General features: G+C 65.9%; 57 protein-coding genes (2 of these 57 running past the window's edge). 27 read left to right on the forward strand and 30 right to left on the reverse strand.

Annotated features, from left to right (window positions below):
- Window positions 1-457 carry the start of a pyruvate dehydrogenase (acetyl-transferring) E1 component subunit alpha gene (gene pdhA, locus F3H57_RS01675; RefSeq protein ID WP_149754136.1) on the reverse strand. The gene continues 521 nt to the left of window position 1, outside the view, so the window shows 457 of its 978 coding nt (coding positions 1-457); it begins with the start codon at window positions 455-457; its stop codon lies beyond the left edge, outside the window.
- Between the two features lie 159 nt (window positions 458-616).
- Between pdhA and F3H57_RS01680 the strand changes: the two genes are divergently transcribed.
- Complete coding sequence (locus F3H57_RS01680) at window positions 617-1,570, forward strand: magnesium transporter CorA family protein (protein WP_149754137.1); 954 nt, start codon at window positions 617-619, stop codon at window positions 1,568-1,570.
- 132 nt (window positions 1,571-1,702) lie between these two features.
- Here the strand turns inward: F3H57_RS01680 and F3H57_RS01685 are convergent, their stop codons facing one another.
- Both F3H57_RS01685 and F3H57_RS01690 read right to left on the reverse strand, forming a co-directional pair.
- A complete protein-coding gene (locus F3H57_RS01685) occupies window positions 1,703-3,076 on the reverse strand; it encodes an L-serine ammonia-lyase (RefSeq protein WP_149754138.1) in 1,374 nt (457 codons plus the stop codon).
- Window positions 3,076-3,774 (reverse strand): glutathione S-transferase family protein, encoded by a 699-nt coding sequence (locus F3H57_RS01690; protein WP_149754139.1) that lies wholly within the window; start codon window positions 3,772-3,774, stop codon window positions 3,076-3,078. Before F3H57_RS01690 ends, F3H57_RS01685 begins: the two co-directional genes overlap by 1 nt.
- Window positions 3,775-3,937: 163 nt before the next feature.
- On the opposite strand from F3H57_RS01690, the gene rpiA reads away from it, so the two are divergent.
- From rpiA to F3H57_RS01715, 5 genes are all read left to right on the forward strand, one after another.
- Complete coding sequence (gene rpiA / locus F3H57_RS01695) at window positions 3,938-4,726, forward strand: ribose-5-phosphate isomerase RpiA (RefSeq protein ID WP_149754140.1); 789 nt, start codon at window positions 3,938-3,940, stop codon at window positions 4,724-4,726.
- Window positions 4,727-4,841: 115 nt separating this feature from the next.
- On the forward strand, window positions 4,842-6,287 hold the full coding sequence (locus tag F3H57_RS01700) for an FAD-dependent oxidoreductase (protein WP_149754141.1): 1,446 nt from the start codon (window positions 4,842-4,844) through the stop codon (window positions 6,285-6,287).
- A gap of 66 nt (window positions 6,288-6,353) precedes the next feature.
- Window positions 6,354-7,529 (forward strand): FtsH protease activity modulator HflK, encoded by a 1,176-nt coding sequence (gene hflK / locus F3H57_RS01705; RefSeq protein ID WP_149754142.1) that lies wholly within the window; start codon window positions 6,354-6,356, stop codon window positions 7,527-7,529.
- Complete coding sequence (locus tag F3H57_RS01710; protein ID WP_223162895.1) at window positions 7,529-8,725, forward strand: protease modulator HflC; 1,197 nt, start codon at window positions 7,529-7,531, stop codon at window positions 8,723-8,725. The genes hflK and F3H57_RS01710 overlap by 1 nt, the downstream gene beginning before the upstream one ends.
- Window positions 8,726-8,728: 3 nt before the next feature.
- On the forward strand, window positions 8,729-8,917 hold the full coding sequence (locus tag F3H57_RS01715) for a DUF2065 domain-containing protein (RefSeq protein ID WP_188129572.1): 189 nt from the start codon (window positions 8,729-8,731) through the stop codon (window positions 8,915-8,917).
- A 381-nt stretch (window positions 8,918-9,298) separates the two neighbouring features.
- On the opposite strand, the gene F3H57_RS22420 is transcribed toward F3H57_RS01715, so the two are convergent.
- The 3 genes from F3H57_RS22420 to bla form a co-directional block, all read right to left on the reverse strand.
- Complete coding sequence (locus F3H57_RS22420; RefSeq protein WP_223162896.1) at window positions 9,299-9,556, reverse strand: hypothetical protein; 258 nt, start codon at window positions 9,554-9,556, stop codon at window positions 9,299-9,301.
- Window positions 9,550-9,789, reverse strand: a complete 240-nt coding sequence (locus tag F3H57_RS22425) for a hypothetical protein (RefSeq protein ID WP_223162897.1) — start codon at window positions 9,787-9,789, stop codon at window positions 9,550-9,552. The genes F3H57_RS22420 and F3H57_RS22425 overlap by 7 nt, the downstream gene beginning before the upstream one ends.
- Before the next feature lie 102 nt (window positions 9,790-9,891).
- A complete protein-coding gene (gene bla / locus F3H57_RS01725) occupies window positions 9,892-10,719 on the reverse strand; it encodes a class A beta-lactamase (RefSeq protein WP_223162898.1) in 828 nt (275 codons plus the stop codon).
- Window positions 10,720-10,910: 191 nt separating this feature from the next.
- Between bla and F3H57_RS01730 the strand changes: the two genes are divergently transcribed.
- On the forward strand, window positions 10,911-11,828 hold the full coding sequence (locus F3H57_RS01730) for a LysR family transcriptional regulator (RefSeq protein WP_223162899.1): 918 nt from the start codon (window positions 10,911-10,913) through the stop codon (window positions 11,826-11,828).
- A gap of 434 nt (window positions 11,829-12,262) precedes the next feature.
- Here F3H57_RS01730 and F3H57_RS01735 read toward each other — a convergent pair whose 3' ends face one another.
- From F3H57_RS01735 to F3H57_RS22920, 5 genes are all read right to left on the reverse strand, one after another.
- Window positions 12,263-14,551, reverse strand: a complete 2,289-nt coding sequence (locus F3H57_RS01735; RefSeq protein WP_223162900.1) for a xanthine dehydrogenase family protein molybdopterin-binding subunit — start codon at window positions 14,549-14,551, stop codon at window positions 12,263-12,265.
- Complete coding sequence (locus F3H57_RS01740) at window positions 14,548-15,003, reverse strand: 2Fe-2S iron-sulfur cluster-binding protein (protein ID WP_316632455.1); 456 nt, start codon at window positions 15,001-15,003, stop codon at window positions 14,548-14,550. Before F3H57_RS01740 ends, F3H57_RS01735 begins: the two co-directional genes overlap by 4 nt.
- Window positions 15,003-15,626, reverse strand: a complete 624-nt coding sequence (locus tag F3H57_RS01745) for a GMC family oxidoreductase N-terminal domain-containing protein (RefSeq protein ID WP_223162901.1) — start codon at window positions 15,624-15,626, stop codon at window positions 15,003-15,005. The genes F3H57_RS01740 and F3H57_RS01745 overlap by 1 nt, the downstream gene beginning before the upstream one ends.
- Before the next feature lie 622 nt (window positions 15,627-16,248).
- The gene (locus F3H57_RS22915) at window positions 16,249-16,443 is read right to left on the reverse strand and encodes a hypothetical protein (protein WP_149754146.1); all 195 of its coding nucleotides are present in this window, start codon (window positions 16,441-16,443) and stop codon (window positions 16,249-16,251) included.
- Window positions 16,444-16,479: 36 nt separating this feature from the next.
- Complete coding sequence (locus F3H57_RS22920; protein ID WP_188129573.1) at window positions 16,480-16,632, reverse strand: hypothetical protein; 153 nt, start codon at window positions 16,630-16,632, stop codon at window positions 16,480-16,482.
- 242 nt (window positions 16,633-16,874) lie between these two features.
- On the opposite strand from F3H57_RS22920, the gene F3H57_RS01755 reads away from it, so the two are divergent.
- Entirely contained in the window at window positions 16,875-17,066 is a 192-nt protein-coding gene (locus tag F3H57_RS01755; RefSeq protein ID WP_149754147.1) for a hypothetical protein, read from the forward strand.
- A gap of 93 nt (window positions 17,067-17,159) precedes the next feature.
- Here the strand turns inward: F3H57_RS01755 and F3H57_RS01760 are convergent, their stop codons facing one another.
- Window positions 17,160-17,423 (reverse strand): hypothetical protein, encoded by a 264-nt coding sequence (locus F3H57_RS01760; protein ID WP_149754148.1) that lies wholly within the window; start codon window positions 17,421-17,423, stop codon window positions 17,160-17,162.
- A 308-nt stretch (window positions 17,424-17,731) separates the two neighbouring features.
- Here F3H57_RS01760 and F3H57_RS22925 point away from each other — a divergent pair, with 308 nt between their 5' ends.
- From F3H57_RS22925 to F3H57_RS01785, 5 genes are all read left to right on the forward strand, one after another.
- A complete protein-coding gene (locus F3H57_RS22925; RefSeq protein ID WP_394349811.1) occupies window positions 17,732-18,046 on the forward strand; it encodes a DUF4260 family protein in 315 nt (104 codons plus the stop codon).
- Window positions 18,047-18,290: 244 nt separating this feature from the next.
- A complete protein-coding gene (locus F3H57_RS01770) occupies window positions 18,291-19,754 on the forward strand; it encodes a catalase (RefSeq protein WP_149754150.1) in 1,464 nt (487 codons plus the stop codon).
- A 114-nt stretch (window positions 19,755-19,868) separates the two neighbouring features.
- The gene (locus tag F3H57_RS01775) at window positions 19,869-20,846 is read left to right on the forward strand and encodes a DUF5996 family protein (RefSeq protein ID WP_149754151.1); all 978 of its coding nucleotides are present in this window, start codon (window positions 19,869-19,871) and stop codon (window positions 20,844-20,846) included.
- Window positions 20,847-20,990: 144 nt separating this feature from the next.
- On the forward strand, window positions 20,991-21,119 hold the full coding sequence (locus F3H57_RS22440; protein ID WP_316632457.1) for a GNAT family N-acetyltransferase: 129 nt from the start codon (window positions 20,991-20,993) through the stop codon (window positions 21,117-21,119).
- A 201-nt stretch (window positions 21,120-21,320) separates the two neighbouring features.
- Complete coding sequence (locus F3H57_RS01785) at window positions 21,321-23,093, forward strand: monovalent cation:proton antiporter-2 (CPA2) family protein (RefSeq protein WP_149754152.1); 1,773 nt, start codon at window positions 21,321-21,323, stop codon at window positions 23,091-23,093.
- Between the two features lie 27 nt (window positions 23,094-23,120).
- On the opposite strand, the gene F3H57_RS01790 is transcribed toward F3H57_RS01785, so the two are convergent.
- Window positions 23,121-23,357, reverse strand: a complete 237-nt coding sequence (locus F3H57_RS01790) for a hypothetical protein (RefSeq protein ID WP_188129574.1) — start codon at window positions 23,355-23,357, stop codon at window positions 23,121-23,123.
- 552 nt (window positions 23,358-23,909) lie between these two features.
- Here F3H57_RS01790 and F3H57_RS01795 point away from each other — a divergent pair.
- From F3H57_RS01795 to F3H57_RS01830, 8 genes are all read left to right on the forward strand, one after another.
- Window positions 23,910-24,134: a hypothetical protein gene (locus tag F3H57_RS01795; RefSeq protein ID WP_149754153.1), complete on the forward strand. Its 225-nt coding sequence runs from the start codon at window positions 23,910-23,912 to the stop codon at window positions 24,132-24,134.
- Window positions 24,131-25,246: an NAD(P)-dependent alcohol dehydrogenase gene (locus F3H57_RS01800; protein ID WP_149754154.1), complete on the forward strand. Its 1,116-nt coding sequence runs from the start codon at window positions 24,131-24,133 to the stop codon at window positions 25,244-25,246. The genes F3H57_RS01795 and F3H57_RS01800 overlap by 4 nt, the downstream gene beginning before the upstream one ends.
- A 40-nt stretch (window positions 25,247-25,286) precedes the next feature.
- A complete protein-coding gene (locus tag F3H57_RS01805; RefSeq protein WP_149754155.1) occupies window positions 25,287-26,366 on the forward strand; it encodes an MBL fold metallo-hydrolase in 1,080 nt (359 codons plus the stop codon).
- 307 nt (window positions 26,367-26,673) lie between these two features.
- Complete coding sequence (locus F3H57_RS01810) at window positions 26,674-27,549, forward strand: pirin family protein (RefSeq protein ID WP_149754156.1); 876 nt, start codon at window positions 26,674-26,676, stop codon at window positions 27,547-27,549.
- Between the two features lie 261 nt (window positions 27,550-27,810).
- Window positions 27,811-28,113, forward strand: coding sequence for an ArsR/SmtB family transcription factor (locus F3H57_RS01815; RefSeq protein WP_149754157.1), 303 nt, complete (start codon window positions 27,811-27,813; stop codon window positions 28,111-28,113).
- Window positions 28,114-28,196: 83 nt separating this feature from the next.
- Window positions 28,197-29,165, forward strand: a complete 969-nt coding sequence (locus F3H57_RS01820; RefSeq protein ID WP_149754158.1) for a zinc-dependent alcohol dehydrogenase family protein — start codon at window positions 28,197-28,199, stop codon at window positions 29,163-29,165.
- A gap of 4 nt (window positions 29,166-29,169) precedes the next feature.
- Window positions 29,170-30,174 (forward strand): LLM class oxidoreductase, encoded by a 1,005-nt coding sequence (locus tag F3H57_RS01825; RefSeq protein ID WP_149754159.1) that lies wholly within the window; start codon window positions 29,170-29,172, stop codon window positions 30,172-30,174.
- Window positions 30,175-30,197: 23 nt separating this feature from the next.
- Window positions 30,198-30,515, forward strand: a complete 318-nt coding sequence (locus F3H57_RS01830) for an antibiotic biosynthesis monooxygenase family protein (protein ID WP_149754160.1) — start codon at window positions 30,198-30,200, stop codon at window positions 30,513-30,515.
- A 189-nt stretch (window positions 30,516-30,704) separates the two neighbouring features.
- On the opposite strand, the gene F3H57_RS01835 is transcribed toward F3H57_RS01830, so the two are convergent.
- The 6 genes from F3H57_RS01835 to F3H57_RS01860 all read right to left on the reverse strand — a co-directional run bounded on the left by F3H57_RS01835 (window position 30,705) and on the right by F3H57_RS01860 (window position 37,620).
- Window positions 30,705-32,090: an aldehyde dehydrogenase family protein gene (locus F3H57_RS01835; protein ID WP_149754161.1), complete on the reverse strand. Its 1,386-nt coding sequence runs from the start codon at window positions 32,088-32,090 to the stop codon at window positions 30,705-30,707.
- A gap of 21 nt (window positions 32,091-32,111) precedes the next feature.
- Window positions 32,112-33,767: an acetolactate synthase large subunit gene (locus F3H57_RS01840; RefSeq protein ID WP_149754162.1), complete on the reverse strand. Its 1,656-nt coding sequence runs from the start codon at window positions 33,765-33,767 to the stop codon at window positions 32,112-32,114.
- Between the two features lie 154 nt (window positions 33,768-33,921).
- Window positions 33,922-34,587: an alpha/beta hydrolase gene (locus F3H57_RS01845; protein ID WP_223162904.1), complete on the reverse strand. Its 666-nt coding sequence runs from the start codon at window positions 34,585-34,587 to the stop codon at window positions 33,922-33,924.
- Window positions 34,584-35,504: a ring-cleaving dioxygenase gene (locus F3H57_RS01850; RefSeq protein WP_149754164.1), complete on the reverse strand. Its 921-nt coding sequence runs from the start codon at window positions 35,502-35,504 to the stop codon at window positions 34,584-34,586. Before F3H57_RS01850 ends, F3H57_RS01845 begins: the two co-directional genes overlap by 4 nt.
- A 148-nt stretch (window positions 35,505-35,652) precedes the next feature.
- Window positions 35,653-37,017, reverse strand: coding sequence for an FAD-containing oxidoreductase (locus tag F3H57_RS01855; RefSeq protein WP_223162905.1), 1,365 nt, complete (start codon window positions 37,015-37,017; stop codon window positions 35,653-35,655).
- A 315-nt stretch (window positions 37,018-37,332) separates the two neighbouring features.
- Window positions 37,333-37,620: a hypothetical protein gene (locus F3H57_RS01860; protein WP_149754165.1), complete on the reverse strand. Its 288-nt coding sequence runs from the start codon at window positions 37,618-37,620 to the stop codon at window positions 37,333-37,335.
- 269 nt (window positions 37,621-37,889) lie between these two features.
- Here F3H57_RS01860 and F3H57_RS01865 point away from each other — a divergent pair, with 269 nt between their 5' ends.
- Window positions 37,890-39,182, forward strand: coding sequence for an ester cyclase (locus tag F3H57_RS01865; protein ID WP_149754166.1), 1,293 nt, complete (start codon window positions 37,890-37,892; stop codon window positions 39,180-39,182).
- 37 nt (window positions 39,183-39,219) lie between these two features.
- Here the strand turns inward: F3H57_RS01865 and F3H57_RS01870 are convergent, their stop codons facing one another.
- Window positions 39,220-40,299 carry a helix-turn-helix transcriptional regulator gene (locus tag F3H57_RS01870; protein ID WP_149754167.1) on the reverse strand — a complete coding sequence of 360 codons (1,080 nt, stop codon included), beginning with the start codon at window positions 40,297-40,299 and terminating at the stop codon, window positions 39,220-39,222.
- Window positions 40,300-40,665: 366 nt separating this feature from the next.
- On the opposite strand from F3H57_RS01870, the gene F3H57_RS01875 reads away from it, so the two are divergent.
- Complete coding sequence (locus F3H57_RS01875; protein ID WP_149754168.1) at window positions 40,666-42,210, forward strand: VOC family protein; 1,545 nt, start codon at window positions 40,666-40,668, stop codon at window positions 42,208-42,210.
- Window positions 42,211-42,237: 27 nt separating this feature from the next.
- Here F3H57_RS01875 and F3H57_RS01880 read toward each other — a convergent pair whose 3' ends face one another.
- The 9 genes from F3H57_RS01880 to F3H57_RS01920 all read right to left on the reverse strand — a co-directional run bounded on the left by F3H57_RS01880 (window position 42,238) and on the right by F3H57_RS01920 (window position 50,855).
- Window positions 42,238-43,200, reverse strand: a complete 963-nt coding sequence (locus tag F3H57_RS01880; protein WP_149754169.1) for a pirin family protein — start codon at window positions 43,198-43,200, stop codon at window positions 42,238-42,240.
- 10 nt (window positions 43,201-43,210) lie between these two features.
- Window positions 43,211-44,824 carry an MFS transporter gene (locus F3H57_RS01885; protein ID WP_149754170.1) on the reverse strand — a complete coding sequence of 538 codons (1,614 nt, stop codon included), beginning with the start codon at window positions 44,822-44,824 and terminating at the stop codon, window positions 43,211-43,213.
- Entirely contained in the window at window positions 44,808-45,107 is a 300-nt protein-coding gene (locus tag F3H57_RS01890; protein WP_149754171.1) for a GNAT family N-acetyltransferase, read from the reverse strand. The genes F3H57_RS01885 and F3H57_RS01890 overlap by 17 nt, the downstream gene beginning before the upstream one ends.
- 10 nt (window positions 45,108-45,117) lie before the next feature.
- Complete coding sequence (locus F3H57_RS01895) at window positions 45,118-46,977, reverse strand: amidohydrolase (RefSeq protein WP_149754172.1); 1,860 nt, start codon at window positions 46,975-46,977, stop codon at window positions 45,118-45,120.
- Window positions 46,978-47,201: 224 nt separating this feature from the next.
- Window positions 47,202-47,909 (reverse strand): hydrolase, encoded by a 708-nt coding sequence (locus F3H57_RS01900; protein ID WP_149754173.1) that lies wholly within the window; start codon window positions 47,907-47,909, stop codon window positions 47,202-47,204.
- A gap of 83 nt (window positions 47,910-47,992) precedes the next feature.
- The gene (locus tag F3H57_RS01905) at window positions 47,993-48,991 is read right to left on the reverse strand and encodes an alpha/beta fold hydrolase (protein WP_149754174.1); all 999 of its coding nucleotides are present in this window, start codon (window positions 48,989-48,991) and stop codon (window positions 47,993-47,995) included.
- Between the two features lie 220 nt (window positions 48,992-49,211).
- Window positions 49,212-49,496 (reverse strand): helix-turn-helix domain-containing protein, encoded by a 285-nt coding sequence (locus F3H57_RS22445; protein ID WP_223162906.1) that lies wholly within the window; start codon window positions 49,494-49,496, stop codon window positions 49,212-49,214.
- Between the two features lie 331 nt (window positions 49,497-49,827).
- Window positions 49,828-50,472: a glutathione S-transferase family protein gene (locus tag F3H57_RS01915; protein WP_149754175.1), complete on the reverse strand. Its 645-nt coding sequence runs from the start codon at window positions 50,470-50,472 to the stop codon at window positions 49,828-49,830.
- Window positions 50,473-50,603: 131 nt separating this feature from the next.
- Window positions 50,604-50,855: a DUF1427 family protein gene (locus F3H57_RS01920; RefSeq protein WP_188129575.1), complete on the reverse strand. Its 252-nt coding sequence runs from the start codon at window positions 50,853-50,855 to the stop codon at window positions 50,604-50,606.
- A gap of 486 nt (window positions 50,856-51,341) precedes the next feature.
- Between F3H57_RS01920 and F3H57_RS01925 the strand changes: the two genes are divergently transcribed.
- From F3H57_RS01925 to F3H57_RS01940, 4 genes are all read left to right on the forward strand, one after another.
- Window positions 51,342-51,995: a hydrolase gene (locus tag F3H57_RS01925; protein WP_149754176.1), complete on the forward strand. Its 654-nt coding sequence runs from the start codon at window positions 51,342-51,344 to the stop codon at window positions 51,993-51,995.
- 227 nt (window positions 51,996-52,222) lie between these two features.
- Window positions 52,223-52,855 (forward strand): LysE family translocator, encoded by a 633-nt coding sequence (locus tag F3H57_RS01930; protein ID WP_149754177.1) that lies wholly within the window; start codon window positions 52,223-52,225, stop codon window positions 52,853-52,855.
- 93 nt (window positions 52,856-52,948) lie between these two features.
- The gene (locus F3H57_RS22450) at window positions 52,949-53,728 is read left to right on the forward strand and encodes a nuclear transport factor 2 family protein (protein WP_223162907.1); all 780 of its coding nucleotides are present in this window, start codon (window positions 52,949-52,951) and stop codon (window positions 53,726-53,728) included.
- 210 nt (window positions 53,729-53,938) lie between these two features.
- Window positions 53,939-54,364 (forward strand): zinc-binding dehydrogenase, encoded by a 426-nt coding sequence (locus F3H57_RS01940; protein ID WP_149754178.1) that lies wholly within the window; start codon window positions 53,939-53,941, stop codon window positions 54,362-54,364.
- 526 nt (window positions 54,365-54,890) lie between these two features.
- On the opposite strand, the gene F3H57_RS01945 is transcribed toward F3H57_RS01940, so the two are convergent.
- A protein-coding gene (locus tag F3H57_RS01945) for a M20/M25/M40 family metallo-hydrolase (protein WP_149754179.1) crosses the window boundary here: on the reverse strand, window positions 54,891-56,060 show its 3' portion. The gene runs 225 nt beyond the window's last position; 1,170 of the gene's 1,395 nt are visible here — the last part of the coding sequence; its start codon lies beyond the right edge, outside the window; it ends in the stop codon at window positions 54,891-54,893.

Genomic DNA, 56,060 nt, shown 5'->3' on the forward strand with positions numbered 1-56,060 from the left:
CGGCGGCATCGCCGAAATAGACAAAGGTCACGTCGTTGGTGCCGCGCTGCTTCTGCGCCAGCGCGAGCCCCGCGCCGATCGGCACCTGCGCGCCGACGATGCCGTGCCCGCCCCAGAAGCCGCGCGCCGGATCGAACAGGTGCATCGATCCGCCCTTGCCGCCGGAGGCGCCACTCTCGCGCCCCAGCAGCTCCGCCATGATCGCGGCCGGCGCCATCCCGGCGGCGAGCGCGTGGCCGTGCCCGCGATAAGAGGTGATGCGCTGGTCGCCGTCGCGCGCGGCCGACTCCATCCCGGTCACCACGGCCTCCTGGCCGATGTAGAGATGGCAGAATCCCGCGATCAGCCCCATGCCGTAGAGTTGCCCGGCCTTCTCCTCGAACCTGCGGATCAGCAGCATGTCGCGGTAGAGACCGATATCGCCCGCAGGCGCCTCTCCCGTCTCGCGTGCCGCCATGGCCGCGCCCTCCCGTTTCGCCGCGGTTATCGCTCACATTGCGTCTCAACCTAGGGGAGGCGCAATTTTCTTTCAAGCGCGCCGGCGTCGTCGCGATTGCGGCCCGCGCGCCCCCTGCTATCGTCCGCGCGAACGCCCGTGCAAGCCGACAGGAAGACCATGATCCGCAGCTTCACCCTCGACGACGGCCGGCTGAATTCGGCGCCGCGGCTGCGCCGCGACGCGGTCTGGATCGACCTGATCGCCCCGACGGCGCAGGAGGCGGAGGAGGCCGCCGATCTTGCCGGAGTGCGCGTGCCGAGCCGCGCCGACATGGAGGAGATCGAAGTCTCCTCGCGCCTCTACCTCGCGGGCGGCGCCGCCTTCATGACGGCGATCCTGCCCGCGCACACCGATGGCGACGATCCCGACATGGCCCCGGTCAGCTTCGTTCTGTCCGAGGCGCACCTGCTGACCGTGCGCCACCACACTCCGCGCGCGTTCGAGACCTTCCCGGTCGCCGCCGCCCGCGGCTCCGCCGACCTGACCGATTCCCATGCGGTGCTGGTGGCGCTCCTTGAGGCGCTGGTCGACCGGCTCGCCGACATCCTGGAACGCGCGGCGAGCGACATCGACGCGATCTCGCGCCGCGTCTTCCGCTCCGGCGGCAACGGCGAGCGCGACTTCCAGGCGATGCTGGAGGAAATCGGCCGCAAGGGCGATCTGACCTCGAACATGCGCGATTCGCTTGTCACGCTCGACCGGCTGGCGCGCTTTCTCGGCCAGCTCACCGCGCGCCGCGACGCCTCGCGGGACATGCGCGACCGTCTCAAGGTCCTCAGCCGCGACGTCGGCTCGCTGCTCGACCACGCCGGCTTCCTGTCGCAGAAGATCACCTTCCTGCTCGACGCCACGCTGGGCATGATCTCGATCGAGCAGAACGCCATCATCAAGATCTTCTCGGTGGTGGCGGTGATGTTAATGCCGCCGACGCTGATCGCGTCGGTCTACGGAATGAACTTCGAGCATATGCCGGAACTCGGCTGGCCCTTCGGCTACCCGCTGGCGCTGGCGCTCATGGTGGTCTCCGCCATCGTCCCCTGGCTCTACTTCCGCAGGCGCGGCTGGCTCTGACCGCCGCGCCTCCGCGCCAACCGCCCGCAGCGCCCCCGGCACCTCTCCTGCCCCTGCCCCTTCTTCTCGTTGCAAATACTCTGGGGAGCGCGAGGGGCCGGCCCCTCGCACCTCTCCGCCGGACGCGCCGCCTCAGCAATTCGGCACGTTCACCGCGAGCCCCCCGAGCGAGGTTTCCTTGTACTTCTCGGCCATGTCCGCGCCGACCTGACGCATGGTCTCGATGCAGGCGTCGAGCGGCACGAGATGCACCCCGTCGCCGCGCAGCGCCAGCGATGCCGCCGACACGGCCTTGATCGCGCCGAGCCCGTTGCGTTCGATGCACGGCACCTGGACAAGCCCCTTCACCGGATCGCAGGTCATGCCGAGGTGATGCTCGAGCGCGATCTCGGCGGCGTTCTCCACCTGCGCCGGGGTGCCGCCCATGACCGCGCAGAGCCCCGCCGCCGCCATCGCCGCGGCCGATCCGACCTCGGCCTGGCAGCCGGCCTCGGCGCCCGAGATCGAGGCGTTGTATTTGACCAGCCCGCCGATCGCCGCGGCTGTCAGCAGGAATTCGGGGATCTTCGCGCGCGAGGCGCCCGGCACGTGGTCGAGCCAGTAGCGGATCGTCGCCGGCATCACGCCCGCCGCGCCGTTGGTGGGCGCGGTCACGACCTGACCGCCGGCGGCGTTCTCCTCGTTCACCGCCATGGCGTAGACGCTCATCCAGTCGTTGATCGTGTGCGGTGCGCTGAGGTTCGTGCCCCGCTCGGCCAGCAGCGCGTCGTGGATGCGCTTGGCCCGCCGGCGCACATTCAGGCCGCCGGGAAGCGTGCCGTCATTCTCGAGCCCCCGGTCGATGCAGGCGTCCATCACCGACCAGATCCGCGCGACGCCCGAATCCAGCGCCTCGTGGGTGCCGCGCGAGAGCTCGTTGGCGCGCTTCATCTGCGCCACCGAGAGGCCCGAGGCGTCGGCCATCGCCAGCATCTCCCGCGCGCTCTTGAACGGATAGGGCACCGGCGGGCCGTCGTCTGTGTCGCGGCCCGCGGCCAGCTCCGCCTCGGTCAGCACGAAGCCGCCGCCGACAGAGTAGTAGGTCTCCTGCAGGATCACGTCGCCCTGCGCGTCGGTGGCCATCAGCATCATGCCGTTGGCATGCCCCGGCAGGCTGCGGTCGTAGTCGAAGCGCAGGTCGGTCTCGGGGTCGAAGGCCAGCTCCGGCAGGGCGTCGGGAGTCAGGCGCTTGCGCTCACGGATCCGCGTGAGTTCCACCTCCGCGGCCTCGGCGTCGTAGGTTTCGGGCCGGAACCCGGCGAGGCCGAGGATCACTGCCCGGTCGGTGGCGTGCCCGACCCCGGTGAAGGCGAGCGATCCGTGCAGAGCCCCCTTCACCCCGTGCGGCGTGTAATCGGAGGCGCGCATCGCGCCCAGGAAGCGCGCCGCGGCCACCATTGGCCCCATCGTGTGGGAAGAGGACGGGCCGATGCCGACCTTGAACATCTCGAAGACGGACAGGAACATCAGGTTGCGCTTCCTTCTGGCGGGTCGGGCAGGATCGGTGCGGTGAACGGCGTCGGGCCGAGTCCTTCGGCGGCGGCGGCGCGAAGCGCACCCTCGCGCGCCTCGATACCGGCGGCAAGCCGCGACAGTGCGGGCGTGTCGGACAGGCGGAACCAGCCAGTACCGCCGGCCGGATAGAGGGCGCACCAGCGCAGGCAGCAGGCGAGGTAGAGACCGAGAACGCTCGGCCGGTCGGGAGCGAAGCCGGCCGTCCCCGCGGACGCGGCCCGGTCGAGCATGGCCAGGTGGCGCGTCAGGCTGGCGGGCAGCCCCTCCCGGAGCGCGCGCCGAGCCGTGTCGCCGTCGACGTATTGCCCGGGATAGAACATCATACGCATCTCCGCGTGAAGCGTGTTCGACACGAAGAAGAGATGCGACAGGAAGGCCGCGCGGCCCGGCGCGTCCGGCGCCGGCGCCAGCGCGCCGTGGCGGTCGGCCAGCCACAGAAGGATCGCCGCGGTCTCGAACATGGCGCCGTCCGGCCCTTCGAGCGCCGGGATGCGGCCGGCCGGGTTGATCGCGAGATACGCCGCGGAGCGCTGTGCACGCGCCCGCCGATCGACCAGCACGGTGTCGTGGGGCAGCCCCATTTCCTCCAGCGCCAGTCGCACGGCGAGCGAGGCGTTGTCCGGAGCGTAGTGCAGGCGATAGCTTGTCATGCCCCCACAGATAGGGGGCCGCGTCCGCCTCGCGATGCCTGATTGCGACGCGGCGCGTGGAAAATGCGCCCGGCGGCGCGCGCCCGGCTCCCGATTGCCCCTCGCAGGGGGCGGACGCTTTGCCTATAAGCGGCCCCGCAACCCAAAGCCGGAGACGCACCCCATGTCCGCAGAGCTCTCGCCCATCGACAAGGCCAAGTTCGTGGCCGCCCGCCGCGCCGCCGATTTCGTCGAGGACGGGATGCGCGTCGGGCTCGGCACCGGCTCGACCGCCGCGTGGCTCGTGCGCTGCCTCGGCGAGATGGTGCGCGAGAACGGCCTGCGCATCCGCGGCGTGCCGACCTCGTCGCGCACCGCGTCGCTCGCCCGCGACGAGGGGATCGAGGTGATCACGCTCGACGAGGCGCGCTGGCTCGACATCACCATCGACGGCGCCGACGAGTTCGACGGCGCGCTCAACCTGATCAAGGGCGGCGGCGGCGCGCTATTGCAGGAGAAGATCGTGGCGACGGCCTCCGACCGCATGGTGGTTATCGCCGACGCGGCGAAGGAGGTCGCGCATCTGGGCGCTTTTCCCCTGCCCGTCGAGGTGGTGCCCTTCGGCTGGCGCACGACCGAGGCGCTGGTGGCCGAAGCGCTGGAGTCGATGGACGTAATGGGCCGCGAGACGGCGCTGCGGATGAACGGCACAGAACCCTACGTCACCGACGAGGGCAACTATATCCTCGATCTGCGTCTGGGGCGGATCGGCAATGCAAGACAGCTGGCACTGGTGCTCAACCAGATGCCGGGGGTGGTCGAGAACGGGCTTTTCATCGACATCTGCGACACCGTGGTCGTGGGCCACGGCGACGGCCGGCTGGAGCTGCGCGACATCAATGCCGGCACGGTGACCGAAGACCGCGTGGACTTCGCCGACAACGAAAACCTGTTCCGGGATCTCGGGGAGTGACGGCCGCGATGTGACGACGCCGGGCGGCAGACGCTCCCCCGCGCCCACCCTGCCGTGACTGGCCAAGGCCGGCATCCTGTGGGATACCGGCCCGGGAACCAGACGGGGGCAATGCATGAGCGAGTTCGACTACGATCTCTTCGTCATCGGCGGCGGGTCCGGGGGCACGCGCGCGGCGCGCGTCGCCGCGGGCGAGGCCGGCGCCCGGGTCGGTCTCGCCGAGGAAAGCCGGTACGGCGGTACCTGCGTGATCCGTGGCTGCGTGCCGAAGAAACTGATGGTTTTCGCTTCGGAATACGGCGACGTGGCCGAGGACGCGCGCGGCTACGGCTGGACGCTGGAGCGCGGTTCCTTCGACTGGCCCGGCTTCCGCAGCCATCTCAACACCGAGCTCGACCGGCTGGAACAGGTCTACCGCAATCTGCTGGCCGGCTCGGGGGTGGAGACCTTCGACGCCCGCGCCCGGCTGCGCGACGCGCATACGGTGGAGCTGTCGACCGGCGAGGTGAAGACGGCCAAGCACATCCTCCTGGCGACCGGCGGGCGGCCGGTGCGCCCTGATCTGCCGAACGCAGAGATGGGCCTCGTCTCCGACGACATTTTCGGGCTGGATACGCTGCCGAAGAACATCCTGATCGTCGGCGGCGGCTACATCGCCTGCGAATTCGCCTGCATCCTGCACGGGCTCGGCGTCGAAGTGACGCAATACTACCGCGGCGCCCAGATCCTTCGCGGCTTCGACGAGGAGGCGCGCGGCCTGATCGCCGACGCCATGTGCAGCCGCGGCATCGACCTGCACACCGGCACCGACATCATCGAGATCGGTCACCCCGCGGACGATCCCGGCAGCACCGGCACCAACATGTCCTCGCCGCCCGCCTCCGAAGGCGGCGCGCCGCCCGCGTCGCCGAACCGCCAGGGGCCGATCCGCATCAAGACGTCATCCGGCCAGGACAAGGTCTTCGACGCGGTCTTCTTCGCCACCGGGCGCGCGCCCAATACTGCCGACATGAGTCTGGAAGAGGCCGGCGTGCGGCTCGGCCGCGGCGGCAAGGTGGAGGTCGACGCCTACAGCCAGAGTTCCGTGCCGTCGATCTACGCCATCGGCGACGTCACAAACCGCGTGAACCTCACCCCCGTCGCGATCCGCGAGGGGATGGCCTTCGTCGAGACGGTGTTCAAGGGCAATGCCACGCCGGTGGATCACGACCTCATCCCATCGGCCGTGTTCACCCAGCCAGAGTTCGGCACCGTCGGCATGACCGAGGAAGAGGCCGCCGAGCAGGAGGAGGTCGAGGTCTACTGCACCTCCTTCCGGCCGATGCAGACAGCCTTCATCGGCCGGCCCGACCGGGTACTGATGAAGCTGATCGTGTCGAAGGAAACGCGGCGCGTCATGGGCTGTCACATCGTCGCACCCGGCGCGGGAGAAATGATCCAGCTGGCCGGCATCGCGGTGAAGATGGGCGCTACGAAAGAGGATTTCGACCGCACCTGCGCGGTGCATCCGACCATGTCCGAAGAGATCGTGACCATGCGCAAGCCGGTGCGCAGCGGTTGATTTCAAACCGCGCACAACCAGCTATAACGCATGGCAACCGAAATGGTTCATCAAGGGAAGAGCTGAATGGCAGGCAATAGCGGCGGCCCGTGGGGCGGCGGCGGATCGGGAGGCAGCGGCGGCAATGGTCCGCAGCGCCCCCAGGGCGGCGGAGGCGGCGGCGGACGCCGCCCGGACGACAACCAGATCCCCGAGATCGACGAGCTGGTGCGCAAGGGGCAGGAGCGGCTGCGCGTCCTGATGGGCGGTCGCGGCAACGGATCGGGCCCCTCGGGCGGCGGCGGGCCGTTCATGACCCGCGGCACGCTGATCATCGGCGGGCTCGTGGTGCTGGCAATCTGGCTGTTCTCCAGCTTCTACACGGTCCGCCCCGAAGAGCAGTCGGTGGAACTGTTCCTGGGCGAGTATTCCTCGACCGGGCAGCCGGGCCTCAATTTCGCGCCCTGGCCGCTGGTGACCTACGAGGTCGTCAATGTCACCTCCGAGCGGACCGAGAACATCGGCATGGGCAACGGTCCGACCGAAGAAGGACTGATGCTGACCACCGACGCCAACATCGTGGACATCGAATTCCAGGTGGTCTGGAACATCCAGGATCCGGCGCGGCTGCTGTTCAACATCCGCGACCCGCAGCTGACGGTGCAGGCGGTGTCCGAGAGCGTCATGCGCGAGATCATCGCGGCGTCCAACCTCGCCCCGATCCTCAACCGCGACCGCGGACTGATCGCCGACACCGCGCTGGAGAACATCCAAGGCACGCTGAACGAGTACGAATCGGGCATCAACGTGGTGCGTGTGAACCTCGATGCGGCCGACCCGCCGGCCGAGGTGATCGACGCCTTCCGCGAGGTGCAGGCGGCCGAGCAGGAACGCGACCGGCTTCAGCGCCAGGCCGATGCCTACGCCAACCGCGTCCTCGCGGAGGCCCGAGGCGAGGCGGCACAGACGCTCGAACAGGCCGAGGCGTACCGCGCCCAGGTGGTCAACGAGGCGATCGGTGAGGCGTCGCGCTTCATCTCCGTCGCGCAGGAGTTCAATCAGGCGCCCGAGGTCACGCAGCGTCGCCTCTACCTCGAGACCGTCGAGCGCACGCTCGGCAAGGTCGACAAGATCGTCCTCGACGAGGCGACCGGCAACGGCCAGGGGGTTCTGCCCTACCTGCCGCTCAACGAGCTGAACCGCGGCCGGCCTCAGAGCGGCCAGTCCGGCACCCAAACCCAGACCAGCGGAGGGTCGAATTGATGCGCTTCGCCGCAATCCCCGTCATCGCCCTGATCGCGGTCGTCGTCGCGGTCTACTCGGCCATCTTCATCGTCGACGAACGCGAGAAAGCCCTGGTTCTGCAGTTCGGCCAGATCAAGCAGGTGCGCGAGGAGCCGGGCATCGGCTTCAAGATCCCGATCATCCAGGAGGTCGTCTATTATGACGACCGCATCCTGTCGCTGGACACCGACACGATCGAGGTCACGCCGGCCGACGACCGCCGCCTGGTGGTCGACGCCTTTGCACGCTACCGCATCGCCGACGTGGTGCAGTTCCGCCAGGCGGTCGGCATCGGCGGCATCCGGGCGGCCGAGGATCGCCTGAGCTCGATCCTCAACGCACAGATCCGCGAGGTGCTCGGCGCCGATCAGGTCACGTCGGACCGTATCCTCTCGGTCGACCGGCGCGACCTAGCGGTGCGCATCCGGACTCAGGCGCGGCAATCGGCCGAAAGCCTGGGGCTGCAGATCGTCGACGTGCGCCTGAAGCAGACCAACCTGCCGCAGCAGAACCTCGACGCGACCTTCGCGCGGATGCGGGCCGAACGGGAACGCGAGGCCGCCGACGAGATCGCGCGCGGCAACGAGGCGGCCCAGCGCGTCCGCGCCGCCGCCGACCGCACGGTGGTCGAGACCACGTCGAACGCGACCCGCGAAGCGGACATCGTGCGTGGTGAGGCGGATGCCGAGCGCAACCGCGTCTACGCCGAAGCTTTCGGCGACAACCCCGAGTTCTTCTCCTTCTACCGGTCACTGTCGGCGCTGGAGCGGTCTCTCCAGCAGGACAACTCGACGCTGGTGATCTCGCCCGACAGCGAGTTCGTCGGGCCGCTCTTCGCGGCGATCCGGGCCGAGGGCCTGTCGGCGGTCGACATCTCGGACACCGACGTGGAGCGGCTGCGCCAGCTCGCGCCGCAATCCGAGATCTCGCCCGACCTGCCCGACAGCGCCCGCGAGGAGATCGAACGGTCGACCGAGGAAGCCGAGCGCCAGATCGAGGAACGCGCGAACCAGGACCGTCCCCAAGGCATTGGCAGCGAGCCGGGCGCGGCCGAAGAGGATCAGTCCGCGGACGACGGGGCCGCGCCGGAGGACGACCCGAACGCGGACGGCGCCGCAGAGACGGGCGACGGCGAGGAGACGCCGGAGCAAGAGGCCGCACCGCTCGGGAACTGACCGATGGACGCGCAGATCCTGCTGGCGATGCTCGCCGGTGCACTGATCGTGGAGGGGCTGGCCTATGCGCTGGCCCCTTCGCTCGTGGAGCGGGTGCTAGAGGCGCTCGCAGCCATGCCACTTGAGGCCCGCCGCCTGCTCGGCGCGCTGACAGCGCTCTCCGGGGTCGTGGTGCTCTGGCTCGCTTTCTGAACACGGCGACGGCACGCCCCGACTGCCGTGCTCCCGGAATTCACCCTCGTCGTGCTTCTCAAGCAGCTCGGAGAGGGACATGTCGGACTTGGTCATCGGGGTCTCCGTGAGAGCCCGGTCGCAGTCGGCAAGCCCCACTCCGACCTTGCACCTCGATGCGCCCCGCTCAGACCGCGGCGACACGCGAAATTTCCACCTCCTCCTCCGGCACCAACCCAGCCGGCAGAGCTAGCGATCGCTCCGGACAGGCAACTCCGGACCGTCATGGCGGTGGCCCCGGAGTTGCGGACGAGCCCCGTCACGCGGCAACCGTGCGCGATGAAGTGGCAAAGCTGATTGCGGTCCATGTAGCCGGCGGCGCCGGTGATGAAGACGTGGCGCTCAGTCGTGGGTGTCTCCGACGTGCACCGCGCCTGCCCAGGCAGGCGGCACGATGTCCTCCTGTAACTCGACACGCTCCGCCTCGCCCCTGTCGTGAAACTCGAGATGCCGCCGGAGCTTCAGACCCTCCAGCGCCAGCCGGGCCGCACGTGGGGGGCTTGCCTGGTCCGGCAAGGCATGGCCCGGGGCGTTCCGATCCTCGCCAACGGTAGCGCGCAGCGCGGTGTCCTCCCTCAACGCCGAGACAGGGCTCAGCACCGCCGCTTTCCCCTCCGGCCCAGGCGGTCCGCGCGGGGCCGCCTCGATACGGCTCGCAGCGACGTATCGGGATCTCCGCCGAACCCTTCCGCACCGGCCGAGTTGAAGGCGTTGTCCGCCTTGATGATGCACTCCACGAACGCCGCGACGGGGTCGCGCTTGCTGGAATGCTCGTAGAGCACCGTGGTTTTCGAGACGCCCGCCTCCTTTGCCACCTCATCGACGGCCAGCACGCCGTCGCAGGCGTCGACGCGCCCGATGGCGTCGAGTGTCTGGCCCTGAGCGTGTTTTCTGGGAGACCTACGCCCGCCAACGCATTGCATGGCTGCAGAAGGCTAACCCCGGATCACGGCCATGACCGCCGCCGACAGGTCCTTGAGCGCGGCGTTCCGCGTGGCGAAGTCCGTGTCGGCGTCAGAGATGAAGATGGTGACAAGCCAGGGTGCCCCGTTCGATGGCGAGACCAGCGCGACGATGTTGCGCGTCTGGTCGCCGCTGCCGGACTTGTCGAAGATCTCCCAACCGGCCGGAGCATGGCTGCGGAGAAGATCCTGCGTCACGGCGCCATGGCTCATCCACGCGGCCAGTTGTTCGCGCGAAGCGACCGTCAGCGTCTCGCCCAGCAGAAGCTCGCGCAGCGTCGCCGCCATCGCAGCCGGCGTCGTGGTGTCGCGGGGATCGCCGGGCGTGAAAGCGTTGAGGTCGGGTTCCCGCCGGTCAAGCCGGCTGACCGGGTCCCCCGCCTGCCTGAACAGGTCGGTGACCGCCTCGGGGCCGCCGGCGCGATCGAGGACGAGGTTCGCCGCGGTATTGTCGCTCATGTCGAGGGCGGCCAGGCACAGTTCGGACATGGACATGCTTTCCCCGACGTGCTCGGAGGTCACCGGCGCGTAGGACAGAAGGTCGCTCTCGCGGACGGTCAGGGCGTCCGAGAGGGAGATGTCACCCTCGTCTCGCTGCGCCAGAACCAGGGCACAGATCGGCACCTTGGCGGTGCTGTTCATGAGAAAGCGCTCATCGGGGCGGTGGGACCAGGTTGCCCCGGAGCCCGTGTCCACGAGGGCGATGCCGACGCGCGCTTCGAGACGACCCTCGATCTGACCCACGGTCCGCGCGAGCGTCGATTGCGGGGTCTCGGCGGAGGCAAACGAGGCGAACGACAAGCCGAAAGTGATCCCTGCCGCGACGCACGAGAGGAGAGAGGCGGATATCCGCATTTGTATTTCCTTTTCAAGAGGGCACCGTCAAAGGCACCAATGGAGAGCGACATCAGTGGATGTCATGCCGGAGACCTATTCCCGCTTGCCAACTCGCCTCAAACGACAAATCTTATGACCTGCCATTAGCTGAGGTATTGCCCGTGGATCGTCCCGATCTTCCGCTCAACGCGCTGCGCGTCTTCGAGGTCGCCATGCGGCAGGGCAGCTTCACCCGGGCCGCGACGGAGCTCCGCGTGACGCAGGCCGCCGTCAGCCACCAGATCGCGCGGCTGGAGGACCTGCTCGGGACGATCCTGTTCCAGCGCACGTCGCAGGGTTTGGTGCCCACCGACGAGGGGCGCGCGCTCTTTCCGGTGCTCGAGCATGGTTTCGACGCCATGGCGCGGGTGCTGGACCGCTTGACGGGCAAGCGGGATGTCGAGGTACTCAAGATCGGTGTGAACACGACTTTTGCCCTCGGCTGGCTGATGCCCCGTCTCGACAGTTTCCGGAACGCCTATCCAGAGATCGACCTGCGGATCTCCACCAACAACAACCGGGTCGAGATCCTGCGCGAGGGTCTCGACATGGCGATTCGTTTCGGCACCGGCGGATGGACCGGTCACGACGCGGTTCAGCTCATGGAGACTCCCCTGTCACCGCTCTGTGCACCCGAGCTCGCCAGAGAGTTGAGACACCCCGCCGAACTTGCCCGGACGGTCCTTTTGCGCAGCTATCGCAGCGCCGAGTGGCCTGGCTGGTTCGCGGCGGCTGGCGTGGAATGCCCGGCCCTCACCGGTCCCGTCTTCGACAGCTCCGTCGCTCTCGCCGAGGCCGCCGCTTCCCGGGCCGGCTCGGCTTTGCTGCCGGTCGCCATGTTCGAGCGCTTCATCGCGCAGGGGCGGCTGGCGCAACCCTTCGGGACCGGCGTATCCGCCGGGCGCTACTATCTCGCCTGGCCCTCCGACCGCCCGGTGTCACGGGCTATGAAGACCTTCACCCACTGGATCTCCGGCGGGCAGGATCGTGGCATGGAACTGGACAGTAGACCCCGCACAGCGCGGCCTTGCTGACCGAGAGCAAGGAAATCAGGCTTTTCGCTGGATTTAAGTCCCACTCGGTCAGGTTGACCAGGATCTCGCGAACCTGCGTGGTGCAGGCGTCTTCATCGCCGTCGTCGGCAAAGGTGCATGCCTGGCCTAGCTGAGCGCGCGCCCAGTTCCGGCCGTTTACGGCGGCAGCGGCCTCTTCCGTGTCCGCGACGTACTCGGCGGCATGCGCCTCGAATTGATAGGAGCTCCGATCCTCGGTCTCCTCGTCGGTCGTGTCCACAGCTTCACGGGCTCTGCCCCCTGACCGCCCGACGAGGCCGAAACGATCAGACGCGGCGCGTCTTCGAGCAACTCTTGCAGGAAGGCGATGCGGTCCGCGTAATTCGCCGCAGCAGGTCCGGCGACCCCACGAAACTCGCCGCCGGAAGGATGTGTTTCAGGGTCATCGGCACACCTCAGCTGCGGAGTTGATCGGCCACCGGCAGGCGGCGGATGCGCTGCCCGGTGGCGGCAAAGATCGCGTTGGTAATTGCCGGGACCACCGGAGGCAGCCCCGGTTCGCCCACACCCCCCAGAGGCATGTCATAGCCGCCCGAGTTCACCAGATGCACGTTCATGTCACGCGGCGCGATCTCCATGCGAGGGATCAGGTAGCTGTCGAAATTGCCTTGCTGCGCACGCCCGTCATGAAATGTGATTTCGGTCGTGAGAGCCTGACCCACACCCATGATCACCGCGCCCTCCATCTGCGAGCGGATGCGGTCGGGATTGACATGTGCGCCGCAGTCGATGGCGATCTCGACCCGCGGTATACGCACTTGACCGTCCACGACCTCGACCTCGGTTGCCACGGCGACATGGCTGACGAAGCTGTAATGCGCCGCCAGTCCCAAGCCCCGGCCGGAGGGCATCTCGCGGCCCCATCCGATTGCCTCGGCTACCGTCTCGGTCACCTTGCGCAGGCGACCCGTGTCGATGGGATAGCGGTCGGGGTTCTCGCCATAGTTCCAGACATCGCCGATCTCGCTCGGGTCGATCAGGCGGGCGGGCCCGATCACCTCCAGCAGGTAGTCGCGCGGATCGCGGCCCGCCGCTTCGGCCAATTCCGCGATAAACGACTGGATGGCGAAGGCATGCGGGATGTTGGACACCGACCGGTACCAGCCGATCCGCACATGGGCCGGGGCCTGCGGGTTCTCGGCCCGGACATTGGGGATGTCCAGGGGCATGTTGGTCAGGCCCATGCCCAGCTCAAAGGGCAACTTCTCCTTCGGATCGGGCGCGAAGATCGAACCGATCGTGGGGGCGGCGGTGCGGTGCAGCCAAGCGACGGCCTTGCCGGCATCGTCCAGCCCCGCTTCCAACCGCTCGACCGAAACGGTGTGGTAGTAGCTGTGATGCAGGTCGTCCTCGCGCGTCCAGGTCAGTTTGACCGGGATACCCATCTCGCGGCTGAGCATCGCGGCCTCCAGCACGAAATCGGGCTTGGACTTGCGCCCGAAGCCGCCGCCCAGCAGCGTGACGTTCACGGTCACGTCCTCCTCGGGCAACTCCATCTGCTCCGCCAGACGCAGACGTGTCACTTGGGGGGCCTGCACGCAGGCCCAGACTTCGCAGGATCCGTCGCGGACATCGGCCACGGCGGCGGGCGGCTCCATCGGTGCCTGCGCCAGATGGGGGATGTAGTATTCCGCCACCACGCGGGTCGGCGCCTCGGCCAGCGCGGTCTCGACATCGCCCCGGTTCAGGATCAGCTTGCCGTCGCTGGTCCGTACCGCTGCCTCAAGCTCGGCTTTGTAGTCTTCCGAGGAATAGCCGCCATGGGGGCCGTCATCCCATTCGATGACCAGCGCCTCGCGGCCCTTGATTGCGGCCCAGGTGTTGCGGGCGATGACCGCCACCCCGCCAAGCGGCTGGAACTCGGCGGGAATAGCCGGCGGATCCAGACGGACGATTCGCTCGACTCCGGCCACCTGCAGGGCGGCTCTGTCATCCACACTGGCGACGCGGCCTCCGATGACCGGCGGGCGGGCGATGACCGCATAGAGCATCCCGTCGCGGCGGACATCGATCCCATAGGTCGTCGTGCCGCGCGTGATGTCATCATTGTCGACGAGCCCGATGTCGCTTTTCCCAATATAGCGGAAGCTTGCCGGATCCTTGAGGCGCAGCCCGTCGCGGTCGGGGACCGGCAAGACGGCGGCGGCACTGGCCAACTCGCCAAAGCTCATCGTACGGTCCGAGCTTGCGTGGCGCACGACATGGCCCTCGGCGCGCACCTCGGCCACGGGCACATCCCAGGCATTGGCGGCAGCCAGTTCCAGCATGGTGCGGGCCGAGGCCCCGGCACGGCGCATGGGATCGAAGAAATGGCGCAGGCTGCGCGAGCCGTCGGTGTCCTGGTTGCCATAGCGCAGCTCGTCGCCGGGGGCCTGCGTCACGCGAACCCTATCCCAGTCCGCCTCCAATTCGTCCGCCACGACCATGGCGATCGAGGTGCGCACCCCCTGTCCCATCTCGGCGCGGTGGACGGTCACGGTGACGATGCCGTCCTCGTCGATCGAGACGAAGACGTTTGGATCGTCGCGCCAACCGTTCGGCATCGCATCGGCGCCGAACTCGACCGGCGCCTCCTGAGAGCGACCCCGGGGGGGCAGGCCCACGGCCAGAACAAGACCGCCGGCACCCATGCCCAACACCAGGGAACGGCGGCTGACATTCACAATGCGCGTAGTCTGCATCATTCCGCCCTCGCTTGCGCGGCCTGCTTGATCGCAGCCCGGATGCGCGGATAGGTGCCGCAGCGGCAGAGGTTCGCGCTCATAACCATGTCAATGTCTTCGTCAGTGAGGTCGGGCGTGGAATCGACCAGCGCCGCCGCCTGCATGATCTGCCCGGCCTGGCAGTATCCGCATTGCGACACGTTCAGATCGCGCCAGGCCACCTGTACCGGATGGTCGCCGTTTTCGGTCAGCCCCTCGATAGTGCTCACTTCGGAACCTTCGGCCATCGAGATCGGAGTGATGCAGGCGAAGGTCGCATAGCTGTCCAGATGGATCATGCAGGCACCACATTGCGCCATGCCGCAGCCGAACTTGGTACCGGTCAATCCCAGTTCGTCGCGCAGATACCACAGCAGCGGCATCTCGGGGTCGCCATCGAAGCTGTGCTCCCTTCCGTTCACGGTAAGGGTGATCAATTTACATTCCTCGATTTCACGATGCGTTTCACTGGTGATGGCAGTGTCGCCACCGAACAATCGGAACGACGCCGTGGGCATGGCAACGTCTTCAAGAAGCATGGGCGCAAGCTACGCTTAACGTTTCCGCTTGCCGCACTTGTAGAAAGGGGGGCGGCATCGGCATGCGGCCAGTTGCAGAGACCGGCTCGGGTCAAGCGCTCGAAGTCCGCATCCGGCGCGGGCATCGCCACGCTCGCGCGCACCGCCGATGATCCACACAGGATCTCGCCCTGCGGGACGGCGAATTTATTGCCGCCCAGATCCGGATCGGATGTGTAGCGCCAGACATTTGCCGGATCACCACCGATCGCATTCTGCGGGCGTACTGCGTCTGAATTCTGGTCTGGCGCATGGGCCTTGCCTGCTTCGGTCAGCATCACCCGGCGCGACGCGCCCACGCTGAGCCGGCTGGCGAGAGCGGCACCGGCCGAGGCACCACGTACGACGACTACGTCGAAACCACTGCCGCTTGCAATCGCCGGTGAGGCTAGAGCCACGGTTGTCTTAACCGCGACGGCGCAGCGGACTACGGTCCCGCGGTCCCCGTCGAACATGGAATTTTCGTTGCCAATTGCCATGGCATCTTCCTTCCTGGCTGGCGTCTGGCCGATTTTGCCTGCACGCACGAAAGCGTCAGAGTATTGCTGAGCCGGCTGGCCAATTTCCCTCAGCCTAGCTGGCGCGCTCGCTGCCCGCGGCGCAGGACTTGCTGCCCAAGCGCCGATATTGCGGCGTTCATGCTGCAAAGCCGGATAACTGCGCGAGTACGTATGGCCCACTCCAGGTGCGAGCGCCGAGTGAATGTCGGTGTGATCAGTTTGCGCAAACGTATTTCGGCATGTCGGCGCAATGGCCGCCCCAAGGCGGAGACCCGCGCGTCCCGGCCCTCCCAGGGGAGCCGTCCTTGTCGGGCCATCTTAAGCCGGAGGCCCTCGGGACAGGTAGTGTCCCGGCATGGTGTACGAGCGCCGACCTTCGGAGAGGTCCGAGCCTGGGCAGGTGGCCATTGCGGGCAGCCTGATGCCGGGATTGTCCGTGAAAGACCCTCGATCTGGTTGAGATACAACTGGCCGAGACTCCGCACATCATTGCTCACGGCCATGTCTCCGTCCTCGATCACGTCCACAAGTCGATTGAGGTGGACACGCCTGCTGGCGGCCACCACGCCGTGCTCGGCCAGATGCGCGCGAAGGGCCGTGATCATCTCGGTGCGTTGGCCGACGCACATCTGCCTGTGCGGAACAGCCTCGCGCGGGCTTGCTGCTCTGCCGTCTTCAAGGCAACAAAGCGCATGGTGGGACGCAGCGCTGCCTCGGCATCACCTGCATCGTTCTCCTGCTGATTGACGAACGGCTTCTCGTAGATCGGCCGGATCAGACGAACCTCGTGTCCCATCTTCTTGAAGGTACGGCCCCAACCACGGGCTGTCGCTCAGGCTTCCACGGCGATAATGCACCTCGGCTGCTGGGCGATGAAAGCGCGCGACACGTTCTTGCGAAACGCGACAGAGCCGTCTCCGCGTGCCCCGTGCAGATGGAAAACCCGCTTTGCAAGATCAATCTCGGCGATGGTAATCTCGGACACGAATACTCCCTCTGTCTGTGGTGCCTTCAGCAAGCATCAACGTGGCATTTTGCGATACCGTCGGGAGGGGGCATCGATGCCATCAACAGAGCCGCCGATGGAGGAAAAATCTATCCGCAAGACCGGTGCCATCGCAGCAAATGCTGAGACGCGTCGCCGCGATCATCGACTAATTTGTTCATTTTGGGCGTGCCCGGTTTGCCCGAACAACAGAGTCTGCAAACACGAGGACAGGATTGACGATGTCGCTGACGAACGAGCCCCCGATTATGGACTCACGGCAAAACCTCCTGAATTCCGCCGCCATGGCTGTCGGCGTCCTGACCCAACAGTCAGGTCCGGCGCGCGCCGATGAGAGGAGCATCGTTCTCCTCCATGGCGCCAATGTCGAGGGCCGCACCTGGGGCGATGTCTATCACCGGCGGACGGCCTAGTGGTCACGGTTGCGCAGATGCTGCTCATTGACCATTCCTATGGCGCGTGGTGCTAAGCGAGATCGACCTAGCCCCGGACGTCAGGGGGCTCGTCTACGTCGCGGCGTTCCAGCCCGAGGTCGGGGAAAGCCGCGGGAAACTGCTCACCTCCTCCCCACCGCGTTCATGCGAGACAAGCTCGCCGTCTTCGAGAATGGCCATCGTCCACGACGATGCCTTCCTCTCGGTCGTCGGCGACCGCCTTTCGGAGGAAAACGCGAACTTTGTGGCGCGGTTGCAAGCTGCATCCAGTGCGGAGATCCTCGAATACCGAACTGAGGCGGCGGCTCGGAACGAAAAGCCGAACTGGTCGCTCATCGCGATCCTCGGGAGGCCCACCGCGCCCGTCCTGCAGCGTCGGATGTCGCGGGCGCCGGTTCGATCTTCGCGGATATCGAGAACGGTCACATGTTGCCGATGACAAATCCAGACGAGGTGGTCGATCCTATCCGGCAGGCAGCCAAAGCGGTGGACTGATCGGCATCTGTCGCGCGAAGTTGAAAGGAAGGCGATTGCTGTTGAGCAGGAAATCTGAGGTCGAGCAATCGGACCGCGGCCATGCAACGGGTGAGGTCCAGCGGCTTCTTCGTCTGGAAGCATCGGCGATTCTTGCCGCGAGCACCACTGTGTTCTTTCATTTTGGCGGTGAACTCTGGGTATTCGCGCTCCTGTTCCTCGCACCGGACCTGAGCCTTGTCGGTTATGCCTTGAGTAGGAAGGTGGGCGCCGGTTTCTACAACGCCGCCCACAGCTACGCCGCGCATGTCTTGCTGGCCGTCGCCGGTGTTCTGACCGGCCTTGCGCTTCTCTGGCAGGTCGCCCTGATATTTGCCGCTCATGCCGCCTTCGACCGAGGTCTCGGTTACGGCCTGAAATACGCGGCCGGCTTCCGCCACACACATCTCGGCACGATAGGAAAACCTGTCCGAGGCGATTGCTGAGTTGCGGTGGGTCGACACGACCAGCGGCCAGTACCGACTATCCTAGTCGGTTTCCGATCGCCCAACGATCAAATCGCAAGAACGGCCTCCTCGCAGCAGGATCAGAAACGTGACGCCGGTCCGCACACGCTAGGACAGTCTCATTGCAGGGCATTGTGCCCGAACTGCTGTCCGCCGACGGGATCGCGACTCGGGGCTCACCACAAGCCGGCGAACGGCATGGCCCGAACGAACAGGATTTACCATGACGACCAAAGGCACCCCGACACCGCGCCTGACGACCACTGCCGGCGCGCCAGTCGCCGACAACCAGAACAGTCTCACCGCCGGTGTGCGCGGCCCGGTTCTGATCCAGGACTGGCAGCTGATCGAGAAACTGGCCCACCAGAACCGTGAGCGGATTCCCGAGCGCGTCGTCCATGCAAAGGGGTGGGGCGCATATGGCACGTTGCGGATCACGGGCGACATATCGCACCTGACCTGTGCCGCCGTGCTGCAACCCGGCGCCGAGACGCCGATGATCGCGCGCTTCTCGACCGTGGCCGGTGAAATGGGCGCCGCGGACCATGAGCGGGACGTGCGCGGCTTCGCCCTCAAGTTCTACACGGCAGAGGGCAACTGGGATCTGGTCGGCAACAACACCCCGGTCTTCTTCGTCCGCGATCCGCTCAAGTTCCCCGACTTCATCCATACGCAAAAGCGTCACCCGCGCACCAACTTGCGCTCGCCCACCGCCATGTGGGATTTCTGGTCCCTCTCGCCCGAGAGCCTGCACCAGGTCACGATGCTGTTCTCGGACCGCGGCCTGCCCGTCAGCCCGATGCACATGAACGGCTATGGCAGTCACGCCTACAGCCTCTGGAACGAGAAGGGCACGCGGGTCTGGGTGAAGGTCCACTTCAAGACCCGGCAGGGTCATCGCCACCATACCGATGCCGAGGCTCAGGAGGTCGTGGGTCGAACCCGCGAAGGTTACCAGGAGGCGCTCTTCGGAGCGATCGAGGCGGGGGAGTTCCCGCGATGGACGCTGCAGGTGCAGGTCATGACCGAGGACCAGGCTGAGGCGTGCCCGTTCAACCCGTTCGACCTCACCAAGGTCTGGCCCCATGCGGATTTCCCGCCGATCGAGATCGGCGTCCTCGAACTCGACCGCAATCCCGACAACTACTTCGCCGAGATCGAGCAGCTCGCCTTCAGCCCGTCGAACGTCGTGCGCGGCATCGGCCACTCGCCGGACCGGATGCTGCAGGGCAGGATCTTCGCCTACGCCGACGCCCATCGCTATCGCCTGGGGACCCATTACGAGGCGCTGCCGGTCAACAGACCGCGCTGCCCGGTGCATCACTATCACAAGGACGGGGCGATGCGCTTCTTCGAAACCCTGACCGATCCGGATGCCTATTACGAGCCGAACAGCTTCGACGGTCCGCGGCAGGACGCATCCTTTGCCGAGCCTCCACTCGGCCTGCAGGGTCCGACCGGCCGGTTCGACCATCGCGACGGCACCGACGATTTCAGCCAGCCGCGCGCGCTGTTCGGGCTCTTCGACGAGGAGCAGAAAGCCCGGCTCTACGCCAACATCGCCAGGTCGATGCGCGGCGTTCCCGACGAGATCGCCGAGCGGCAGGTCCGCCTCTTCCAGCAGGTCCATCCGAATTTCGGCGCGGGCGTCTGTGCGGCGCTCGATGCGCTGGACCCGCAATTCTGATGGAATTCGGTGAGGAAAGCCGACACCCGCGACATGACTGCCGGGCCGCCCAGAGGACGGTCCATGATCGAATGACCGGCGCCCTCGGCGCGGACGGCGAAAGGAGAAGTCACGATGAGCAACCAATGGCCCCAACTCGACTACCTCGGATGGCACGAGACCTGCTCCGCCCTGCATCTTTACCTGCAGATCGTGGGAAAGTACCGGCTGGCGCACACGCCTTGGCTCAACCATTCCTGGAACGCGACGTTCTATGTCACGCCGACGGGCCTGGCATCCTCGCCGATCCCGGACGGTCCGGGTATCGAGATCCTGTTCGACTTGAAAGAGCATAAGCTCGTGGGAACCTGCGGCCACGGCCACCGGGCCTCGTTCGATCTCGCCCCAACCACTGTCGCGGCGTTTCGTGCAGAGTTCGTGGCGCTCGTCACCGAGCTCGGCGGGACGCCGACCTTCAACGACACCCCGAACGAGGTGCCCAACCCCGTTCCCTTCAGCGAGGACCATCGCGACCGGCCTTATGACCGGTACGCAGTGCATCGCTACCACCAGGCGATGGTGGCGATCGACCGGGTGTTCTATCGGTTCCGGACGTCCTTCCTCGGCAAGTCGAGCCCGGTTCACCTTTTCTGGGGCGCGCTGGATCTCGCGGTGACACGATTCTCGGGGCGCCGCGCCCCGCTGCATCCCGCCGGGATCCCGTCCCTGCCGGACGACGTGGCGCAGGAAGCCTACGACCGGGAAGTGTCCTCCGCCGGGTTCTGGCCGGGCGGCAACGGCATCGACTACCCCGCCTTCTATGCCTACGCCTATCCCACGCCTGCGGGCTATCGAACCGCACCGGTGCAGCCCGACGCTGCCTTCTGGCATGACGGCCTGTCGGAGTTCATGCTGCCCTACGATCACGTGCAGGCCGCACCGGATCCCGACGAGGCTCTGATGGCGTTCCTAGTGTCGACCTACGAGGCTGCGGCCGATCTTGGGCAATGGGATCGCGAACTTCTGGAATGTGACCACGGTCGCCCGCGCCGGGTGCGCGCGCCCTCTGCCGCACCCATGCCTGCAGCCTCAACGGTGGATGGCACGGTCTAGTGGGAAAATGGTTCATTGAAGGGCCGGTATCGGTTTGTCCTCGATGGCGCCGAGGCGGAGATGACCTACAGCCGCTTCGGCGCATGGCAGATAATCATCGACGTCACCGAAGCCTTGCTGGGCCGCCGCTAGGTCGGCGAACAACTGGTGCAACAGACGATAAAGAACGCGCAGCGGGACAAGGTGGTCATCATTCCGCTCTGCCCGTTCGCGAAGGCACTGATCGGTCGCCACCCGGAATGGCAGGATCTGCTGTTCCCGCCCCAGACCTGAGCGTCGTGGATCGCCCCTGCCGGGCCCCGACCGCTGGCACCTTGCGAGAACGAATTTCCATTGCCTGTATTTCCCGGAATCCAAGCGGCAAGCTGTACGAACCGCCCACCGCAGGACTGACGCGGCGGCGGAACCTGCAGGTTGGACGACGCCCGGCGCCCCCTCCTCGCACGGGCGTCGCACCTCGAAAGGAGCGGACGTATGGCCACAGATGGAATGGGGCCGACCATCGGCCCGGCGGTCGTACTCCTGGGCGCGGCGGTGGTTGCGGTGCCGCTCTTCCGGCGTCTGGGGCTGGGGTCGGTCCTGGGGTATTTCGCCGCCGGGGCGCTGGTGGGACCATCGGTTCTGGGGCTCTTCGCGGACCCCGACACGATCCTGCATGTCGCGGAACTCGGCGTGGTGATGTTCCTCTTCATCATCGGGCTGGAATTGCGCCCGCAGAAGCTCTGGGCGATGCGCGGGCAGATCTTCGGGTTGGGATTTGCACAGGTGAGCCTCGCGATCGCCCTTCTGACCCTGGCGGGCGTGGGGGTGTTCGGGCTGCCGCCCGTGACGGCCTTGATCGCCGGGGCGGGGTTCGTGCTGTCCTCCACGGCCGTCATCATGTCCACCTTGCAGGAGCGCGGCGAGATCGCCAGCGCCGAGGGGCAGAAATCCGTCTCCATCCTGCTCTTCGAGGATCTGCTGATCGTGCCGCTGCTCGTCGTGGTGGCGTTCCTGTCGCCGGTCAGTCAGGGCGAGGCAGGGCTGGGGGACGCGGTGCTGGCGCTGGCCGGGCTGGCGGCGCTTCTGGTGGCCGGGTATTGGCTGCTAGGCCCGTTCTTCGCCCTTCTGGCACGCGCGCGGGCACGCGAGGTGCTGAGCGCCGGGGCGCTGCTGGTGGTGCTGGGCGCGGCTCTGCTGATGGAGGCGGTGGGCCTGTCGATGGCGATGGGCGCGTTTCTGGCGGGGGTCATGCTCTCCGGCTCCAGCTATCGCCACCAGATCGAAAGCGATGTCGAGCCGTTCAAGGGCCTTCTGATGGGGCTCTTCTTTCTGGCGGTCGGCATGTCGCTGAACCTGGCCGTGGTGACCGCGGAATGGCCGCTGTTGCTGGCCATGCTGGTGGTCTACGTGCTCGTGAAGGCGGCGGCCATCTATGCCACGGCGCGGGCCTTTGGCGGCGCCAACCTCGCTGCCGTGCGCCGGACCGCCATGTTCGCCCAGGGCGGCGAGTTTGCCTTCGTCCTCTATACCGCCGCGCTCGGAGGCGGGGTCATCGACGCGCGGGAGAATGCGATTTTCTCAACCGTCGTGATCCTGTCCATGGCGATCACGCCGCTGATCCTGATCGCAGCCGACCGGTTCCTGCGCAAGCCGGGCATTGCCCTGGACGGGACCGAGACGGCCGACGGGTTACGCGGGCAGGTCCTGGTGATCGGCTTCGGGCGCTTTGGCCAGATCGCGCTGCAGATACTGCTCGCACGCGGCGCGCACGTCTCCGTTATCGAGTACGACCCCGACCGCATCCGCGATGCCGCCCGCTTCGGGTTCAAGGTCCATTACGGCGATGGCACGCGGCTCGATATCCTGCGCGCGTCGGGTGCGGGGCAGACGCAGGTGATCCTGATCTGCGTCGATGACCGCAGAACGGTCAGCGCCATCGCCGAACTTGTCCGGCACGAGTTCCCGAATGCGGCGGTGCTGGCGCGCAGCTATGATCGGGGCCATTCCATGGAGCTGATCCGCGCAGGTGTCGATTTCGAGATCCGCGAGACCGTCGAATCCGCGCTGCTGATGGGGGCGGAGGGCCTTCGCCGCCTTGGTCTGGACGAGGCTGCTGTGACCGAGGCACTGGACGATATCCGCCGCCGCGATGCGCAGCGCCTGACCGAACAGGTGCAGGGCGACATCATGTCGGGCCGGGACAAGATCCTGACCGCACCATTGCCGGAGCCCCTTGGCTCCCGTCGATCCCCTGCCGAAGAATGATCTTCTTGCGGATAGGGTTCTTGACCGTCAGGCGAGGACGCCGACAGGGAACGGATCGGGCTTGTCAGCAGGGCATTCAGGGCCATTGCTACCGGGGTAGACTCCGGCCACGGGATTGACCTGGAACGCGCGCTGCCTCGATTCCGGGGGCCGCCACGCCGACCGCGAACCCCCACGCCCGCCAGTCCGCAGCAGGTTCAGCACCGGCGTCACCATCACGGCGCCGATGATCCCCGCCGTCGTCGATTTCGACGTCAGCGACAACAGAACCTCCATCGGCAGACCGGAGGCACGGGCTAGCAGAATGGTCGATCCCGACGCGATCTGTCGTCGGCCGGCGGCCACCGCGTTCGCGGGGCCGGCAAGTGGCGTGTGCGGTGACCGAAACGGTCTGTCCCTTGACCGCCGCCTCGCTCATGGAACGCACACAATGGAGATCGCCACGAATTCGTGGCGCGGGGTACCGGCGGAACTGCGGCGCTGACCGCCTTCGGGCTGCTGCCGTTGCGCCGGTTCGGCGGCTGTTGCGTCTCTTACGTCGCCTGCGCTGCTCGCTCCTCGGTCAGGTGTTCTTCCAGCTCGGCGCTCAAGGCGGGCTCTGCCAGCGCCTTGGTCAACACCATGAGAACAGCGTCCAAAGCTTCGCCAAGCATGTCTTCGGCAGTCCGCGTTCAGCAAGCGAAGTCCGCGCTGGGCAAAGGCGACATCGTAGCAATTTCGGCTCTTTCACGGCAATTCCCGCGCCGCACCGCTCAGGCGTCTTCTCTATTCTCAGGCACAAGAGCTCGGCTCCTTCTCACATGCAAAGGATGGATCATGACCTTCCGCGACGGCCCCAACTCGCCTCATCGCCCCGAAGACTCGTCCCTCGTTGTGATCGACCACCAGCTTTGCCAGTTCGCGAACCTCGAGCGCAGCCGCGACGAGGTTGGCCGTGCGCGGCCACCCCGGCCAGCAGCCGCAACGGCGATGACACCGCTTGCCCACGAACAGAATCCAAGCGGCGTATTCTGCTCATTTGCGAAATGGCTCGCACTATGAAACAGGCACGCGCGGCCGTGATCGAGCAAAGGGATGGCCCCTTTGTCATGCACGATGTTGCTCTGGAGGCGCCGCGACCAGACGAAGTGCTCATCCGTATGGTCGCGACGGGCATTTGCGCGACCGACGCACATGTCCGGGGACAGTTGTTGCCGGCACCGCTGCCGGCGATCCTGGGACACGAGGGTGCGGGCGTCGTGGAAAGCGTCGGATCAAGCGTCACCCACCTGACGCCCGGGGACCCCGTCGTGCTTTCCTACCATTCGTGCGGACAGTGCAAGCCGTGCCACACCGCTCACGCGGCCTATTGCGACAAAGTGTGGGAAGCAAACTTCGCCGGTGCGAGACTGGACGGCTCCATCGGCGTGACGGGGCAAGGCCCGGAAAAGATACACGCCCACTTCTTCGGACAGTCTTCGTTCGCCACCTATGCCCTCGCGCACCAGCGAAACGCGGTCAAGGTAACGGCAGACGTTCCGCTGGAGATCCTCGGCCCCCTCGGCTGCGGCCTGCAAACCGGTGCCGGCGCGATCCTGAAGGCGATGAAGGTTCCGGTCGGCGCCTCCCTCGCAGTTTTCGGGGTCGGTGCGGTTGGCCTCGCCGCGATCATGGCGGCCAGAGTGGCAAGTGCCGCCACCATCATCGCGATCGACGTGAATCCTGAGAGGCTCGAGCTTGCAGGGGAACTCGGAGCAACTCACGTCGTCAATGCGGGCGGCGGGGCCGATGTCGCCGCGATGATCCGGGATATCGAACGAAGGGGCGTGGAGTTCGTCCTCGACACCAGCGGGCGCTCGACGAACCTGGATGCCGGGATCGCCGCGCTCGCGCCAATGGGACATTTCGGCTTCGTCGCCTTCGGCGAGCATTCGGGTGCGGTCGTGGACGCCTCGCGTTTGACGGTCGGACAGACGCTTCAGGGCATCATTCAGGGCGACGCCGTGTCCGCGCTTATGATCCCCGAACTCATCGAACTCTATCGCAGCGGCCGTTGCCCGTTCGATCGTCTGATCACGTTCTACGACTTCGCCGACATCAACGAAGCATTCGAAGACGTCGCCAAAGGTCGCGTGCTCAAGGCCGTCCTCCGCTTCGACACCCCGGCTGCCTAGTCGACCGGAATCCGCAACCAGCCAGGAAAGAAAGAAGCCAATGTGCGAAAATCATCAGAAGCCTATCACAGCATCGGACAAGCCGGAATTTTTCGGCATTGACCGATACGGATTTCCCGAAGCGGGCGAGCATCCGCTCGATCCCGCGGAATACTACCCGCCCTATTTCTGGAGCGACCGTTTCCAGAGGCTCGGCTACCACGTCGAGGAACTTCGCGACGGGTTCTACTGGGTCACCAGCGGAGGGTATGACGCCGCGTTCGTGGTGACCAGTGACGGCGTGATCGCAATCGATGCACCGCCCACATTGGGTGAGAACATGCTGGCAGCAATCGAGGATGTCACGGACAAGCCGGTGACCCACGTCATCTACAGCCACTGGCATACCGACCACATCGGGGCCGCCTCGGTATACGGGCCGAACGTCGAGATCGTCGCGCACGAGATCACCAGGGAACTGCTGGAGCGCTTCCCGGATCCGGGTCGACCGCTGCCGACGGTCACCTTTGCGGACGACTATACGCTGACGGTCGGCGGCGTGACGCTGGAGCTGTCCTACAAGGGCGAGAACCACTGCCCCGGCAACATCTTCATCTACGCCCCGGCGCACAAGGTGCTGACCTGCATCGACATCATCAGCCCCGGCAGCGCCACCTTCATGCACTGCGACGCCTCCCAGAACATCACCGCCTGGTATGAGGCCCAGCACCAGATCATGGAGTACGACTTCGACTACCTCGTTGCCGGCCATCACATGAAGTACGGCACGCCGGAGCTGGTCAAGGAGGCGATCGAGTACTTCGCTGACGTACTCGAAGGTGCCCAAGCGGCCATCGATATCTATTCGCGATCCGACCGGCTGATGGACATCCTGCTGAAACCGGGCCTCGACCGCATCTGGGTCGGGTCGGAAAACTGGATAAACTCGATGGCCAATTACGCGACCAAGCACGTGCTGGAGAAGAAGACCAGCAATGGCAAGCTCTGGTCCGAGCGTCTGGCCGGCGTGACGAGCATGACCAAGTATCACGCCTATACCGTCATGGAGTCGATCCGCCTGGAACGCCCGCGCCCCAACTACCGTCAGCGTGGCGAGAACCCGCCGCCGTTCCTGGCCTAGGCTCTGGCTCGCTCCTCCCGTCCCGACCATGCGGCGGGCGCCACGAAACTCGGCGCCGTTGCGCTGCGGCACGATGCCGGAACCCGCTGCGAGGCGGTAGGCCGGAGGCTTGCCAGCCGGCCGGAGGGACGTCCATGACCGGGGTCACGGAACCGATCCGCCAAGACCAGGTCGGCCTGCAACGACCGCGGGTTGAACAACACCGGGTTCTCGAAACCGCCTCTGATCCTGGTCCGATTCCGCTCGGATTTGTCGAGGCTTCTTCATCCTCCGCGAAATGAAACTCCTGACACGAAGGCCATGAACCATGCTTCAAAGATCAATCGACCGTGTCACCAGGATTCCCGCGCTCGGTCCGGGCTTTGACGGTGACCATCACAAGGCCGCCCTGGTGGTCGCGCCTGGTGATCTGCCCGCGACCGACCCTTTCTTCCTGATGGCCGATGACAACGTCACGCGGGCGGGAGCGTTCGGAGAGCCGCACCCCCACGCCGGCCTGGAAACCGTTACCTTCATGCTCAAAGGCTCCATGCAGGATACGGGCGGCAAGCTCGAGGAGGGCGATGTGGAGTGGATGACGGCGGGCAGCGGCATCGTTCATGCGGAAAACTCGATGGTCTCCGCCGGGATGCGGCTGTTCCAGCTTTGGCTGATCCTTCCCGAGGCAGAGCGCAACATGCCGCCCAGGGTCCAGATCCTGCGCCGCGACGCGATGCCGACGCATACCGAACCCGGCGTCGCCGCGACGGTTTACAGTGGCAGGCTGGGGAACGCGGAGGCCCCGACGCGGAACGCCGTGCCGGTCACCCTCGTCGATATCGAACTGGAGCCGGGAGCAACGTTCGAATTGCCGCTGCCTGCTTCGTACAATGCCTTCGCAGTCGTCATCGATGGCGCAGTGGACGCCGGTGCCGAAGATCATCAGCTCGGCACAGGTTCGGTTGGGTGGAGTGGCCCCGCAGACGGAGAAGAAGGTTGCCTAAATCTGAAAGCGCTTGAAGGTGGCGCGAGAGTGCTGGTGTATGCTGGCCAGCCCCAGAACATCGAGGTGGTTGCGAAGGGACCCTTTATCGCCGGGTCACGCGAAGAACTCTCAGGCTATTATACAACTTATCGGAACGGGAAGTTCCCGCACGCCGGCACGATGCGTCCCGTGGATCATGCCGGTGAAGATACGGCGTAACGAACAGGGGGTACAGCCCGCTGCCGGTTTCGGGAACACGCGATCAAAGGTCCATCGTCACGGCCTGGAACTCCATCGGATAGCCCGGTTTCCTGTGGCGACGAATTTGGGTCGCACAAGCGTTTGATGGTGTCCTGAACCGAATGACAACGCCCCCTGGTCGCAGTGGCTCGCGGCCGGGGGCAGCGCCCGGACAGACGACGCGAAGAAATCACACCCGCCGACATTGATATATCGAGAAACCTCGATTACCTACCGGTCATGAAGACGCTGGATGTGTTCAAAGCCCTGTCGAACGAGACGCGCCTCAAGATCTTGAACGGGTTGCGAGAGCCGGAGAAGAACTTCCCCCCGCAGGACGAGGGGGATTTCCACCTGGATGGTGTCTGCGTCAGCAGCATTCAGGAGGCGGTCGGGCTGAGCCAGTCGACGGTCTCGGGCTACCTTGCCACTCTCGAGCGTGCAGGGCTAGTGCGGTCCAAAAGGATGGGTCCCTGGACCTACTACAAGCGCAACGAAGAGAACATTCGGCGCGTGTTGAAAGCACTGGAAGAGGATCTGTAACGCGGGGGCGAACTCCGCGCGACGTTTTCGCTAGGGTATCGTTTTTTCGAGATATCTAGATTTCCAAGAACGGAGAAACAACGATGCAAGCTCTCACGCTCCCCCGCTTCGGCGGGCCCGATGCCTTTACACTGTCGGACCTCGAGGTGCCTTCGCCCGGCTCCGGCGAAGTTCTGGTCCGGGTACATGCGACCTCGATCAACCCGCTCGACTACCAGGTGCGGCGCGGCGACTACGCCGATCTGGTCCCCCTGCCCGCGATCACCGGTCACGATGTCTCGGGCGTCGTCGAAGCCGTCGGCTCCGGCGTCTCGGCGTTCAAGCCGGGCGATGCGGTATGGTACACGCCGGAGATCTTCGGCGGACCGGGCAGCTACGCCGAGTACCACGTCGCCAGCGAGGCGATCGTCGGCCACAAGCCGGCCGGCCTGACGCACCTGGAGGCGGCCAGCCTCAGCCTCGTCGGCGGCACGGTCTGGGAGGCGCTGATAAGCCGCGCCGGTTTGCGCGTCGGTGAGAGCATCCTGATCCAAGGCGCCGCTGGCGGCGTCGGCCACATCGCCGTTCAGGTCGCCAAGGCCACCGGCGCCTTCGTCATCGCGACCGCCTCCGATTACAACGCGGACTTCGTCAGGAGCATCGGCGCCGACGTCGTGATCGACTACCGCGCGGAGGACTACGTCACCGCCGTGAACCGCGAGACCGCCGGCGCGGGCGTGGACGTCGTGCTCGACACCATCGGCGGCGACACGCTCGAGAAAAGCCCGCATGTGCTGGCGCAGCTCGGCCGGATCGTCTCCATCGTAGACATCACCACGCCGCAGAACCTGGTCGAGGCCTGGGGGCGCAACGCCAGCTACCACTTCGTGTTCACCCGCCAGAACCGCGGCAAGCTCGATGAGCTGTCGACTCTGGTTCAGCGCGGACTGCTAAAACCCCATCACGGTGCGACCTATCCGCTCGCCGGGATCCCCGACGCCCATGCGCTGCTGGAGACGCCGCGCAACGGACTGCGTGGCAAGATCGGCATCGCCGTCGCACAAGAGGACTGATCCCATGGATGACGCATTGTCCGGCGACCGCTCTGCGGACATCGCCCTGCCGCGCCATGACGCCTTCGACCGGGTCTTCGTGCCCGGCAGGACGACGCTCGGCCTGTTCTTTCCGATCGAGGCCTTCAAGGGCCTCGTGCCGACCCTGAAGGACCAGGCGTCGCTGGCGCAGAAAGCCGAAGACCTGGGCTTCACGGCGCTCTGGGCACGCGATGTGCCGCTCTTGGACCCCAGCTTCGGCGACGTCGGGCAGATCCACGACCCCTGGGTCTGGCTTGCCGCGATGGCGACCCAGACCAGCCGGATCGCCCTGGGGACGGGCGCCGCGGTCATCACGCTGCGCCATCCGCTGGAAACCGCGAAAGCGGCGGCGTCGGTCGATCTTCTGTCTGGCGGACGCGTTCTCTTGGGCGTGGCCAGCGGCGACCGGCCGGTGGAGTTCCCGGCCTACGGGCGCGACCACGCCACGCGCGGCGCGGACTTCCGCGAGGCGCTGGGCTTCCTGCGCCGCGCGTTGGGCGAAAGCTTTCCCGACATCAACTCGCCGCTGGGGCGGATGCAGGGCGTGGACCTTCTGCCGAAGCCGGTCCGCGGCCGCCTGCCGGTCCTGATCACGGGACGCAGCCAGCAGTCCCTCGACTGGGTTGCCGCCAACACCGATGCGTGGCTGACCTATCCCCGGCCCCCTGCGGCACATCTCAAGGCGATGCAGGACTGGCGGGCGGCGGCCGACCTTGCCGGCGTCGCGACGCCCCCGGTCGCCCAGTCGCTCTACATTGACCTGGCGGACGATCCCGGTGCGCAGCCGACACCCATCCACCTGGGCTATCGACTGGGGCGCCACGCCCTGACCGACCTTCTGCGCGGCCTCGCGGAGACCGGGGTCGGTCACGTCGCGCTCAACCTGCGCTTCGCGACGCGCGATGCACGCGACGTGGTCGAAGAGATCGGCACGCATGTGATCCCCGGGCTCGGCGCCGTCCAGGCGCCGGCCGTCGCCCATCCTTGATCAGCAACCGGAGGCACGTCGCCATGGTCATCGAACTTGCAAAATTCCGGCTCACGCCCGGCAAGGCCGGGGCGTTTCTGAACGCCATCGACGAGGCCGCGCCGCTCCTGCAGGGGGCCGCCGGCTATCGGGGTCACAGCGTCGGTCTCGGCGTCGAGGATCCGGGGACAGCGACATTGATCGTCGCCTGGCGAAGCCACGCCGATCACGTGGTGCGGTTCGAGCCGAGCGAGGCCCATCAGGCGCTGATCGACAGTCTCGACGGGCTTTACGAGGGCGACATCGACGTCCTCCACGTCGATGCGGAGGTGCCGCAGCCGCCCGCCGCCCCACAGGCCTGAGCCGTCCGGTGCATGCGGACGGCCGGTCCCGGGCCACCGGGGCCGGCGGCGTCATGGCGCCCGGATCGCGATGCGGGCGCCGGCGCGCGGGCCTCAACGGGCCAATGCGGCGGGGACATCCCGGTCCGGGCGGGGACGCATCGGGGGGCCGGTCACGACCGACCCTCACCGCACCTCGGTCGAAGACCCTCACCCCTTCCGGCGCATCACGATCATCTTCTCCTGCACCATCTCCCGCATGGTGTAGGGTATGCCCCCGGTTCCGTACCCGCTTTCCCGGCGCCCGGCGAACGGCATCCAGTCCGTGCGGAACGCGGTGGCGTCGTTGATCATCACCGCCGAGGCGTCAAGTCGATCGGCCGCGCGCAGCGCCAAGTCGATATCTTGCGCAAAGACGCTGGCCTGGAACGCCGTCGGAAGCGCGTTGGCACGCGATATCGCCTCGGAAAGATCGCGATAGCGCAGCACTGCCACTACCGGGCCGAACACTTCCTCGGTCACGATCCTAGCGTCCGGCGCCGGGTCCAGCAGGACCGCCGGGCGCAGCGTGGTCTCCGACAGCCGGTCGCCCCCGGTGGCGAGGACGGCACCGCCTTCCACGGCCTGTCGCGTCCAGTCCGAAACCCGGTCGGCCTCCCGCGGCAGGATCAGCGGTCCGACTTCGGTATCGCCCAGTGTCGGATCGGCGGTGCGCAGGGCCTCGACGCGCGCCACCAGCCGGTCGGTGAAGTCGTCGGCGATGTCCTCGTGCACGAAGATCCGCTGGGTCGAAACGCAGACCTGTCCGGCATGATAGAAGCCGCCCTTGACCACGGGCTCGATGATCGCATCCAGGTCGGCGCTGCGATCGACGATGGCGGGCGCCACGCCGCCATGCTCCAGCGCGGAGCGTGTGCCAGGAGCGAGCTTGTGATGCAGCGACCAGCCAACGCGGGCCGAGCCGATGAAACTGAGAAAGCCCACCCGCCGGTCCGTCGCCAAGCTCTCGGCCAGGGCGTTGCCGTCGGGAAGGAAGCTCTGGCACCACGGCTCCGGCAGGCCGGCCTCGTGGACCAGCGCGACGAAATCGAGGCACGACAGGGGTGTCGTGCTCGCCGGCTTGACGATGACCGGGCAGCCGACCGCGATCGCCGGCGCCACCTGGTGGACGATCAGGTTGAGCGGATGGTTGAAGGCCGAGATGGCCGCGACGATGCCGATCGGCTCCCTAGTGGTGAACGCCCACCGGTTCTCCGCCGCGGCCGAGAGGCCCATGGGGATTTCCCGGCCGGCGAAGCCACGCAGCTCGTCGGCCGCGTTGTGGACGCCGTCGATGGCACGGGTGGTCTCGACGATGGCGTCGGGCAACGGCTTGCCGCCCTCGCGCGCGATCTGCATCGCGAGGTGGTCGCGCCGGCCTTCCATCAACGCCGCGAGCCTGCGCAGGATCGCCATCCGCTGATGCGGCCGCAACCAGGCGTCGCGATTCCGGAACGTCCTTTCGGCGGCTTGAAGCTTGCGCTCCAGCGAGGCGGCACCATCTGTCGTGACCTCCGCGATCGGCGTGCGGTCAAACGCCTGTGAAACGGTCAGCATGACGGGGCCTTTCCTGCTGGATCATGCGCATTCGACACCGGGCGAGCGGTTCTTCAGCTCTTCGACCAACACGCGCGAGTTTTCGGAGTAGTCGATCGGCACGTCGATCAGATGGACGCCGCCTCCCGCAAAGGCGGCCTCCAGTGTCGGAACAAGATCCTCGACCGCCGTCACCCGCGATCCGCGCGCGCCATGGGCCCGCGCATATTGCACGAAATCGGGGTTGTTGAACGTCATGCCGAAATCGGGGAAGCCGTCGACCGCCTGTTTCCAGCGGATCATGCCGTAGGCGCTGTCGTTCAGGATCACCACCACGAGGTTCAGCCCCAGCCGCACCGCCGTTTCCATTTCCTGCGAGTTCATCATGAAGCCGCCGTCGCCGCAGATCGCCATCACGCGGCGATCCGGGTGCAGCATGGCCGCCATCATCGCCGAGGGCAGACCCGCTCCCATGGTCGCCAGCGCATTGTCGAGGATCAGCGTGTTGGCGACATGCGTGCGGTAGTTGCGGCTGAACCAGATCTTGTACATGCCGTTGTCGAGACAGACGATGCCGTCCTCCGGCATGACCTTGCGGACATCATGGACGACCCGCTGCGGCGTGATCGGAAAACGGTCCTCGTCGGCGCGGTCGTTCAGATGTGCGAGGATACGCTGGCGCAATTCGGGCAGCTCTTCATCGGACGAAAGCCGCCCCTGCAGCCGTTCGGCCAGCGCCATCGTCGAAGCGCCGATATCCCCGATCACCTCGAAGTCCGGGTGATAGACCTCTTCCACCGTGGCGGACTGGTAGCCGATGTGGATAACCTTCGGCCCGCCCGCGCTTCTCATCAGGAACGGCGGCTTTTCGACGGTGTCGTGGCCGATGGCGATGATCAGGTCGGCGCGTTCGATGGCCTCGTGAACGTAGTCGCCTTCCGAAAGCGCGGCAGTACCCACGTAGAGGTTCGAGCCACCATCGACGGCGCCCTTGCCCATCTGGGTGTTGAAGAACGGCAGCCCCGTGCGGACGATGAAGGCCGACAGCGGCTCGACCAGCGCCGGCCTGTTGCCGGCTGCGCCGACCATCACCAGCGGACGCTTCGCCTCCAGGATCATCCGGGTGGCGGTCTCGAGAGCGTCTCTGTGGGCGACGGCGCGTTCCGGGGCATGCGGTGGGACGAGGGTGGCATCGGCCACGGTCTCGGCGGCGACGTCCTCGGGCAGTTCAAGGTGCACCGGACCCGGCCGTTCCTCCATCGCGACACGGAAGGCATCGCGCACCGTCGTGGGGATGGAGCCCGCGCTGACGATCTGGCGCGCCATCTTGGTCAGTGGCCTCATGGAGCCCACGACATCCACGATCTGGAACCGTGCCTGCCGCGCGCTCATCACCGCCTTCTGGCCCGTCACGAGGATCATCGGCATCGCGCCGAGATGGGCATACGCCGCGCCGGTGGCGAAGTTCAGTGCGCCGGGACCGAGCGTGGCCAGGCAGACGCCGGGCCTGCCGGTCAGCCGCCCGTGAGTCGCGGCCATGAAGGCCGCGGCCTGTTCATGTCTTGTGAGAACAAGCTCGATGCCGGAGTTCCGTATCGACTCGAGAACGTCGAGATTCTCCTCGCCCGGAACACCGAAGACGCGCTGAACGCCCTCGCTTTCCAGCGCCGCGACAAGTATATCGGATCCCTTGTGCATGGTGTCGGGCCTGCCTTGCTACATTGATGGTTTGCCGATCGACCGCGCGGCGCTATGGGTCATACTGGCTCATCCGTTCTCGCGCCGTTGGTGCCTTGACGATTGTGTGCTGGTCCTCCTGGCTGCCCGGGAGGCAAGACGCAGTCGGAGGTGTTCAAGACCTTTCTGCCGAGATTTGCACATTCAGTCGATGTCGCAACGCCATGACATCTTCTCTCATCAGAGCATGGCCAGCCCCCGGGTAGACGCGCCGCGCGACAGTGGCGCCGAGACCGCGAAGCACATCGGCGCTTTCTTCGAACCGGGCCAGGGGAATGTGTGGGTCACGCTCGTGACAACTCAGTTCGACGTTCAGCCCGTGAAGCTCGGTAGCGTAGTCGAAGCGCTTGCCGCGATACCCATAGAGGTCTGCCTGGGGCCCGGTCATGGCGTCGTCGGTGCCGACCAGTGCACCCGAGAAGCCGAATACCGTACTCAAACCCTGTCCCTGCCGCGCGGCGAATTCGAGGCCGAGACAGGCGCCCTGGCTGAAGCCACAGATGGATATCGCGTTCAGCGGCAACCCGTCGGACCGGAGCTCTGCGACCGCTGCCGCCACAGCATCGAGGCCCCGGTCGAGCCATGCAGAGAGTTCGGAAAAGGGAGCAAGGAAACTCACCGGCCACCACGACCGTTCCGGGGCCTCGGGTGCGATCACCGCGACGTCGGGCAGAGCAAGCGTGTCGAACATCGACACCATGTCGGCCGCCGACCCGCCGCGTCCGTGCAGCAGGACGAGGCCAGCGATCGCCCGATCCTTTGAGGCACCCCCGCGCTTCACGACGCTAACTCGAGTGGCGGCAGCACCCGTTCGATCCGGGCGCGCAAGTGCTCGTATTTCGGCGGCAGCTTGAGCGCCGTGCCGAGCGAGCCGGGCGCTTCATCTACGGCGAAACCCGGTGGGTCCGTCGCGATCTCGAAAAGCACGCCCCCCGGCTCGCGGAAGTAGATCGCATTGAAGTACTGCCGGTCGATCACCGGCGTCACGTCGCACCCGGCCGCCAGCAGTCGTTCGCGCCATTCGAGCTGGATGTCATCGCTCTCGGCGCGGAAGGCGATATGGTGGATCGTCCCGACGCCGCTGCGCGGCGGTCCAGGCGCGTCGGAGGACACGATGTCGATGATCGATGCCGGCCCCTTGCCTTTTGCCACGAAGCGCAACCGCTCGGTCCGGCCAGTTTCGGAACCGGCCGCATCGTAGCCAAGATGCTCGGTCAGCAGTCGTGCGGTCGGCTCCGGGTTCCGCTCCCAAAGCGTGACTGAATGGAAACCGGCAAGCGCCTCGCCGTTGACCGAATCCGTCTCGATCAGTTCGACAGGGGCCCCGTCCGGATCGTGCAGCACGACGACACGCGCACCGAACCGCACCTCCGCCTTGTCGACGCTATCGGCGTCGAGCCTGCGACGGTCGACCCAGCCGTTGAGAGCCTCGGCCGACACCCGATACGCGACAGCGCTCGCCATGCCGGGCCCTGCCCGACCCGGTGCCGCGCCGACGAACGGAAAGAAGGTCATGATCGTTCCCGGCGATCCTGCGTCGTCGCCGTAATAGAGGTGGTAGGTTTCGGGGGCGTCGAAATTCACGGTCTTCTTCACCAGCCGTTGACCCAGCAGGCCGGCATAGAAGTCCAGATTCTCTTGCGGCGCGCCGCATATCGACGTGATGTGATGAAGTCCGGGGATTGCTCCTACAGGCATTCCGTCACCTCGAATCGGAGATGAAGCGTTTGGCGCGCATGCGCCGCACGACCAGGAGGTGCACCGGCGACCTTGCCGAGGCCCCGTCCGGCGCGTGCGCAAGGCTGCTTTGCTTCAAGAGGTCTTCTTCAGTCATCGCGTCTGCCTTTCAGCCAAGTTCGCCCACGAGCGTTGGAAGGAGTTCCGAGACGGTCGGATGGATTGGCATGCTCCGGCCGAGCACTTCGGCCGGAGCGCCTGCATTCATCAGATAGAGAATTCCGTGGATCGCCTCGTCGCCGCCCGGACCAAGGACGCTGCCACCGAGGATCAGACCGCTCTTTGCGTCGACGACGAGCTTCATCAGGCCCTGCGCCTCGCCTTTCTCGACCGCCCGGCCCACGCGGGACATCGGACGCGAGGCGACCCGGACGTCATAGCCCGACGCCCGCGCCTGCGCCTCGGTCAGGCCCGCACGCCCCAGCGGCGGATCGATGTAAAGGGCGTAGCCCGGAACACGGTCGCCGATGTTCCGGTCGCCACCGTCGAGCAGGTTTGCCGCGACGATCTCGTGATCGTCCCAGCTGGTATGCGTGAAGGCGCCACGGCCGTTGCAATCCCCAAGCGCCCAGATGCCCGGCACGGCCGTCTCGAGCCGTTCGTTCACCGGCACGAAGCCGCGCGCGTCGACTTCGAGACCCGCCGCCTCGAGGGAAAGGTCGTCGGTGTTCGGCGCCCGGCCGACGGCGAGCAGGACATCGCTGCCATGTATCTCCGGGGCGCCCTCCTCGCAGCCGACATGAACGCAGACACCGTCCGGACCAGGAGCGAGCGCGATGCACTTTGCCGCCGTTCGGATCGCGACCCCCTCCGCCGCGAGGATACCTCGGATCGCTTCGGAAATCTCCGGATCCTCTCGCTGAAGGAGAGCGGAGGCACGCTCGACCACAGTCACTTCGGCGCCGAAGCGGCGGTACATTTGTGCAAACTCGAGCCCGATGTAGCTGCCACCGACGACGACCAGGTGACGTGGAAGCCGGTCCAGATCGAGAATTGTGGTGCTGGTGAGGTAGGGGACATCGCGCACACCCGGCAGATCGGGACGAGAAGGACGCGCGCCCACATTCAGGAAAATGCGGGGCGCGCTCAAACGAATGCCCGCGACCTCCAGAGTGTCCGGCGCCACGAACCGTGCGTGCCCACGCAGCAGGGTAAGCCCCTCCATGCCCTCCAGCCAGCGTTCGAGCCCCTCCCCGGAGGCTGACACCACCTGCCGCATGCGCGTCCGAACGCGCGCCATGTTCGCCGTTGGCGGCAGCGTGTCGATACCGAAGTCAGCCGCCCGGCGGACGATATGGGCGGCGTGCGCCGAAGCGGCCAAGGTCTTCGTCGGCGTGCAGCCCGCGTTAACGCACGTGCCACCAATCAGTTTGCGCTCGACCAATGCGACCCGCATGCCCGCTCCGGTCAGCCGAGCGGCAAGAGCCGGTCCTGCCTGCCCCGCGCCGACGATGATTGCATCGAATTCAGTCACGCATCCTCCACCTGGGTCAAGCCTGCCGAACGGTTGGGCCATCGCCGTCAGCAACGGGTTTCCATACTGAGCCGAACGTCGTGTAGGGAGCACACGGGCTCCGGTCGCTTGGTGGACTTCGCGACATGGTCACGAACGATGAACGAGCATGGATCATTTGCCTACGGGACGGCGAAGCCTCTTCCCTCAGTTCCGGCGCAGATGGGCCGCCGAGCGGCATTGCCCCGAAAATAGGGAGGTGTTTCCGTCAGATAAGCGATGGCCATCGTCGCGTTGACGACCATCGCATTTGAATAACCGATCGGGAGCCCCGGCTCAGTTGTCCATTGTCATGCCGGCGGTGGCGGCCGTCAGGATGGAGGTTGCGCCTTCGTTGCTGCCGCAGATCGATCTCAGCCGCACCTTGGCGGAGTCGGGGTTCTGCCGCGAACCCAGCCGCGTGACGAGGTCCGTGGCCGCCTGGAGCTGCAGCGCGTCGTCGAAATCGCGGTACTGTGCACAGCTGACGCTCGACAGATCTTCGGAGTCAGCCTGGGCATGAGCCGCGGTCGCCATGACCGCGATGAGAGGTGTGACGATTGCGTAGGTTTTCAGGGCGTTCATAGAAGTGCTCTCCGTGTTTAGCGTTAATATTCCGTACAGATCTCGGGGCACGCCGCGGCATTTGAGCGTTGGCAGGCCCCGTTGATTGCAATGAAAGTTTTGCGCAGATCGACAGGCCGGATATTCTGAATTCTACCCAGACTTTTTCACGATCCGGGCAGTCGGCGCCCGCCAGTTGCGCGTTCTGCCACCAGGCGCGGGTAGATCGGTGTGCAAAATGAAAAACTGCGCGCGGAACCTGTAAGACAGCGGCGGCCTCACCCGGCAAGTTGAAGATCAGCGTCTGCCTTCCGGCAGCTGCCCAAGATGTCGCCGATCGGAAGACGGTCCTCGATACCGCTGCAGCGGCCTTGGAAAACATGGAGCACGAGATGACCGCAATACGCACCTCGATCGCCGGTACGATCCTCGCAGCACTTCTGACAACCACGGTGTCGGCGAATGAGGATGCCTCGCAGGTTCTGATCGAAGCCAATGTCACGCAACTTTCGACCCATATGGGCGAGATGCAGATGGGCGTCGACGTCCTCGGCCTCGTTGTCGACAATGCGCTTCGCTTCGAACCGTTTCAAAGCATCGGCGACATGTTCGGGCGCGACGATGTCGTCTACCTGATGCGGCACGGCCCGACGGACTGGAGCAAGCTCGACATGGCGGATGTCGCGCCCGCCGATTGCGGGAACCAGCGCGTCATGTCCCCGGAGGGACGCCAGCAGATGGCCGATCTCGGCGCGCTCCTGGCTTCGAACAACCTGGTGCCGTCGCGGATCGTTGTCAGCGAGTGGTGCCGCAACCAACAGACCTATGAGGCTCTCATGCAGGGCATGGGCGCCGTCGACGATCGCATCGCCCGTGACATGCCGATGGAGACTGACCCGGGTCTCAACCTGCTGCTGTCGCTGCAGGGCGCGAAGAGCGTAGAGCCGCTGCGCCAACGGATCGCCGCCTGGGACGGAGATCCGGAACGCAATGGGCCGCTGCTCCTGATCACACATTACACCAATATCGAGGAGTTGACACAGTTCCGGGTCTTCGAAGGCGAGGTTCTCGTGATCGATCCTGACCGGGAAAATCGCGTTCTGGGCTACATTCGACTGCGCTCGGCCTCGCCGGACGTGGGGCATTTCGCGGACGCCATGGCGTCGCCTCTGAACAAAGAGGAGATGGCATTCGATATGGTGGAAAGATACTATCGGGCCCTGAACACGCGCGATGCTGAGCAGTTCGCAGGCCTTCTGGCGGACGACTGGTTCATGCACGGAGAATCGCCGTCGCTGCCGTCGCAGGACATGGACACGTTCCTCGCCGAAGTCGGGATGTATGTCGAAGGCATCCCCGACATCGCTTACGAGATCGACTCCCTGCATTTTGCCGATGACGTTGTCACGACAATCGGAACGTTGAGCGGCACCCATACCGGGCCCATCCTCGGGATCGAAGGCACCGGGCGGCATGTGGAATTCGGTGCCATCGCCGTGCACCGGGTTCGGGACGGGGTGATCTACGAAAGCTGGCAACTGCCGGATCGGCTGGGTCTGCTGCAACAGATCCAGCAGGAGTGACCGGCGGGCGTGCTCCGGCTCCGGCGCCTCGACTGCCTCAGCAGCCGGTGCGGCGCAGCTGCCCCGGCGTTACGCCAAGCTTGCGTTGGAAAAGGGTTGTCATGTGAGCCTGGGACGAGAACCCGCAGTCGAAGGCAATCTGCGCAAGCGGCTCTTTCGTCTGCATGATCTGGCTCTGCGCCCGGTTCAGTCGGCGCTTCAGCACGTATTGATAGGGGCTCTGTCCGGTGGTGCGTTTGAACGACCGCGAAAAGCTGGTGCAAGACATGCCGGCAAGCGCCGCCAGCCCTTTGAGCTCGACCGACTCCTCGGACGTGTTGTCGATGTGGTCCTCGATCCGCCTGAGAAGCGTCGCCGGGAGGGTATGCGGATCGTGAATGGACGCGCCATGTTCCTCGGCAGCCTCCCGGCGCAGTTCGAGGATCAACGCATGGATCAGGGTATCGTCGTAGAGCAGGCCGAACGGCGCGTCGCTTTGGGCGTTCTTCAACAGGCGCACGCAGATGGCGAGCACCAGATCGGAATCGGCGGGAGCCTCGTGAAGCGGCCCGAAATCCGTCGCGGCGACACCCTCTTCTTCCTCGAGCACGGCGCCCAACACCTTGCGGGGCAACGACACCGCGATGGTCGCGCCGGGATCGAAACGCCGCGCGGCGCATGGCACGTCCGGCGGCGTGACGTCGAATTCGCCGCGGCGATAGACGTACGGTTTGCGACGTGCCCCACCGATATCCATAGCCATGGTGCTGGAACTCATCTGGATTTCCAGCACCAGTTCCGAGACTGCTCGTTCGACGGTTACGGACTCGGGATAGCTGAGGTCGGCGATGCCGACTTGGTTGCTGCCGGCGGTTGCGTAACTGCGCACATAGCCTCTGTGGTCGGTTCGGCGCACGCTTTCGCCGAAGCCGATCGGAGCGGACGTTCGTTTGGCGGCTCCCCGATCCGGGAGGCAGTGCTGCCCTTCGATCTGCAGGATATGCCCTGCCGGCTCGCGGCCAGAGTTCCCTCGTGTCTCGATTTTGATCCCGTGGTGCACGAGAGCGTGCGGTTTCTGCCCGCCGGCGCCGACCTGAAACGGGGTCCGGCCAGACGTCCAAATGGTGTTTTCGATCACTCTCGCCTCCTTTGGTCATATGGCTGCGCAGAGTATTTCACGGGCAGAGGGCCGGGTTCTTGACCTCAAGATGCGTGATTTGCACCGAATGATCGAAGAACGGAGGGAGGCAGACCCCGCACAGGTCCTGCGCACGAGCATCGCCGTCGATGGATCTTTCGCGGGGACATGCACGCGAGGGGAGTATTCGGGTGCATCGAGCTCCATTGCGCGGCGTTTGCGCACCGAGACGACGGTGCCAGCAGCAGGACGATGCGTGCACGGGCTGTTCGCGATGACGAGGCGCCGCGGAAACCGCGTGCGGTGTGCGGGCCTTTGCCGCATGATCCATCGCAGGCTCACCCACGCAATGACGTCAGGATCACCATGACCGAAGGCATGCATCATGTTACGGCGATCACGCGCAGGGTTCAGGCCAATGTGGATTTCTACGCGGGATTCCTGGGCCTGCGGATGGTCAAGCAGACCGGCGGGTTCGAGGATGCCGAGCAATTGCATCTGGTCTACGGCGATTGGGCCGGAAACCCCGGATCTCTGGTCACCTTCCTCGTCTGGGAGGACGGCGCGCCCGGCCGCGTCGGCAGCGGCCAGGTGTCCGAAGTCGCCTTCGCCGTGCCCGTCCGGTCGATCGGCACATGGCTGACCCGTGCACTTGACGCGGGGCTGCAGGTCGAAGGGCCGAACAGGGAGTTCGGCGAGCCGGTGCTGCGGCTCAAGGATCCCGACCGCATCATCGTCAAGCTGGTGGGCTCCGATATGTCCTCGGCCGCTCCGCTTCCCGATCCGGACGCGCCGACGCGGCTGAGATCCGTCACCATTCTCAGCGTCGTGCCCGATGAAACGTCGGCCTTCCTCGCCCGCTTCGGCTACCGCGAAGGTGCCCGCGACGGCGCCATCCGGCGTTGGACCTCGGATCGCGACGCGGTCGACGTTCGGGACGCAAGCGGATACGTCCCCGGCATTCCCGGCACCGGCATCGTCGACCATGTGGCGTTCCGCGCGGCCGATGGCGACGCGCTGCGGCGCATGCGGCGCGACCTCGCCTCCCATGACGGGATCACCAACGTCCACGACCGCAAGTATTTCCTGTCCCTCTACGTGAGGGAGCCCGGCGGCACGCTTCTTGAACAGGCGACCGACGGGCCGGGCATGGATGTGGACGAGGACATCGACCGCCTGGGCGAGACATTGTTCGTGCCTGACAGCGACCGGAACCGCGCCGAGGACCTGCGGGTCATGCTGCCGCAATTCGCCCGGCCGGGCGCGGCGCGGATCGTGCTGCGCGACCTTCCCTTCATACACCGCTTCCACACGCCGGAAGAGGCCGACGGGCACCTCATCCTGACCCTCCACGGGACTGGGGGGAGCGAGGCCGACCTGTTCCCGATTGCCGCGCGCATCGACCCCGCGGCCACGCTTCTGGGCCTGCGCGGGCGCGCGACGGAGGAAGGCGTGGCCCGCTTCTTTCGCCGGTTCGACACGGCGTTGTTCGACCAGGCCGACATCCGCGCCGAGGCCGAGGCATTCCAGGCGTTCTGGCAGCAAGCCGTGCGGTCCTACGGGCTCGACCCGGATCGGATCACGGTGATGGGCTATTCCAACGGCGCAAACTTCGCGGCCGCTGTCATGGCGCTTTACCCGGGGTTGGTCCGGCGGGCGATCCTGCTGCGCGCCGTGATGCCGCTCGAGGAGCCGCCGGAACCGGACTTGTCGGACGTGCAGGTGCTGACGGTGACGGGGGCCGACGACCCCTACTCCCGCCACGCGGCGCGACTGAACGACTGGTTGCAGGATTGCGGCGCGGCTGTCGATCCGCGCGAAATCGCTGCCGGGCACGGGCTGAGCGACGCCGACCAGACCATGGCGCGCGACTGGCTGGTCGGGGTCCGGGTGCCCGGCGGAATGGACTGACCCGGGAGCGACCGGGCGCAGCGCCGTTCAGCCCTTGCGCGGGCTGACGCGATCGAGTTCGGGCGTGATCGGGATGAACTCGTCCTCGTCGCCGGGCGGCAGACGGAACGGCCCGCCGGTCCAGTCGCCGGCCTTCCAGTCCTCCTTGGCCTGTTCGATGCGCTCGTTTGAGGACGACACGAAGTTCCACCAGATGTAGCGCCGCCCATTCATCGTCGCACCGCCGAGCGCCATCAGCCGCGCGCCCTGCGGCCCCGCCTTGACAGAGATGCCGTCGCCGGGGCGGAACACCATCATGCGGCCCGCCTCGAACACGTCGCCCGCAACCTCGATGCTTCCTTTCGTGACATAGATGCCGCGATCCTCCTGCTCGTCCGGCAGCGGGAACGCGACCCCCGGCGCCAGCGTCACGTCCAGATAGAACGTCTCGGACTGCATCGTGACCGGGCTCGTGGCGCCGTAGACCGAGCCTAAGATCAGCCGCGCTTCGACGCCGGTGTCGCGGATAACCGGCAGAGCTGTCTCGCCGTGGTGCTCGAACGCTGGCGTCATCTCCTCTCGGTCCTCGGGCAGCGCGATCCAGGTCTGGATGCCGAACTGCTTGTGCGGCCGGGCGCGCATTTCCGCACTGGTGCGTTCCGAGTGTGTGATGCCGCGCCCGGCAACCATCCAGTTGACCTCGCCGGGATAGATCATCTGGCGGGTACCGAGGCTGTCGCGATGCTCGAACTCGCCGTCATATAGGTAAGTGACCGTTCCGAGGCCGATATGCGGATGCGGGCGCACGTCGATTCCGCCCCCGGTCAGGAACTCCGCCGGGCCCATCTGGTCGAAAAAGATGAAAGGGCCGACCATCTGTCGCTGAGGGCTAGGGAGAGCGCGTCGCACTTCGAAACCGCCCAGATCGCGGGTGCGCGGGATGATCAGCGTGTCCAGCAAGGAGTTTTCAGCAGTCGGGCAGTCGGGATTGTGGGTCGGGTTCCAGCTCATGGAATGCTCCTTAGTGGATCAGCGGTCTGCGCCGTGGCGCGATGTGGTGCCGCACGACGGGCGGGGCCTCACCCTGGTGCAGCTTGCGCAATGTCGCGTGCAGCGTCATGTCCCTGACGCTGACGCGCCCGTGATGCTCCAGATGCTCGGCCCAGCTCGGCACGTGGAACGTCTCGACCCAGAGGTCGGGCTCCTCCACGCTTTGATGGATGTGCCAACTCGTTGCGCCGTTGCGCAGTCGCTCGTGGGACACGGGCGTCAGGCGATCGAGAAACGCCGGCACATCGGCCGGTAGGATGCGGTAGGTGACCGTGAGCATCGCGCGCTGATCGGAAACGTCGCCGACGACCGTCGGAGCTTCGGGCCAGATTGCCGCCGGGTCGTTGTCGAAGCCCTCGGCCTGGCCGACCGGCAGGCGCCGCGTGGCCAGCAGCCCGAGCGCCAGACCGCCCGCCGCAATGAGGAGCGCGGAAGAAACGGACGTGGCCGCCGCGACCTGGCCCCAGATGATCGATCCCGCCGCCATCGAGCCGGCGAAGACCATCAGGAACACGGCCAGACCCCGCGCGCGCACCCAGTTCGGCAGCGCGGTCTGGGCCGAGACGTTGAGGGAGGTCAGCACCGGGATCCAGGACAACCCGCCGAGGAACGCGGCGGGCAACAGAACAGCAGGACCCTGCGCGACGGCCAGCAACAGCAGCGCGGCCCCGCTTCCCGCGGTTCCGATCCACACCGTCGTGTCTGACGAGGCGACACGCTGCAGTCGCGGCAACAACATCGCGCCGGTCACCGCGCCGGCCCCGATCAGTGCCATGAGCGCCCCGTAGAGGGTGGATCCCCCGGCGTCGGCCCCCCGCGCGATAAGCGGCATGAGGGCCCAGTACGCGGACGCGAAGACGAAGAAGGCGGCGGCGCGCACCGCCGTCGCCAACATCGCCGGGTTGTGCCGCACGTGGCGCAGGCCCGTGCCCATCTCCGACAGAAGTGAGCCGGTCGGCGGATGCCGCTCGTGCGCCGGCGGGCGCCACATGACCAATGCACCGAGGATGACGAGAAAGCTCAATGCATTCACCGCGAAGGGCGCCGCCAGCCCGATGCTCGCGATCAGCGCGCCGGCGATGGCGGGTCCGATCGCGCGCGAGATGTTCACGCCCATCGAGTTCAAGGCGATGGCAGGCTTCAACTGCTCGCGCGGGACCAGTTGCGGCACAATCGACTGCCAGGCCGGGGCCATGAAGGCCGCGCCGGTGCCGATGGCCAGGCTGAAGGCGACCAGCAGCGCCGGCGTCATCGCGCCGGCCCAGACCAGGACGGTCAGCAGGCTGACCACCGCCAACAGAAGCAGGTTGATGCCGATCAGCATCCTCCTCTTGTCCAGCCGGTCCGCCAGCGCCCCGGCCAGGAGCGCGAAGCAGAAGACCGGAAGGGTGGTCGCGGCCTGCACCAGCGTGACCACCGCGGGATTGGGCGCGAGCGTGGTCATCAGCCAGCCGGCGCCCACCTCGTGCATCCAGGTTCCGACGTTCGACACCAGCGTCGCGGTCCAGAGAAGCGCGAAGGCCGGCTGCTTCAGCGGTTCCCAGGCGCTCGGCCTGGCGCCGACGGCGCTACCACTGGATGACATCGGCCAGTTCCTCACGGTGCTTCTCGGCATGGGCCCGGACGAAGGGGCAGAGCGGCACGATCCGCTGCCCTTTCGCGCGCGCATCGGCGATCAGGCGTTCGGCGAGCGCCCGGGCCACGCCCATGCCGCGCATGCTCTCGGGAACGGCGGTGTGATCGGCGATGATCAGCTTCGGGCTGACCTTGGAGAAGGTCAGCTCTCCCTCGCCGGAGATGTTCGGCCGCCGGGCGGCATACCAGCCCTTGGTGTCGGTATCGGTGTAGGAAATGGTCATGTCGGTCATCGTGGTTTCCTCAGAACGAAAAGCAGGAGCATCCAAGCGCGCCCCAGAAGGCGGACGTGTCGCGGATGGGCAAAGGCTTGGACCAGGCGATGCCGTGGTCGTGGCCGTGCAGGCCGCACCCGTTGGTGCAGCCCGAATGACAGCCGCGCATCTCGGCGGCGGCAGGCGCCATCGGCGCAGCGCGCTGGCCCGGGCTCGCGAAGGTCGCACCCACCGACCAGTCGGGGCTCGCCGGCGGGATCGGCGGGTCGTGTCGGGCGAAGTCGCCGTCGGCAAACACGATCCTGCCGCCCACCATCGTCAGCACCGAACGGATGGAGCGGATCGCGTCGTCCGGCACTGTCATCAGGTCCTCCGAGAGCACCGCGAGGTCCGCGTACATGCCCGGCGCAAGGCGGCCCTTGACGTCCTGCTCCCCCGAGAACCAGGCCGAACCGGTGGTCCAGATCGCCAGCGCCTCCTCGCGGGTCAGAAGGTTGTCGTCGCCGTAGAGCGGCATCCCCCCGACCGTCCTGCCGGTGGTCAGCCAGTAGAGTGCGACCCAGGGGTCATAGCTGGCAACGCGGGTGGCGTCGGTGCCGCCGCCCACGGGCAGGCCGGTGCGCAGCATCTCGCGGATAGGCGGCGTCGCACGGGCGGCCTCTGCGCCGTAGCGGTCGACGAAGTATTCGCCCTGGAACGCCATCCGGTGCTGCGTCGCGATACCGCCTCCGAGCGCCCTGATCCGCTCGATGTTGCGGGGGCTGACGGTCTCTGCGTGGTCGATGATGAAACGCGTGCGGAACGGCGTGCGGCCATTGACGCGCTCGAAGACGGTCAGGAAGCGGTCGATGGTCTCGTCGTAGGTGGCATGGATGCGGAACGGCCAGTCGTTGGTCGCCAGCAACTCCACGATCCGCTCGAGCTCCTCCTCCATGACCGGCGCGGGCGAGGGTCGCGGCTCGAGGAAGTTCTCGAAATCCGCCGCCGACCAGGCGAGGTTCTCCCCTGCCCCGTTCATCCGCAGCCAGTCGTCGCCGGCGCCCGGTTCGGTCATGCCGATCCAGCGCTCGTAGTCCGACAGCTCCTGCCCCGGCGTCTGGGCGAATAGATTATAGGCAATGCGGAGCGAGAGCTGGCCATCGCGGTGCAGCCTTTGCACCACATCGTAATCCTCGGGGTAGTTCTGTCCGCCGCCGCCCGCGTCGATCACCGAGGTCACGCCGAGACGGTTCAGTTCGCGCATGAAATGGCGTGTCGAGTTCACCTGGTCCTCGGGCGGCAACTTCGGCCCCATCCCCAACGTCGAATAGAGGATCAGCGCAGAGGGTCGGGCGATCAGCATTCCCGTGGGCTCGCCGCGCGCATCCCTCTCGATCTCTCCGCCGGGAGGGTTCGGCGTGTCACGGTTGATGCCGAGGACGCGCAGAGCGGCACTGTTCAGCATCGCGCGCGCGTAGAGGTGCATGACGAAGACGGGCGTGTCGGGCGCGGCCGCGTTGATCTCGGCCAGCGTCGGCATGCGCCGCTCGGCGAACTGGAATTCGGACCAGCCGCCGATCACCCGCACCCATTGCGGCGGGGGCGTGTTGGCCGCCTGCCGGCGCAGCATCGCCAGCGCGTCAGAGACCGACGGCACGTTTTCCCAGCGCAACTCCATATTGTAGCTCAGACCGCCGCGCACGACATGGGTGTGGCTGTCGTTCAGACCCGGGATCACACGCCTGCCGCCGGCGTCGATCAGTCGCGTGCGCGCATCCGCAAGGCCCATGATTTCGTGTTGCGTTCCGGTTGCCTCGATGCGGCCGTTCCGGATCGCGACCGCTTCGGCGTCTGGCCTTGCAGTGTCGAGCGTCGTCACGCGGGCATTGGTGATGATCGTGTCAGCCATACGAGAGCTCCTTCATCGGTCTGCATGCGGGGCCGCCGGCCCGCAAATCCGTCGGTCGGCTCTTTGCCGGATCAGGCGCGGCGATTGGCTCGCAAGGCTTTCCACCCGCCCGGGCGAGGCGGAAAACGACGGGCCCGCTGGGCACACGGGCCCGCCTACTGCGTCGGAAGGGATGGAGACGGCCAGGAGGAGTTCGGCCGTCTCGTCCGACGCAATCCTGAAAATTACTCTGCGGCGGCGGTGGTCGATCCGGCCGGCGCGGGATCGAGCCGGGGCCCGTGCGTTGTCCGCTCCGGCGCCTTGTGCACCATGGTATAGGCGTAATCGACGCCCATTCCGTAGGCACCGGAATGGGCCCGCACCAGCGCCATCACGTCGTCATAGGTGTCGCGGCGCGCCCAGTCGCGCTGCCATTCGAGCAGCACCTGCTGCCAGGTGACCGGCACCACGCCGACCTGCACCATGCGCTCAATCGCGCGGTCGTGCGCGTCCTGAGTGGTCCCGCCCGAGGCGTCGGCGACCATGTAGATCTCAAGCTCGGTGTCCTTCATGCAGGACAGCGCGAAGGTCAGGTTGCACACCTCGGTCCAGAGCCCGGACACGACGATCTTGGTGGCGCCCTTGGCCGCATGCCCGTTCAGCGCATCGCGCACCTTCTGGTCGTCCCACGAATTCATCGACGTCCGCTCCAGCAGTGGCGCGTCGGGAAAAATGTCCAGAAGTTCGGGATAGGTGTGGCCCGAAAAACTTTCGGTCTCGACCGTCGTGATCGTTGCGGGGATGCCGAAAATGCGTGCCGCCTTGGCGAGTCCGACCGTGTTGTTCTTGAGCGTCTGGCGGTCGATCGACTGGACACCGAATGCCATCTGCGGCTGGTGATCAATGAAGATCACCTGGCTGTTCTGAGGGGTGAGGACATCGAGTTTCGACATGAGATGGTGCCTGCTTCCGTGTTCGGGGTTCGATGGCCGCCTCGGCGGCGCGGCGTCGGAGCGGTGGGAATCCCGCGTGCCTTTCAGCTCTCGATGAAGTCCAGAAGGTCGGCGTTAAGCTGGTCGGCATTCACCGTCAGCATACCGTGCGACAGTCCCGGATAGGTCTTGAGCGTGCCGTTCGGCAGCAACTCCACCGCCTTCAACGCAGAGGCGGCGATCGGGACGACCTGGTCGTCCTCGCCATGCATCACCAGCGTCGGCACGGTGATCGCCTTGAGGTCCGCGGTCTGATCGGTTTCCGAGAACGCCTTGATACCGTCGTAATGCGCCTTGGCGCTGCCCATCATCCCCTGGCGCCACCAGTTCTGGATCATGCCTTGGTGGACCGTGGCGCCATCGCGGTTGAAGCCGAAGAACGGCCCCGACGGCACGTCGAGGAAGAACTGCGCCCGGTTTGCGGCGAGCGCCGCACGGAAGCCGTCGAAAACCTCCATGGGCGTGCCTTCGGGGTTCTCGTCGGTCTTGAGCATCAGCGGCGGTATGGCCGCGACGAGCACCGCCTTGTCCACCCTGCCCGCCGGTTCGCCGTGCTGCGCGACGTAGCGCGCGACCTCGCCACCACCGGTGGAATGGCCGATATGGACCGCATCGCGCAAGTCCAGCGCTTCCGCGACGGCGAAGGCGTCTGCGGCATAATGGTCGATGTCGTGACCACCGTCGACCTGGGTCGAGCGGCCGTGCCCGCGCCGGTCATGGGCGACGACGCGGTAGCCCTTCGACAGGAAGAAGAGCATCTGCGCATCCCAGTCGTCGGAACTGAGCGGCCAGCCGTGGTGGAACATGATGGGCCGTGCGTCCTTCGGACCCCAGTCCTTGTAGAAAATCTGCACGTTGTCGCTGGTGGTGACATAGCCCATGCCGTGTCCTCCTTCGGTTGCGTTATGGGGGTCGGGGCCCGCGGCCGTCGCGACCCCAAGGGGAAAGGTCATGCTTACGGCAAGCGCTGAGCCGAAGAGCAGCACGTCGCGCCGATCCGTCACCCCTACGTCGGGTACTCGCAGACCTGATCCTTCGCTCATGGTCGCCTCCTTGAATCGGTCGCCGTCCTTGGAAAAGAGATTTGCATTTCCGCAGCCGAGGCTCTTGTCGCGAAGGCTCCCGTTTTTGACGGGATGATCCCGAAATGCCGACGAAGCGAAACTCGGGCTATGCAGATACCGCCCGGGTCGGCTTGGTCGGCTCGCCGAGCCGTGGAAACGAGAACAAGGCATCGGCGGCGATTGGACCGCGATCGGCGAGCTACGAGGGCAATGCCCGGGGCACTCCGAAAGCACCCCAGCGCCGGTTTGGATAGTACAGCGCGTAGGAACGCTTCGGAGCACGAACCGCCCTGCGATAGTCGCTCGATCTCACGCGTGCATGTTTGAAGAAGACCCGGGCCAGCACCTGGCTCGACGCGCATCCGACCCGGAGGGCAACCCCCGCTACCGGCAGATCGGACGTCTCAAGAAGCTCGCAGGCGGGCTCGACACGCAGGCGTATCAGGTAGACCCGCGGCGGTACGCCGACACTCTGCTTGAACATGCGCGCGAAGTGATAAGGGGCAACTGTGTCACCGTTGCGAGTTCGTCGAGACTAATGTCTTCCGTCACGCCAACGGCGGCGACCATAGTGTGCGAAGTGAGCATTCTTTTCGGGGTCGGCCGATCCATTCCGGTGCAAATGTCAAACACTACACGAGCGGATTTCCATAGAACTTGTAAGGTCTTCGGCTCGCGTAATGAGGACCCGCGCATCTATCGCCGATGACAAGCTCGCCCCCCTGCCTCGACAAGAGCATTGTTGCCGAAATTGCGGGCTGCCGATCTCGATTGAGAATGGATGGAAGTGCCGATTTCGTGATGACGTCCGCTTGTCAGCCGGCCGACATGCCATGGGCTATCTTGCCGGCCTCGCGCGCAAGTACGGTCTGCACCGCCGGATCGGCGGCAATCCTGTCGTGCAGCAACTTCACGTTCGGGTAGTCTTCGAGTCCGGTTGGCAGGAGCTTGTTCGCCCATCGGATCATCGGAAAGGCGTATGCGTCGATCACAGATCGGTCTCCACCGAGGATATAATTCCTGCGCACGAGCTGGCGCTCCAGGATGCCGAACTGCTTTGCGACTAGCGTGTGTCCTGCCTCGACGACCGCCTGACGGGCCGCGGCGCTCTTGTCGCTCGTGTAGCGACCAGGCATGAAGATCGGCCAGAAGGAGGCGTGAACGTCCGAGGTAAGGAAGGCTGACCACCGGTGCGCCTCTGCCCTGGCGCGTAAGCCTTCGCCGCCGGCAAGCCCGGCCTCCGGGTGCTTGGACACCAGGTAATCAAGGATGGCGCCGCACTGTGTCAGGAGCCACCCATCGTTTTCCTGAAGCGTTGGCACCGCGCCGGCGGGATTTACCGCCAAGAGATCGCTGGAACCGTACTTGACCCTGACGGCCTCGTAGGGTGCGCCAATCCATTCGAGAGCGATATGCGGCGCCAACGAACAGGCGCCCACGGCATAGTAGAGTGTCGGCATGATGTTTTATTTCCTTTGCTGTTCAACATCCGGCCATGAGGCGACAAGGTGCGTTCCCTCGAAAGCGAATTGGGGTTTGCCGGGCAAGTCCGTGCGCTCGATTCGCTACGGCAATTCCCATTCGATAACCTCTAGGCCATATCGGACTTTTTCGTTTCGGAATCTCGTGCGGAGAAGGCAAAGGACTTTTCGTGCAGGACGGACTGAACGATGTTCGAGTGCCCCCTCAGCCATTGAACACCGGCTTCGCCTGCAAGCATGCCCAGAAGGCCGAGAAGCGCGATGATCGGTGGCGCCGGAGAACGAACGGCCAGAAGGCCGTAGATCACACCAATCCCGAGTCCGACGACCAAAGAAAGGATGTATGGTTGTATATTGCTCATTACTCAATGCCTTGCGGTGTTTCAGTTCGAATTTGAAGTTAGCGGGTGGTCTTCCTTTCCGCGTCGCAAAGGCTGCCGCACTGGTGCCAATCTTGCTGCTTTTTCGCTCTCCGTTTTCAAAGTCGGAACCGCGGAAATATTGCGGAAACGATCCACGACCCTGACAGTTGGCGTCGCTTCTTGCGCGACGGCGAACGTTCCGGGTCCCCGGCCGCACCCGACGCACCCGTGATCCCTGTCAAATTTCGGTCTGGTAAGGAGCGACTTGTGTCGTGCCTGCGCAGCCGGGAACGGCTGGGTTCGGCGCGGGCAGCCGTCTGCCCGCAGCTTGGTACGGCCCGCACATCTGCCAACACGATCGCGCGCCGCCCGACGCAACAGCAAGATCGGCACCAGCGCGGCAGCTTCTGCGCCGCGCGGCTCGGACGCGCTTGCTATCTATCTCTCGGAACCGGGCCCCGCCCCTTTGATGCAAGGACAACCCCCATGACCATCCGCAACGGCCTCGACTCGCTTCTTCGCCCCGAAGACTCGGTCCTCGTGCTCATCGACCACCAGCCCTACCAGCTTGCCAACCTGAACAGCCACGACCCGCACATGGTGGTGAACAACACCACCGCGCTGGCCAAGTGCGCCAAGGTGTTCGGCGTGCCCACGATCCTGACCAGCGTTATCGCCGACCGGGGCGGCGCGATCTTCCCCCATGTCACCGAGGTTTTCCCCGGCCAGGAGGTGATCGACCGCACCACGATCAACACCTGGGAGGATCCCAAGGTCGTCGACGCGGTCAGCGCGACCGGGCGCAAGCAACTGATCATCGCCGGTCTCTGGACCGAGATCTGCGTGGCGATGCCCGCGCTGCAGGCCGCCGGCGAAGGCTGGGACGTCACCGTGATCACCGATGCGTCGGGTGGCACGTCGCTCGAGGCCCACGAGGTCGCCATCCAGCGCATGATCGCGGGCGGCATCAACATGATGACGTGGCTGGCTCTGGCCTCCGAATGGCAGCGCGACTGGGCCCGCACCACAACCGCGACCGCCCTGAACGACGCCCTCCGGGACCATCTCGGCGGGAGCGCCATCGCCTATCTCTGGGAGCAGCAGCTGCTCAACACCCCGGTGCCCGCCAAGGTGGCGTGAGCTCCGGCCGGGGCGGGAGGCCGTGGGTGCGAAGTTCGGACCGGCCTTCGCCTTCCGCTCCGGCGCAAGCGGAACAAGTTCAGCGCGACACCGACGTCATGATCGCCAGGTCCCTGCCCTGTCCCGGAACTACGAACAGGTGCCTTGATTTGCCGCCGGTAGGCGAGCGCTCGATGCAGCGTTCGGGCCGTCCGGCTTCCTTTCCAAATCCTTGACTCGGAGCGACAATGGAAGTCCCTGCCTATGCCACCTTCGTGATAGTCAGCGCAGTCCAATCCGCGACGCCCGGCCCATCCACCTTGTTCATCGTGAACAATGCGATCGCCTACGGTTGGCGCCGCGCTCTGAGTGCGCTGAGCGGCGATCTGGTCGCGATCGCCACGCTCGCCACACTTTCCGTCCTGGGGTTGGGCGTTCTTCTCGAGACTTACCCAGCGGCCCTTCTCGCACTCCGCCTGGCCGGCGCGGCCTACATCATCTGGCTCGGGTCGACCTTCTTCCGCCCCAGGCCACTGCATGACCGAACCGAGGTTACCGAAACGGCGTACGTCCGGAGCGGGGTGGTGCTCTGGCTTCACTCATTCGGAGTGGGCATCAGCAACCCCAAGGCCGTTCTATTCTTCGCGGCGCTGTTTCCCCAATTTCTCCCGGCAGACAGCGGTACAGCTACCCTTGCGCTTCTGGTTCTCACGTTCGTGGTCGTGAAATTCGTGGTTCTCGGGGGCTACGCTCTCGGAGCCCGACACGTTCTCCGAATGATTCACAAGCCCGAACACGCCAGACGCGGACGCATGCTGACAGGCATCATCTTCATGGTGTTCGGAGCCCTGATGATCTGGTCCGCGCTTACGGCCGCATGACGCGACCCGACCCGGCCGGTCGGTTTTCCATGAACGCCGGCGCCGACGGGCCGTGCGGCCGGGACCCCGCCGTCTCAAAGGAGCTACACGGACATGACCCTCGATCTCTTCCCGGCAGGACTGGAAATGGAGGTGTCCTATCCGGATTTTCGGGCGCGCTTGAAGCTCCTGTCCGCAAAGCAACTGGAGTTCGAAATAAGCGAGGGCCCGTTCGCCCGAAGCGAAACCGTCGATATCGAGGTCAAGCCGCTCGGCAACGGCATATTCGCCGTCAGCTGGCAGGAGACGGACGGTGCGACCGTCACGAACGTTCAGGACTTCGATCGCGGGGCCGTGCACTCCTTCGCCACGCTGCCCGACGGCCGTTTCCTTCGCATGACAGGGACGCTGGTCATCACCAGGCCCGCCGACCGGAACACCGACGCACGCCCCCAACGCAACAAGGCGCTCGTGCTGGAGGCGATGACGTCGCTCTTCCAGCGCCACGACACCTCCGCGGTCAAGCGGCTGTATGTCAGGGAGTACATCCAGCACAATCCGAACATCCCCCAGGGCCGCGACGCGTTGCAGAGCATCGTCGAGTCCCTTTCGCCCGCGGTGCACTACGAGCCCGGCCTGATCGTCGCGGAAGACGATCTTGTCGCCATCCACGGCCGGATCCGCGGATGGGGCGACGCGCCCCAGGTGGTGATCGACCTCTTCCGGGTCGAGGGCGGCAAGCTGGCCGAACACTGGGACGTCCTGCAAGACGAGATCCCCGCACAGTCCGGGGCGGCGGGCCTCCCCATGTTCGATCCCGGCGAGGCCGTGCATCGTCCCGGACCGGTGCAGCCCTATTCCCGGGATGGCAGGTCCGGCCTAGACAGGTCGTGACCGGCTGGGAGGTTCATCGTGGCTTTCCCGTCGGTCCCGAGATGCAATTCTGCTGCCGCAAGGGATTGGTTCCACTACCGGACCGGCGACGGTCGCGAAGTCGCTGGGGTCGTCGTGTATCTCCGAGCGGCCGGACCGGACAACGCCGCTGCTTACCGAAAGACACGACTACGATCATCAAGAGATGAAAACGAACGAGGCAGTTTATGAATGCCACTGCGCGCCGTGCCCGAAACGCTGACCTGGCCGGAGCCCGATCGTATTCATTTTACGCCGGCGGCCGCCGTTCCTATCTCGTTCGGCACGGCACATCATTTCCCTTTCGCGCGCGGGCGTTTGCAGCCTGATGAAGTGGTGCTGGTGCAGGGTGCACCGGAGGCTTGGGTTCTGGCCACGATACAATTGGCAATGCATGCTGGCGCCAAGGTGATCGGCTTTGCAAGCGAGGCCTGCCGTGTGGCGCGCCTGACCGAGCTTGGCGCCGATCATGTGATCGATCACCGCAATGCGGAGGTCGCCCGAGCGGTGCTCGACCTGACCAGGATGCTTGCGCGGATCTCGTGGTCGATCCCTTGGGATCGACTTTGCCGACGTCGCTTAGAGCGCTTGTACCCGAAGTTCGAGCGATCTTTGTAGGCGATGCAGGAGGCGGAGACTTGCCCGTATTCCTCTGGCCGCGTTGCAGAGGAACCAGACGCTTTCTTGGCGTCTTCACGGGAACGCAGTTTGCCAAGCCAGCCAGAGTTTTCTTCCACGGTCGAGACGGTGCTTTCTGATGTTGCGGCCGGAAAGCTGTAGGTGCTGATAGCTCGGCAATTCTCCCTGCCGAAAGCTTCTGAAGCACATGACCATGCTGAACGCGGCAAGCCGCTCGTCCGTGTTGCGCTGGTTCCGTAGCGTCTGTGAGGCAGTCTCTCGCCACCCTCCAGCGACCCAGCTTATTGTCTTGCCCCTCTCCCGAAGCTTGGAACCGGCCAGAGTGAGCTTTTTCCGGCCAGGACGCGCCATCCTTGGAGGGGGCCTTGGCTGATACAGCGCAGGTCCCGGGGCGCGACCGTCGAGCTTGGAAGTTTCAGATCCGGGCGGCCTGGAGTTCGGGGCAGCCAAACATGCAGGACCAACGCCTACGAGGCACCTCATCCGATCCCGGTCTTCCTTGGCGTCAAGATGCGGAGCCGCCACGAATCTCGCCGAAAATGCGGATCCAGCTCCGTGTGCCGCGGTGTAAACGCTCGACATCGTAATGCTCGTCAGGCGCGTGGATTGCATCGCTTTCAAGGATGAAGCCCAACACCACGCAATCCAGCCCAAGCCCGTCGTTGAGCGCGCCGACAACGGGAATTGCTCCGCCCGTGCCCTTCAAAACCGCAGGCCGACCCCACTCCGCCTCAAGTCCACGCGCGGCTGCGACAAGGAACGGGTTGGACTCCGACAGATGAACGGCCGCATTGCCCTCCGGCCCTTCGAATTCGACACTGCACCCGTCGGGAACCCTGCCCGACACGAAATTGCGGAACCGGTTCCTGACCGTTTCGGGGCTCTGTCCGGCCACCAGCCGGAAGGTCAGACGCGCTGTCGCCGAGCCGGGAAGCACCGAACGCCCCCCGGGCCCCTGGTTCCCGCCCGTAATACCGTTGAAATCGACCGCGGGCCGGCCCCACATCGCCTCTATCGCGGTATAGCCGTCTTCAATGACGCCCCCGGCAAGGCTGACCCCTCCCGAAGCGTCAAGCTCGTTCGACAACTCGCGCCAGCGTGTGCGCTGGCTTTCCGTGAGGTCGGCGACATCATCGTAGAACCCGTCGATTGCCACCCGGCCCTTTTCGTCGTGGAGGGAGGAGAGGATCTTGCTGAGAATGCGGATCGGATTGGCGGCGGCCGCGCCATAGTGGCCGGAGTGCAGGTCGGGATTCGGCGCATTGATGGTCACGGTCTCGTGCACCAACCCCTTGAGCTGGGTGGTAATGGAGGGCCGGGTCGGGGACCACATGTCGCTGTCGCAGATGAACGCAACGTCGCAGTGCAACTCCTCGCCATGCTGTTCGAGGAATGCGCCGAGGCTGGGCGATCCCATCTCCTCTTCCCCTTCGAGCACAATCACGATCTCAGCGGGAAAGGCGCCGTTGGCCGCTTTCCACGCCCTGAGCGCCTCTATGAAGGACCAAAGCTGGCTCTTGCTGTCAGAGGCCCCGCGCCCGTAAAATCGGCGCGCGCCATCCTCTTCCACAATCTCGGGCGCGAACGGATCATGTGTCCACGCCTCGCGGGGGGCGACAGGCTGCACATCGTAGTGGCCGTAGAAAAGCAACCGTTTGCCACCCTCCTTCGCGCC

It is taken from the genome of Roseivivax sediminis, assembly GCF_900112685.1.
Taxonomy (GTDB): Bacteria; Pseudomonadota; Alphaproteobacteria; order Rhodobacterales; family Rhodobacteraceae; genus Roseivivax; species Roseivivax sediminis.

Bases quoted from the DNA above. Each gene is read 5' to 3' on its own strand.
- F3H57_RS01775 (WP_149754151.1), top strand. From the start codon at position 19,869: ATGAGCAACCAATGGCCCCAACTCGACTACCTCGGATGGCACGAGACC.
- F3H57_RS01875 (WP_149754168.1), top strand. From the start codon at position 40,666: ATGACCGAAGGCATGCATCATGTTACGGCGATCACGCGCAGGGTTCAG.
- F3H57_RS01785 (WP_149754152.1), top strand. From the start codon at position 21,321: ATGGCCACAGATGGAATGGGGCCGACCATCGGCCCGGCGGTCGTACTC.
- F3H57_RS01710 (WP_223162895.1), top strand. From the start codon at position 7,529: ATGCGCTTCGCCGCAATCCCCGTCATCGCCCTGATCGCGGTCGTCGTC.
- F3H57_RS01930 (WP_149754177.1), top strand. From the start codon at position 52,223: ATGGAAGTCCCTGCCTATGCCACCTTCGTGATAGTCAGCGCAGTCCAA.
- F3H57_RS01820 (WP_149754158.1), top strand. From the start codon at position 28,197: ATGCAAGCTCTCACGCTCCCCCGCTTCGGCGGGCCCGATGCCTTTACA.
- F3H57_RS01805 (WP_149754155.1), top strand. From the start codon at position 25,287: ATGTGCGAAAATCATCAGAAGCCTATCACAGCATCGGACAAGCCGGAA.
- F3H57_RS01690 (WP_149754139.1), bottom strand. From the start codon at position 3,774: ATGACAAGCTATCGCCTGCACTACGCTCCGGACAACGCCTCGCTCGCC.
- F3H57_RS01680 (WP_149754137.1), top strand. From the start codon at position 617: ATGATCCGCAGCTTCACCCTCGACGACGGCCGGCTGAATTCGGCGCCG.
- F3H57_RS01925 (WP_149754176.1), top strand. From the start codon at position 51,342: ATGACCATCCGCAACGGCCTCGACTCGCTTCTTCGCCCCGAAGACTCG.
- F3H57_RS01825 (WP_149754159.1), top strand. From the start codon at position 29,170: ATGGATGACGCATTGTCCGGCGACCGCTCTGCGGACATCGCCCTGCCG.
- F3H57_RS01715 (WP_188129572.1), top strand. From the start codon at position 8,729: ATGGACGCGCAGATCCTGCTGGCGATGCTCGCCGGTGCACTGATCGTG.
- F3H57_RS22450 (WP_223162907.1), top strand. From the start codon at position 52,949: ATGACCCTCGATCTCTTCCCGGCAGGACTGGAAATGGAGGTGTCCTAT.
- F3H57_RS01840 (WP_149754162.1), bottom strand. From the start codon at position 33,767: ATGCACAAGGGATCCGATATACTTGTCGCGGCGCTGGAAAGCGAGGGC.
- F3H57_RS01885 (WP_149754170.1), bottom strand. From the start codon at position 44,824: ATGTCATCCAGTGGTAGCGCCGTCGGCGCCAGGCCGAGCGCCTGGGAA.
- F3H57_RS01755 (WP_149754147.1), top strand. From the start codon at position 16,875: ATGTCGCTGACGAACGAGCCCCCGATTATGGACTCACGGCAAAACCTC.
- F3H57_RS01760 (WP_149754148.1), bottom strand. From the start codon at position 17,423: ATGAGCGACCAGTTCGGCTTTTCGTTCCGAGCCGCCGCCTCAGTTCGG.
- F3H57_RS01920 (WP_188129575.1), bottom strand. From the start codon at position 50,855: ATGAGCAATATACAACCATACATCCTTTCTTTGGTCGTCGGACTCGGG.
- F3H57_RS01815 (WP_149754157.1), top strand. From the start codon at position 27,811: ATGAAGACGCTGGATGTGTTCAAAGCCCTGTCGAACGAGACGCGCCTC.
- F3H57_RS01735 (WP_223162900.1), bottom strand. From the start codon at position 14,551: ATGATGCAGACTACGCGCATTGTGAATGTCAGCCGCCGTTCCCTGGTG.
- F3H57_RS01900 (WP_149754173.1), bottom strand. From the start codon at position 47,909: ATGTCGAAACTCGATGTCCTCACCCCTCAGAACAGCCAGGTGATCTTC.
- F3H57_RS01830 (WP_149754160.1), top strand. From the start codon at position 30,198: ATGGTCATCGAACTTGCAAAATTCCGGCTCACGCCCGGCAAGGCCGGG.
- F3H57_RS01915 (WP_149754175.1), bottom strand. From the start codon at position 50,472: ATGCCGACACTCTACTATGCCGTGGGCGCCTGTTCGTTGGCGCCGCAT.
- F3H57_RS01880 (WP_149754169.1), bottom strand. From the start codon at position 43,200: ATGAGCTGGAACCCGACCCACAATCCCGACTGCCCGACTGCTGAAAAC.
- F3H57_RS01795 (WP_149754153.1), top strand. From the start codon at position 23,910: ATGACCTTCCGCGACGGCCCCAACTCGCCTCATCGCCCCGAAGACTCG.
- F3H57_RS01835 (WP_149754161.1), bottom strand. From the start codon at position 32,090: ATGCTGACCGTTTCACAGGCGTTTGACCGCACGCCGATCGCGGAGGTC.
- F3H57_RS22445 (WP_223162906.1), bottom strand. From the start codon at position 49,496: ATGTTCAAGCAGAGTGTCGGCGTACCGCCGCGGGTCTACCTGATACGC.
- F3H57_RS01940 (WP_149754178.1), top strand. From the start codon at position 53,939: ATGCCACTGCGCGCCGTGCCCGAAACGCTGACCTGGCCGGAGCCCGAT.
- rpiA (WP_149754140.1), top strand. From the start codon at position 3,938: ATGTCCGCAGAGCTCTCGCCCATCGACAAGGCCAAGTTCGTGGCCGCC.
- F3H57_RS01700 (WP_149754141.1), top strand. From the start codon at position 4,842: ATGAGCGAGTTCGACTACGATCTCTTCGTCATCGGCGGCGGGTCCGGG.
- F3H57_RS01850 (WP_149754164.1), bottom strand. From the start codon at position 35,504: ATGCCTGTAGGAGCAATCCCCGGACTTCATCACATCACGTCGATATGC.
- F3H57_RS01745 (WP_223162901.1), bottom strand. From the start codon at position 15,626: ATGGCAATTGGCAACGAAAATTCCATGTTCGACGGGGACCGCGGGACC.
- F3H57_RS01800 (WP_149754154.1), top strand. From the start codon at position 24,131: ATGAAACAGGCACGCGCGGCCGTGATCGAGCAAAGGGATGGCCCCTTT.
- hflK (WP_149754142.1), top strand. From the start codon at position 6,354: ATGGCAGGCAATAGCGGCGGCCCGTGGGGCGGCGGCGGATCGGGAGGC.
- F3H57_RS01890 (WP_149754171.1), bottom strand. From the start codon at position 45,107: ATGACCGACATGACCATTTCCTACACCGATACCGACACCAAGGGCTGG.
- F3H57_RS01685 (WP_149754138.1), bottom strand. From the start codon at position 3,076: ATGTTCCTGTCCGTCTTCGAGATGTTCAAGGTCGGCATCGGCCCGTCC.
- F3H57_RS01810 (WP_149754156.1), top strand. From the start codon at position 26,674: ATGCTTCAAAGATCAATCGACCGTGTCACCAGGATTCCCGCGCTCGGT.
- F3H57_RS22915 (WP_149754146.1), bottom strand. From the start codon at position 16,443: ATGGGACACGAGGTTCGTCTGATCCGGCCGATCTACGAGAAGCCGTTC.
- F3H57_RS01770 (WP_149754150.1), top strand. From the start codon at position 18,291: ATGACGACCAAAGGCACCCCGACACCGCGCCTGACGACCACTGCCGGC.
- F3H57_RS01860 (WP_149754165.1), bottom strand. From the start codon at position 37,620: ATGAACGCCCTGAAAACCTACGCAATCGTCACACCTCTCATCGCGGTC.
- F3H57_RS01895 (WP_149754172.1), bottom strand. From the start codon at position 46,977: ATGGCTGACACGATCATCACCAATGCCCGCGTGACGACGCTCGACACT.
- F3H57_RS01905 (WP_149754174.1), bottom strand. From the start codon at position 48,991: ATGAGCGAAGGATCAGGTCTGCGAGTACCCGACGTAGGGGTGACGGAT.